Below are 57,671 nucleotides of genomic sequence, written 5' to 3'. Positions count from 1 at the left end.
TAACACTATACTGGTCCAGCACAGCTGCCTGAGGTACTATGGCAGGTTCAAACGCATCTCTGTCATATCGTCAAAAGCTTTTCTTCATATATGCGGGCATACGCATACAGGCGTATATACAGGCAATTACCTGAACACATGTTTCCTGTACCGTGACAGTTCTAACGGCGCGAGGCCCATGCTCGGCGGGTACTTCGAGGTCGAGATCGACGACCGTGACCGCGAGATAGATGTACGTTTCAACGCTCTCGGCCCTATAAAACGAAAAGACCTGAAAATGAATAATTTTACGGGAAGCATATACACACCCTACGGCAACTCATTCCCGGTAAGCCTGATAGTGGAATAATGACTATAAGCGATCATTTTCATAAATTTGTGAATTTATAGGTATACTTTGATAAATGAAATAGGAAATCTAGTTTTTTTTCACCACGAAATCTTTGATGAGCGGGGTCTTGCTCAGGTTTTAAGAATGAAAGAACGTGTCGTACTTACCCGGTCTTTGAGATGAAGTTTTTTTAGGTAGCTCCTGTCGGATGGCAGGTAGACACATAACCTCACAGAAACACGGAAACACAAAAATTTTTTATATGATTTTTTAAGAGCTCAAAGACCCCAAAATCTTACTCACTAAATCACGAAGGGCTCTAGTATCACCGTCAACGCACTAACATCCCTAACGCTCGGCTCAACGCACTAACCTCTCTAATTCACCAACGCTAAAACAAGGCCCGAACATTCTCCAATAACACTAAAATTTAATATCCCGGTTTGTGTACCCCCATGATCCATCAAGAATTATATCGATCGTGAAACGTCAACCGTGCAGTTAAACTTTCGTGCCCTTGGAGAATTGTTCGGGCCTTGTTTTAGCGTTGGTGATTTCGTGTTTTTGAGCGTTGAGCCGGGCGTTAGAGGTGTTTGTGCATTGACGGTGATGCTAGAGCCTTAGAGGTTTGGTGAGTGAACCTTTGGGTTTTTGTGCCCTTAAAAAATCATTTAAAAAATTTTTGTGTTTCTGTGTTTCTGTGAGGTTATGTGTCTACCTGCTATCCGACAGGCACAACGCCAAAACATCGATATCAGAACAGATGTTATATGCCCATTTTTACAGAGACCATCAAAAGTTTTTCATGGGAGCGCACAAAGGCGAATAAGGTACACAAAGGACTTTTTTAGAGGATTAGCACATACATAAAAAATTAGTGTTCCTTGTTCGCCTTTGTGCGCTTAGTGGTTGACAGTTTAGTAATCCTTTGAGATCTTCGAGGTAAAAAGAGAAAATTTCCCGGCAATAACTTCTGTCTGGAGATCTATGTTCATAAAATTACGGAGTAGCCCATGGAACCGGTTATTTCGCAAGATTTTTTAAGCCTATTACAACCGGAAATCTGTCTTGCTCCACTTTTTATCTATCCTTCCGAGCAGCACATAAGCTACGATACCCAGCAGCGCGGCCAGTACGATGGATCCCCATAACAGGTCCGGCGTGAACGACATGATTATCAGCACGATGAGCACGGGCGCCACTGCAAGCGAGTATTTCGTCAAGACCTTATAGTCGAACATGAGGCTGTTCGTGAACACGCCAGTCATGTATGCCGTGAGAACTCCAACATAAGAGGATGTCATGAACATCGTGAACAGGGCGAACGGGAATAAGCTAAACTCGTTCCTGCTGATGCATATCAGGCTTAAATAAGCTACCGAGACGATGGTGTTAAGCGTTACGAACAGTATCAGCTTTGCCTTTATCACTTCGGGCATGGAAATGGGCAAAGTCTTGTAGCTTTCAGTCGAGTCCAGGTTGTTAAGCCATCCGTAAACCTCGGTGGAGAAAAAGCCTATGACTATCGAGTAGAACATGATGTTGAACTCAAGGCTTACTGTGGAGTCTCCCATCATGAACGTCATCGCGCTGGATAACAGCCATAATAGTCCCCACAGGAAGATCAGAGGAAGGACAAAGCTGAACAGCACCGTCATCAGTCCCCCGCTTCTGGTAAGGTCTATCCATTCTTTCGCGGCCAGGGAAGCGTATTTTTTTAAGGGTGACAGCCGGCGAGCGATCGAGCTAAAGTTGCTCCTGTATCTTCTTTCGGACTGTGTAGGCCTTTCTTTGATGAAAGCCAACGAAAACGCCGACAAAAGCAAGAACGCGGCCAGTGATATGGCAACACCATCCAGGTTGCCGCCAGTATATGTCCCGACGAACGGCATCCAGCCGCCTATCGTCGTAAGCGGGCTTGAAGCACCGGATAGTCCGGTATAGGCGATGAATATCATCCCTGCTAAAACAGGGATGATCAGGGGCTTACTTCTAACGAATATTGTTGACAGCGCGAAAGTGAAAGAGACGCCTGTGATAAATGCTATTATGAATGTCACGGCGGCTAAGAGCAGGTCAATATGAAGCCCGGTGACAAACGTGGATATGTATAATCCTAACAGCACAGGGAGAACGTTCATCAGGATATAATAAATGATGTCCTTGATGTAGAAATATGAGAAGACCTCTTTATAGGTTATCGGCAGCGTGCCGGGGATGTTAAGTAAAAGCCTTATTCCCCCCATCCGCCTTTCAAGTATCTGGTCCTGGAACATGGCGAACCCGCCGACGAACATGCCCGCTATAAAGATGCCTGCATGCGCGAGAGTCACAAGCTCGAACGTCGAAAGGGCCGCGCGCATGGGAAGGAGCATCAGCCCCATTATGGCGGATAATACGAGACTGAAGAGGGGGTACATCAGGAACGAGCTCCTGAACATAGACGACTGTGCCCTGTACTCCTCTTTGATAAAAAGCATGAACAGATCTGTTTTTACGGACACTTTAAGCCTCCTCTGCCACGAGCCTCATAAAGACGTCTTCCAGGCTCTCCTGAGATCTCTTAAGGACTGAGATGTCGTCGCATGCGATGAGCCTGCCGTTATATAGTATGCCGACCCTCGTACAGAGCTTTTCGGCTATCTCCAAAATATGCGTGGACAGGAAGATGGTGCCGCCTTCTTTGACGTATGACAGCAGGTATTCTCTCAGGTTACGCTGGACCACCGGGTCGAGGTCAAGGAACGGCTCGTCAAGGAATAATAATTTAGGGCTGTGCACTAGCGCGGCCGATATCATCACTTTCTTTTTCGTGCCTTTACTAAGGTCTTTGCAGAGGACGTCCTCCTTTTTACCCAGGTCGAAAAACTCTATCCATCGCTTTATCTTTGGCTCCGGGTCAGGGACCCTTCTGATGCTGCAGACCATGTCGAGATATTCCTTCACAGTCAAAAAACTGGGCGGGTACTCCATCTCGGGGACTATCCCTATCATTTTTTTGACGCCCATCGGATCCTTGATCGTGTCTACCCTCATGACTGTGGCGCTGCCCGCTGTCGGCTCTATCGATCCTGTCAGGATGCCTATTGTCGTGCTTTTTCCGGCGCCGTTAGGGCCGAGCAGGCAAAATGACTCTCCTTCTTCGACATCGATGGATAATCCGTTCAATGCTTCGACATTGCCATATGATTTCTTAAGGTCTCGGGCAGTAATCGCTGTCATGCGTATCATGCGATTTTTAAACTCTTTATGATAAATAGTTAGCCTTCCAAAAATGAAAGCAGGCAGGATCTATATCTCTGCCATCCACTTATCGACCCATTCCCTGTCCATCTTTAAGAGCCTGTTCTTTTTTAGGTTCTCTTTCATTATCCATCTAATGTCTTTGTCGTCGGCAGAAAACCATTTTTCCATCCTTTTCTTACCTTCTTCAGGAAAAGCCACTGCCGCCACGCTCCAGCAATATGCCATGCCTTTCCTTAATGCCTTAAAATCCTCGCTTTTCCTGTCGCCGGTATTTTCGATCGAAGCTGTGATGCTATCCAGAATATCGAGCACTTTCACTACCTGTCCCCTGTCCGTCAACAGCACAGGTTCGCATAATGCCGCGGCCGCGGCTCTTTTTTCAAGCGGGCTACCCGTGCTCCACGGCTTTATCTTTTCTAAAAGGCCGTCCATGTCTTTCATCCCGTAACGCTGTAAAGCCATGGCGACCCCTTCCCTCATTCTCCATCTGGGGTCTGAGGCCAGATTTCTTAACAGTTCCGTACATTCCACTTTTCCCTCGGACATTAGCCTGCCCATCCCTATGACCCCGCAAAAGGCCAAAAACTCATACGGCGAATTAACCGGAGCTTTGTCAGGAGTAAGCTCTAAAAATCCTTTGAACAGTTTTTCGTCTCCTTCTTCGGCCACAGCTTTAGCGAGCTCGATATTGCCTCTCGGCCCCGGCAATCCTGACTCGCTTAGTAAATACGGCTCCCAGTCACTCATGATCCTGAGCTTTTCCCTGTATGTGTCAATTTTACTCATCTCAATCTACTTCTCTTTGGGCAGGTCATACTCGACTATGATATCAGGAATTAAGCTTTGATATTATAGGTGCTTATCGATTATGGCAACGGCCTTTATTCTTTTATGGTGAAATTAATTACTCATTTTTGCAAAATTATATATCCGTAGGCGTCGTCCTATTTCATGGAGATATAGATGACCGAAAAGAGAGTTTTTACAAAAAAGAAGGCCAAAGAGATCGGAGAAAAACTGGGGATCAAGTGGGACAAGTTCGACATTGAACAGTTCCGGTACGGTATGGACGTGGAGCTTGAACACGGCAAGAGGGACCCGGAGACTAACGTCACCAATGACGACGAGATGGTTACCGGCAAGATAGCCCTCGCTCATCTTAACGAGTTCCCTGATTACTATGAGCGGCTTGAAAAGATGGAAAAGGAAGCCGAAGAGTACTGGGCGAAGAAAGGGAAGAAAGACTGATTTTTTCCCGATAGGGGATATTTAATTTTTTATTTGCCCTACCGACCATAAACAATTAATATATTGTACATTCTAAGTGAAAAAGATTATTAACGAAATCGGGACAGTGGGTACTGTGGATATCGATAAGAATTATTATGAGATATTGGGACTGGATGCCTCGGCCTCTATAGATGACATCAAGAAGGCCTACAGGATCCTGGCCAAAAAATATCATCCCGATGTTAACAAGGATCCACGGTCCGGAGAGATCTTTAAATCTGTCTCGGAGGCTTATGAGATATTATCGGACGAGACGACACGCGCCGAATATGACTCATTGAGGAGCCCGAGGCCTAATTACCATTACTCAGGTGGCGAAAAATTCCGTTACAGAGAAGAGGAAAGGGCCACAGATAGCGAGCATGGGTACGATAATTTCACATATGAAAAATATGAGAAAGAAGAGCCTGTAGAAGAGGAATATTCGGAACAAGAGGCGTACGACGAACCCGAGGAGCAGGCTGAATACCGGGAGCCTGTATATGAGCGTACAGAATACAGGCAGGCAGCTTATGCCGACGAGGATGTCCGCGAGAAGTACGGGGAACCGGCGGAACCGGTAAGTGAAAAGCCCGAAGACGCCTTTTATGAGGCAGAAGAAAACGCTAAAAAACGAAGTGTCAAGATCTACATATTATCCTTGATAGTCCCGGGATTATATCAGATATATTCGGGCGAGAGAAAATTCGGCTCTTTATTACTCATAGTCTACTTTATTTTCTGGGTGCTCGCGTTCCTGCAGAACCTTGGAATAGGGCTGCTGGCGATGATCATCTGGGCATACTCGGTATATGATGCGTATGCGACGCTTAACAGGCCGATAGATGCGGGTGTGAATTCATGAGCGGGAATAAGATCAATGCACGCGGATCATTTGTTCTGTTATCCCTGATATTACTAACGTTGACCGCCCTAACCGGCTTCGATTGCGTCATCGAGGACGCTCATGCGCTCGTGACCGCGACTAAGCCCGTAGTCACCGGTTCGCTATCCGGAAAGGTCCTGGACATTTATGACAACGGAGTTCCGAACGCTAAGGTAACGCTCTATGTTTGCGTAAGGAACAGCGATGGAACGTATAAGAATAAGAATGTGCTGTATATCGAGAACAATCCGCAGATGACGAGCGATGGCGTATCCATCAAGGGATTATATACTTTCACCAACGTTCCCAAAGGGACCTATAATATGACCGTGGAAAAGGACGGTAAGAAGGTGTCCAGTATCGTTGACGTGGCGGAAGGCACGACGACTTTGATGATAACGCTAACTGATTATGTGTATAAGCTACCGACTCCCACTCCTACACCCAGGCCGACTCCTATGCCAACTGTCACGCCTACGCCAGCACCGGTAATATCTGCGACACCCCACCCTTCTGCAACAGCCACCACGGCAGCTTCTCCTGATACGGGCGAAGACGGTGTTGCAGGCTCCGTTAAAGGGATCTTAGTTTCTGCCGTAGGTATCCAGTTTTTGCTGACTATCGTTATATTAACGCTGCTTTACATCACTAAGAAAATTTGAAAAGCGAGACCTATTTACAGTTCATCTCTCAATCGGTCCTTTTAATCTAAATGCTCAATTCCGTAAGTTCTTTCATGTGTGTGCGACAAATGCGACTAATGTACACCATTTTTCACCGCGGAGCGCACGAAGGCGAATAAGGTCCACAAATTTTTTTTTAAAAAATGCTAGTCTTCTAAAAAAGTCCTTTGTGTACCCTTGTGTCCCTTTGTGTGTTCCCATGAAAGACTTTTTGATGGTCTCTGTAAAGACTTGCTTGTAACATCTATTATGGGATCGGTGTTCTGCCGTTGTGCCTGTCGGATGGCAGGTAGGCACGTAACCTCACAGAAACACAGAACCACAAAATTTTTTTAGAATTTAAGGTCACGAAAACCCAAAGGTTCACTCACCAAACCACAAATGGCTCCAGTATCACCGTCAACGCACTAAAGTCTCAAATGCACGGCTTAATGCTCGAAGAGCTCTAAGTCACCAACGCTAAAACAAGACCCGAACATTCTCCAAAAACACTAAATTTTAACTGCACGGTTGACGCTTACACGACAAATATATCACTGCTATATGTCAAGGGGAACACAAACCGGGATATTAAACTTTCGTGGTTTGGGGAATGTTCGGGTCTTGTTTTAGCGTTGGTGACTTGGAGAGGTTAGTGCGTTGAGCCGAGCGTTAGGGATGTTAGTGCGTTGACGGTGATACTGGAGCCCTTTGTGGTTTGGTGAGTAAATTCTTAGTGCTTTTTGTGCCCTTAAAAAATCATATAAAAAAATTTTGTGTTTCCGTGTTTTTGTGAGGTTACGTGTCTGCCTGCCATCCGACAGGCACAACCATAAAAACTTCATCTCAAAGACCATTTAGTAAGACACGTACTTTCATTCTTAAAACCTGAGCAAGACCCCGCTCATCAAAGATTTTGTGGTGAAAATAGTGTACCTTTTCCGCCTTTATGCGCTTTATTGTTTAAAATTAGCAGACCTGCGAGCCCATTATCATTTTTATGATCAAAAAACTTTGATACTTTTCAATTGCTATCCAGATCGTTATATTTCAAATTAACATGTCGAATAAATAAAAAGTAGCGGCTAAACCCTATCAAGGGCTCAGCCTTATCATTCGGATGCCGCTATCTGCGACTGGATGGTCTCGAAACCTCTCTTCACGTCCCAGTTAATTAAAATGTCTACGATTATATCATTACGCGGGTCCGAGAGATCTATGCCGCTAAAGTCCTTGTACTGTTCTCTGACATACTTCGATCTCGGATGATCCGAAGAAGCCGCATCTCTCATGACCGTCCCCGCGTCGTCGGCAGATTCAATGTACTGTATCAGGTAATCGCCTTCAGGCAGGCTCTGCAGGTTCGCTACCAGCCTGACGACATCAAGGTCCCTTAAATGCTCTTCGGTCTCATTAAAGCGCGGGCCCTTTGTCTCTTCCCAGTAGTGCCTTACATTATCCGACTTCCAGGGGAGTATCGGTATGGCAAAAACCGCATATTTCTTAATCATTCCTATGTCCTCAAGCCCGGGGTTCATATCCTTCCAGTCAAAAAGGGGCTCAAGTTTCGGCGTGTTCTCCTCTCTCCAAAAATCGGTGCCGCTAAAATCCTTATATTGATCTTTAAGGAATCTGGAATATGGCGTATTCATCGACATGACGTTGCGCATCTCTTCCTTCAGGTCGCGGTTAGTTTCCGTATATATCGCAAGAAAATCTCCTTTAGGCAGACACTGGGCACAGGCCAGTAACCGGTTCAAGCCGGCAGCCCTCATATGCTCCTCTGCCTCCGGGGCTCTTTGTGTATTCACCTCATCCCAAAAACGCCTTAAGACCTCCATCTTGCCCGGGAGCACCGGGACAACATAACATGAATCAATAGATCTATGTGCATACATAAGCCGTCACTCCATTTTTTCCAGGCTATCATTTCTAAGCGGCCGGCGGTCGCTTACTGTTATGATGACGCCGGCTAATATGGCTGATATTCCTGCTAAAAAATGAAAATGGAAGGCATATTCAAATATTTATGTAAAATAATATGCTTTTATTCAGGATATTACCTTGAATTATTCTATAAACGTTTAGAATATCCAGATTTTTGATGTCTTTAACAAAAAACATTTGATCTATTTTTATGATTTCTTCATCTATGGCTATATCCTGTCCTGTAAAGTGTAATGATATTGCGATATTTTCCCGGCCCTGTATCGTGGAAATTATAGGTACGCCTCTGTCGCGTACCTTCTCATCATTCTATTTGTGTTAAAATAATAGGATATCTTCGCTATGGAGTTTTTCATCATCTCTATCCATCCATCCCTGTCCATGTAATATTTGGGGATGATAATATACTCCAGTTTATTGTAAATGTCCCTTACTTCCTGCTCTCTTCTTTCTTCCTCGCTCATATACACTTCCGGGGACGGGCCTATCGACCAGCCGGTGACACCCTCTATGCATCCTTCGACCCACCATCCGTCGAGCACGCTATAGTTTATGACCCCGTTATGCGCGGCTTTCATGCCGCTCGTGCCGGATGCCTCCATAGGTATCTTCGGGGTTGCAAGCCACATGTCGACGCCTGAAACCATTTTTGCCGCGACATCCATGTTGTAATTCTCAAGGTATACCATCTTCACGTCATCTTTCAGCTTCCATATGTCGTCGTGTATCTCCTTGATCATGCTCTTGCCCACGCCGTCGTTCGGATGTGCCTTTCCTGCGAAAACGATCTGTATTTTTCCTTTTTTATTTACGGCCCTGAGCCTGTCCAGGTCCGAAAGTATGAGTGTAGCTCTCTTATATGCAGTCGCCCTGCGAGCGAACCCTATCGTCAGCGCATCCTCATCGAACACTGTGCCTGTGTTATCTTTGATATACTTGAAAAAGTCTCTCTTTGCCTTGAGGTGAGCGTTCCATATCACCTCGTTAGGGATACCGTCCGCCCTGACAAGCAATTCCGGCTCATTGGCCCAGCCCGGGATATACCTGTCATAGATCTCCCTGAAGTGCCGGCAGGTCCACAGCCCGGAGTAGATACCGTTTGTTATCGACCTGATATGATAGCCGGGAAATAGCTTCCTCGAGCTTGCCATATGTGTGTTCGCGACCCCGTTGACGTACTTGCTCAAGTTTAACGCCAGGAGTGTCATGTTGAGGCCATCGGGGCCGGCATATTCCTTTATGCGGTCTATCTCATACTCTTTGCCTAACATGTCTTTTACCATATCATAAGAATATATGTCGAAAGCGGCAGCTACCGGCGTGTGAGTCGTAAATACGCACTGGCTCCTCGTGCTTTCCCTGTCATAGCCGTTCTTCTTCAACAACTCAAGGATAAGCAGGCTGGAGTGGCCTTCGTTCATATGGAACTTCGTTATGTTAAAATCGAGAGCCTTAAGCATCTTTAAGCCGCCTATGCCAAGGACTATCTCCTGTTTAAGCCTGTACCTCTGGTCGCCTCCGTACAGCCGGTCCGTTATTCTTCTGTCTTCCGGCGAGTTACCCTCAAGGTCAGTATCAAGCAGTAATATCGAGACGTTGCCGCCGGTCATGCTCACCTGCTCATATATCCAGGCTCCTATCTTTACGTCCCTTCCTTCGATCTTTACTGTCACTGTCTTTGGAAGGATCCTCATGTACTTTGAAGGGTCCCATCCGTCCGGCTCGTCTATCTGCTCCCCATACTCGTTTATTTTTTGCTTCAGGTACCCTTTCCTGCTCACGAGAGTCAACGCTGCTATGGGTATCCTGAGGTCGGCACACGACCTTACGGTATCCCCGGCAAGTATCCCCAGACCGCCGCTGTATGTCGGTATGTTGCTGGCTATGCCTATCTCCATGCTGAAATATGCGATCTTCGGCCCTTCCATGAAGCTTTGCATACAGCGCTCGCTGCAAAAATAGTATGTCTTACCTCTCACTTCCGCTTTATATTTCGTCTCTTCTATGTTCAGGGACATTCCGCAAATAGGGTCGATAGCTAACATGATATCAGGCTCTGTGATCAGTTACGTGCTCATATTAAGCAATGATACTACTGACAACCGGTATTACTTATTTACTTTTTAACGGTTTAATATAATTATCTATACTTTATTATTATAAAGTATATTGCATAAAAAAAGAATCAGGTCTCTAAATAGGAACTCAAAATAAAAAATATGGCTATTGTTTTTATATAGCAGGATTTTTAAATTAATGGGACTATCTGCCGCTGATCCTACTTTTTTGATCTCTTTTTATCTTCCGTTTCTTTCAACGCAGCCTTAGCTTCGTCAAGACATGGGTCCAGCTTTATGGCGATCTCAAAATTCTTGATGGCGTCATCGTATAGCTTCATATCGTCGAATATCCTGCCAAGATAATAATATGCTCCGGCATTGCGCGGATCTAGCTTTACCGTATCGACCAGCTCGCTTATGGCGGCCTCTCTCCTTCCGGTGTTCATCAATATCACGCCCAGCTTATAATGGGCTTCCGGGATGTCAGGGTTAATGAATATGGATTCCCTGTACTCCTTAATCGCCTCGCCAAGCAGGCCTTTTTTCTCGTAGATATCAGCGAGCTTCAAGTGCGGCTCCTCTATGTAGGGGTTTACACGGATTGCCTCGCGGAACTCAAATGCGGCTTCGTTCAGCTTATTCATCACTAAAAGATTATTACCCATACCTACATGGGGATCCGGGAAATCGGGCTCCAGCCTGATAGACTCGGCAAATTCCTTGTTCGCTTCCTCAAGATCGCCTTTCATGGTCAGGGCGATACCCAGGTCATTATGGTACTCGGAGTTCAGATGCTTTAACAGGATGGCTTTCTTAAATGCTTCGATCGCTTCGTCGACTCTTCCTAAAAGCCCGTAAGTTCTGCCCAGCGTATTATATGCCTCGGCAAACTCGGGGTTCCGCATGGCGGCTTCCTTAAATTCTTTTATGGCTTCATCATCTCTGTCTTTTCTCAGATATGCAAGGCCAAGCCTGTAGTGGGCGACAGAGTGATCAGGGTCTATCTTTATGGCATTTTCGAGCTCTTTAACGGCTTTATCCGTTTCTCCGATCGATAAATAGATATTTCCCAGGTTGTTATGGGCGTTAACGTGCTTATCATTGCACTTTATGGTCTCTTCATACTCTTCGATGGCGCCTTCCAGATATCCTTTCATGCTGTACAGGTTCGCCAGGCCGAAATGAGCTTCACAATAGTCGTGCTTTCTTTTTATGGCCTCCTTGAACTTTTTTTCCGCGTCCTCAAGGTTGCCGTTCATTAAGCTTATGTTTCCCAGCTCGACCAGGTTTTCAGGGTCGTGAAGGTCTTCCACTTTCTCTTTTTTATAGTCGCGAAGCATGATATCATATTATTTATCAAGGGCTATTAAGTTTCTCCAGGCACGGATCATATTGTTAACGCGCTATGCTGTCTTATTTTCAAATTAAAAGCCGGAATTGATCGCTTGTTAGCCTTAGATGCTTGAAAATAAACTGGAATTTTCTTGTTAGGCTACTTTATTTGATATTTTTAAAATTTGCCCTTATGCCTGAACGATAAGTTAATGAGATACTAAAGCTTACCCTATTATATGCCGGGGGGCTATATGAGGCTAGTTGAGAGCTACCGCTATTTAACTTTATCACTAAAAAATCTGGCGATCGTCACAGCAGTATTATTCCTGTTATGTCAGTGCATTGCTGTTTCATCCGCCAGCGATGGCTTTTTTATTGATACGCTTCCAGTTAATCCGGCCTATACTGTTACGCCCACTCCCATACCTTTTATGATGCCAGGTATCATCGGGGACATAACGCTGAATAATACGACCGCATATCCCGGCGGAGCGATAAGCATACTGGCTGACGGCTCATTTTCTACCTATTCTCCGTTGCTGTACGTAGCGAACAATAACAGCATATCGGTCATAGATACGGTGAATAACGAGGTCATAGACACGATAGATATGGGGCCGGTCTATATCTGGTCGGTGGCCGTAAGTCCGGACTATACCAGGCTTTTTGTGATTTACTTTGAGCTGCCTTACTTTAACTGGGGGTATCATGGATATTATACTTACATTGATACTATTGACCTGAGGACGAAACAGGTTATCTCTTCGACAAGAGATATCAATTACGGGCTCCAGGGCGGCGTTAATAAAATGCTGTTGAGCAAGGACGGAAAAAGCCTGTATATTCTTTTAGAAGATAAACAAAGCGGTTTTCTCGTCGAATACGATCCTTATGGGAATCATTTTACCAGGCAACTGTCACTGGCTTACCTGTATTATAATCCGGGCTCTCAGCCGGTCGACATGGTACTTTCACATGACGGGTCGCGGCTTTATATTGCGGATTTCTGGCAGAATAGCGTGATATGCGTACTTACGTCTACATTTAAGCTCGATGATTCGATCCCGCTAAGTAACGGCATCATACGTTTTAACCTCACCGGTAAAGGGGTATCTCCAAAATTTGTATATCCAAACGGGGTTGCAGTGAGCCCTGATAATTCCCGGGTATATGTATCGAACGAGGTTGCCGATGTCGCAGTCGAATGTAAGCTTTCTGAACATAATTACTACTACAGCAGTGACTATATCACTGTCTATGAAATGTTCGACATTGCCACTAAGCTGGCTGTAAGCCAGGATGGCGGCCGTCTCTACGTTTTAGAGCCCGGTTCGAGAGCAGTAAGGGGTTTTGATACAGTTTCAAAGTCCGAGATAAGAAGCTATGGAACAGGAAAGTATCCGTCGGACCTGGCAATATCCCCTGACGGCAAAAGACTTTATGTCTCGAATTCAGGGAGCGATACGGTCACGGCCATAGAGATACCTGCCATGACCCATAGTCCCGGATCGCCTATCTCTGTAGGGTATCAACCCAGAAGCATGGCAATGGGCCCAGTACCTTCCGGTCCTATATTCATAAATAAAAGCTCTCCGAAGAGCCCCGTGATCTCTTTGCCAGTTGCTATAAAGCCAGTAGCCGGTATAGCAATTTACAACATCACTGTATCCGTAAGCCCGACTTCGTCCGCTTCTCCTTCCGGGACCCCGGCGATCGTGATAGGCCCGGACATGTTTAAAGAGAATGCGGAGATACCGATCGATACGGGGATAGTGGATATTTCCGGATACCATGATCAAACGGCTTTGCCTACGCCGATCGTTCCAGGTACCCCATCTATCACGCCCGTACCCTCTCCTGTTACGGATGCAAGCGCCGTTCAGGGCAGCACGATATTACCATCCTCTTCACCGGATACTACCGGGACGCCAGCCCCTACAGCGACACCAGGTCTTAACGTTATAATATGTATTGCTGCGCTACTGTTCGTCACATTACTGGCGGCGAGGGAAAAAACGTGAACTCATATTGATCTGTCATTGAAAGAAGGTGACCTATGATGATGAAAAGAATGTTAATACTAGTGACGGTATTGTGTTTGATCTTAGCGACCATACCGGCATCAATGGCGAAATCAGAGCATCTGGGGCCTTATAATGGCTGGGTAAATGCAGACTCGCCGTTCTATGGCTTCAAGATATTCCTTCAGGACCTGGACGAATCTTTTGCCGGAAATTCAAACATAAAATTGCAACGACAGCTAAACCACGCGGACGAGAGGCTCGCCGAGGCTAATTCCATGTTAAATGCCAATAACACCGGTCCCATGGAAGCGGCGCTGAACGAGTACCGGAAAAAGCTCGATGACATAAACAAGACCATGGAATCGGGAGAGATCGACGATGATGACTACGCGGATGCGGGGCCGAGGCTGGAGACTCACCGGAATACGTTCATGTATATGATAAATAACTCGAGCGTTGATGAAGGCTTGAAAAACCGCTGGACGAACACATTCACATATTGCGAGAGCTTCATGAATGGAAAGCCATTCGTATACGACGAGGCGAACGATACGCTCCTCTTCCTTCCTCCCGGGGAAATGAAAAAGATAATGAGCGCCGTCAATGGCAGCCTGCCGAAAAAATATGCTAAAAAGGGCTATCTACACATTCCGGGCGTAGGGGACTGTAATTGTACGGGTGAAGAGTTCAGCTACGAATACCTCTACAACTGGGCAAGTGAGAAGAAAGGGCCACATGGCTCAATAAAGGTGGACAACGGTACGAACGGGTCTAACGGGGCTAAGAAACAATAACGCTTAACGGGCAGATAATGTCATTTCTGCCCATCTTTTATGTTTTTATGCTTTTGTGATATACTTGATTCCGACATTATTCTTTAAGATTAACATTGATAGGATCAGTATACTGTCTAATGTGTGCCGATCTTTAGCTTTATCACTTTACCGATCGCTTCAAGGTATGTATCAAATGCGGGACAGTTGCCCTTCATGCAGGATGAAAGATGTATGACCTCAGCGCCCCTCATCTTTAACCCTTCGACCTTTTTCAGGATCTTATCCGGCCTGCCCATTCCGCAGCCGCCGCAAGTGTCGAACCCGATTATCTCTATTTTGTCATATCCTTCAAAAGCTGCGGTCCTATCGGTCATAGCTTTAAAGCATAGCGTTCCGGGACAGACCTGTGATTTTTCGTTACACCTGATGATGCCTACCTTGATGGCGTTCTCGCTATTTTTACGAACCTGTGAATAATCCTTTAAATTGCCGCTAAACATGGGTCTCAAACAGAGCTAGCGGTAAACTTATAAATATTTTCACATATCCTGTTTATTTTGGTCATTATAGAATAAAATCAAATTGATACAAACTATATAATAGACTAATTCCTTATAATATTGTTAACGTCAAATAAGGTGATATAGTGACCGACCTGATGACCCTGGACTTAAAAGGATTCAAGGATCTCTTTGAGAATCTTCCGGAAGCAGTGATAGTGATCGGCGCGGATAAGAAAACGGTAAGGCTGTTCAACCGGGCGGCCGGTAAATATTTCGCGGATCAAGGACGCAGCATTACAGGTAAAGATGTTTATAGCCTTCTTGGGGAAAGCTCAAAGAAACGGGTCGTCACTTTAATTGAAGAGGCTGTCCCGGGAACGGCTGCGGGTCCCGTATCACTGGAAGTAATGCATGGCGGCGAAACACTGTTCATGGACTGCATGGGGGTCCAGGCTATACTGGGCGGCGAAAATTGCTTCATACTGACAATGCACCCCGTCACGCAGGAAAAGGCGGTCAGCGGAGCAGGCAAATTTTATACCAGGGTCATGTTCGAGAATATCTTTAATGACATGCCCGCCGGAATTTTACTTCTGGATGACCGCTTGAACGTTAAAAAATTCAACGATTATGCGGCCAGGATCTTTAGCACTTACCTTGGCAGCGACCTTTCAAGCATGACCGGCAGCGATATCTCCTCCGTCATATCGGACGAGAAAATACTTTCAAAGGTCAGGGAAGCCCACAGCGATAAAAAAGTGATAAAGGTATATGGATATAAGCTACCGGGCAGGCTAACCCATTCAAACGACATCAATATCGACTTAGTCGCATCTCCCGTGATCGGCATGGGCGGCAATTTGGCCGGGATCAATATTTTCATACTTGACGTTAGCGATAGGGAGGAGCAGCTGGAAGAGATCAAGAGATCGAAGACAGAGGCCGAGTTCTACGTTGACCTGATGAGCCATGACATCCGCAATTTTAACCAGATCAGCATGGGTTACATAGAGCTTCTGACGCTCTCGACAAATTTCAACGAGACAGAGATGCATTATCTCGAGAAGGCGCAAAAGGGTGTTATGGGCAGTAACAAGCTTATAGAGAATATCAAGAAGATAAGGAAGATACGAGAAGAGGCTCACAGGAACATTGTCCGGATGGAACTTGAAGAAGTAATCAAAAAGGATATCAAGGACCTGAAAAAGGCATTCCCGGAGGAGACCATCGTAGTCAATACAAGCATAGGCCCCGAAGAGCACTATGTGATGGCAAATGAGTTCATCCATGATGTCTTCATGCACCTGCTTGAGAACGCTGTGAAATACGACCCGCATTCGGAGAAAATGATCGACCTGGGCATATCGGAAGTTGTCGAGGACGGCAATGAATTCTGGGAAGTAAGGGTAGCAGACCATGGCACCGGCATTCCGGACGAAAAGAAGCCCATATTGTTCGACAGGATGACAAAGACGACCCGCGGAAGCGGTGTGGGGCTTTCGATAGTGAGCGTCATAGTGGACAAGTACGGAGGATATATCAGCGTCGATAACCGGGTCCCCGGAGATGTCAAAAAAGGCACAGTGTTCTATGTGAAACTTCCAAAAGCATGAACTTAATGGAAAAAATATAAGAAATATTTAAATGTTTTCAAATATTACAATCTCTTGTGATCAGGCGAGTCGTTAACTTTTTTGCGCTTCTGCTTATCGCAGCGTTGCTCTGGGGTGCCAATTATAAATACCCCGAGTTTTATTATTTTTGGAAGGGATTCGAAACATTCCTCACCGTAGCTCTTATTTACTTTTTCTTTAAGATATTGCTCGAGAGCATCGCCCTTAAGAGCATAACTGATTCGAAGACCGGCTACTCCATCAAAAAGGCCTTCTCCATAATATTTTACTTACTCATATTACTCGCCGTGATAGGGATATGGATCGAGAATGCCCAGACCCTGATCTTATTTTACGGTATTATCGGCGCGGGCGTGGCAGTCACTTTACAGGACATCCTAAAGAATTTCGCCGGGAGCGTCATCCTTTTCGCTACGGGCATATACCGGGTCGGCGACAGGATCGAAGTAAATTCCAGGTACGGAGACGTCATAGACATAGGCATCCTGTACACTACGCTTATGGAGATAAAGGAATGGGTGGCCGGAGACCAGCCGTCAGGGCGGCTTACTGTGATACCAAACAGCTATGTCATATCCATGGCGGTAAACAACTATACGAAGGACCATTCTTTCATATATGACGAGATCATGGTCCCGATCACCTATGATAGCGACTGGAGAAAGGCATCGGAAATAATGCTGGGCATCGTGAGGAAGGAAACTGAAGACATCACTGAAATCGCCAGAAAAGAGATCGATAAGATCGGAGAAAAATATTACCTGCAGAGAAAGGTCGTAGATCCTGCCATATATATGACGCTGACCGATAACTGGATCAGGTTCAGTATCAGGTATGTCACCAGCGTAAGGGAAAGAAGGATATTGCATAATAAGTTAAACAAAATGATCCTCGAGGCTATACAGAGACATGACGATATAAGGATAGCCTCCACGACGGTCGACATCGTAGGTTTTCCCGAAGTAAAGTTCACGAGGGACGGCAATTTATAGGTCAGTGCATGAATCGCGTTAATATGCGAGGCATGATCGACTTCACGATATCCTTTTTAATATCCTCTCTGTTCTCCGGCTCGCTGTTATAGCGCTGTACCAGCCTTATGACATTAACGAATGACATCACAGACCTTATGGACATCCAGGCTGTGCCGCCTATAAGGATGAACACAAAAATCACCATGATTGCGGTAATGATCATGAACAGGCCGTTATCCATGTCTACTACCGGATAGAGCATCGACCGTTCAACGCTGAATATCAGGTTTATCGCCGACGTGATGTCCGGGGCGCCTGTGATCAGAATATTCATTACGGGAAAATTATCCCCTTTTACTATCGCAGTGTTTTCTCTTTTGGCGACGCCGGTGCCATATTCGCTCAATATGGATTCCCTGTAGCTCCCGGCGATGTCTATGCCGCCTGTCATAGAGTCCATTACGATGAACGTCTTGATGCCGGAACCTTTGTATCCCGGCTTTTTCGCATAGATGTTTAGATATGAGCCGCCTTCTATGTACAGGATAAGCATGCCGTCTCTATCAGTCTTGCCGAGAAAGCTCATGCCGTCCATGATGTCTGCCAGTTCGACAGGGGCTCCCGAGCTGTCCGTTACCATGACAGGGACGGGCTCACCTGAGGGGACGGTATTTTTTATGGTCCCATAAGAAAGGTCGGCGCGAAGGTCTTCTATGTTCAGCGTCTGCTCACCGGAGGCAGCCCCTGCTACTGGCGTCAACGCTATTATTAAGATAAAAATAGTGATGGCAAGGGTCCTGCAGGTTCTGTGCGCTTTCATTTAAGGATTTCCTCTACCTTCTGGAAATCATCCTCATATATGTGTACATTATCTCCGATGCATCTCAGAGACCCCAGCATAAAGTCAGTGGGGCCCGTGAGCTCGTCCTTAATTAGCTCCTGGAATGCTATGATGTTCGCCTCAAAAGCTTTGAAAAAGTCCCATGACCTGTAATGTATGTGGACGTCAAGCCTGTTATTTCTATAAGGATACACCCATATTCTCTGGAAGCAAGGCTGGTCCTCTTTTTTGTTGCAGTCTACCTCGGGTATCCAGGTTATCGCCTGTATGCGCTTAGACTCGTACCTTAAGCTCTTTAGCTGTTCCTGCATCCATTTCAGCTGGTCGAAACCTTCGTAGTTCACCAGCCTGTCGATGTAAGTATATTCGAATCCATGCTTTCCGGCAGATTCTCTTTTGAACTGCTCTTTGTAGAACTTTATCCTCTCTGGCGAACAGAACGGGTCTTTTTTGTGCCATACCTGTACCGGGTTTTTGATCTCAAGCAGCATGCCGTTGATCATCTTCGCCTTGATGCCATATTCTGTATTGACGAGCAGCCCTTTCGTGTATATCTCTTTCACTGCATAGTACCATGCTTCGGATAGCGTATCAAATGACCCGGCTAACATTTTAAGTAGCTCCTTTGTTGTTATGATCTAAGCCTTTAAACCTTGGGGTATAAAAGCTTAAGAATTTTGGTACATACCTATCGATCCGGCCAATATATAAAATATGGCGTCTTTTGAGCTAATGCCGGCTTTTGGTCAAATCGATTCACTGTGAGTATATGTTCAATTAAAAATAATGAATAAGATGGTGTTCAGGCCGATTTTTTTATATTATTTATAGATTTTTATTATTCAGATCCATCCGCATATGCCGTTTCAAATGTCTTAAAAACTATATTTTTTGTTTTGTTAATATATGAATGTTTACTTATTGTGTATGCAGTTGATCATCATCCGTATGGTAAAAAATGTGCGTTCTTTAAAACTTACAATGTAGGACTCAAATATTTATAATCCTTTTGCTGTTCGCTTTTTTGGGAATTATTTTGACAGGAAAAATTATTTAAACCTTTCTCACAGATGACTTATCAACAAGTTAAACTCGGAACAATGTATAGCCAGTTGAACATGGTAAAGCCTGTTGAACAAAGTAAAACTCTGGAATATAGTGATACTATAGGACAAAGAAAGAATTTGGGAAAATAGGTATAGTGGTCGAACATGGTATAGTACATTGCACGTGGCGGCGGCGAGCCATTAATTCGCCGCACTAATCTCTTCTCAGGAGTTTTTCTATCTTCGTTTTAAGGTCTCATGGATTATCCCGTTCGACAAATTCCTGTTTAGCTGCGTAACTATTATTTACAAGAATTGTGACGTCATCATCCTGTTTTGTACTGCCGGCCTAATACTTTCAGTATGCTATTGGTTATAGTATATAAGGGCTTGTGCATAATCAATTATCAGAAACAAATACTGCACACGCCCTACACGGTTCTGGGCCAGGATGCAGTGAACCATCCCACCTAAAACATCACGTCCCAACCACGCAAAACGCTTTAATGATAAATGGCCGGGCAACCCATCCCAACCTCCCGGCCATTATTCTCTTCTTTTACTGCTAATTTTCCAAATATGGTCTTGATCTATTATCCATGTCTTATCCTCAAAATTTAAATAATATGGATGTTGTAGAATAATATCTGGGGGTATAGCAAAGCTTATGGCCGATAAAGGGCGCGGCGTTAAAGACGTGCGCAAGGCGATCAACGAGTCTGCCGGCTCAAACCGGTTATCGTATGTTTTCAATATTGTCGCCATACTTTTGATACTTTGTGCGTTCAATATGAACGCGATATGTTCGGCCCTGTCAATGTCATCATCCCCGGTCAACGACACTACTGACAATGCATCCGTACCTGTATCGACGCCTGTTCCGTCGCTTATGGTAGAAAGCACGAACAGTAATTTTCCGTCCCTTATTATTGCGGTGCTTATTGTGGTAGGGTCTGCAGGCGCAATGGTACTTCTAAAAGGCGGCAGACGTAAGTCTTGAAAAGTGGTATCGTTTTTTATAAGTAATGATGCAGATCGGCATATTAAATAAAAAATTTTTCATTTTGATGGAACAACTTTTATAATCTTATAGTACATATTATCTATTACTATTAAATTATCGATGTACAGCATGTTGAACACGGTATAGCAGTTGAATATGGTATAGCGGTCGAACATGGTATAGTACATTGCACGTGGCGGCGGCGAGCCATTAATTCGCCGCACCATCTCATTTTAATGCCTCCGGTCATTATCCTTACGTATCTTCTTTTTCTATCTTCCGGGCAGGCATGGCTATATTTTAAATAAAATGGGCACTACATTAAATAAGCCATTTTGGGGGCTATCTATGGCTATAAAACGACCCGGTCATGACCTTAAAGCTACTATACGTTCCACGCTCAGATGTAAAAGAGAAAAATCTCTTCCGCGGCTGATGATATGCTTTGCAGCACTGCTTGTCATTTTACTATCCCTGAACAGCTTTTTTATGACGGGCTCATCAGGGCAATCCGCAAGCGTTACTCCAACGCCGCCTCCGTCCTATATCACGGAGAGCGTTAAGATATCGACGTCTTCTTTCTGCATCGGTACCGCTATCGTAGTCCTTTCGGTCGGCATATTCATATTCATGATGAGCGGAAAAGGGCAGGACTGAGGAAGGAAGTCGCCCTCTCTTAACACTATCTTTATTATGGATAAGGCTTATACAAACTTAAAAGACATGCTGCCTGATTTTTACATCATAGGACATGAGGGGCTGACTCCTGAAGAGTTCTTCCGGCTGCTGATGGAAAATGACATCACTCTCCTGATAGACGTTCGTATGAGGGGAGAGACTTTTCCGATCGAGCCCGTCCTTAAAGAATATGCTAATAAATATAACTACTGTGTCGACTATGAGTGGTTCAGGGTCCTGGGCAATCCTTTTAAAGACCGCGATAACTGGGCCGAGTCATATGAAGCTTATCTTGTCGGCATGGACAGGGAACTTGAGGAACTGCGAAACCTCATTATTCAACACCATACGTGCCTTTTTACCGACGAAAGCGACCCCTGCTGCTCTCACCGCCTGAAGCTCGCGGAGAAGCTAAAAAAGAAATTTGATCTCACATATGTTGACATCAACCATGCGGAAACCCTGGCTAAAAAGTATAGCCCGAAGGCGATGCAGGCCGATGACCTGGCTAAAAAATAAAACGGTCTAACATATTTCCTTTAAGATCGTTCTTATAAGCGTATCTATTATTTTTAATTTATTTAAAAAAAGTATAAAATTGTGTCTTAAGCCTAAATGTATATTATCCATCAGGAATATTTTGGTAACAGAACTAAGGCGAGCCTTAAGATGGTAGAATTATGTTTAATCCCTCCAATCTGCATAAGTTTGAAAAATATAAAGAACTGGCTTTAGGAATAATACTTCTATTCAATGTTTTTCTCGCATTATTCGTGAACCTTTATCTCGGGATAGAGATAGTGTATACGCACCTTTTCTACATACCGATAATACTTGCAGGGATATGGTACCATAAGAAAGCCATCTATGTCGCATTATGTCTCGGGCTTTTCCATATCTCGCTTGACATGATACTGTATGAGACTCTTATGCCATCGGCTGTCATCCGGGCGATACTGTTCATAGTTGTGGCTTTAGTGGTGGGGCAGCTTTCAGAGCTAAAGGATAAGCTGCATTCCGAACTGGAAAGTTCTAATAAGCGGCTATCGGATGTAAACGAAGAGCTATCGCATATCATCGAGTTTTACCCGGATGCAACGCTGATCATTGATAATTTCGGCAAGATCGTGGCCTGGAATAAGGCCATGGAAGAAATGACCGGTATTGCGGCCGGGGAAATGATCGGTAAAGGGGAACACATATACGCTCTGCCTTTTTACGGGCAACGCAGGCCCGTGCTCATAGACCTGCTAAACCTGTCTCACGATGAGCTGAAAAAAGAATACGATGAAGTCACATATAAAAACGGCAAGCTGGAAGCCCAGTCGATGAGGGCTAAGGTAAACGGAAGGGATGTCGTGTTACACTGTATAGCGTCCCGGCTTTACGATAGTGACGGCAAGGTCATAGGGGCTATAGAGTCTATTCGCGACGTGACGGAACAAAATATGTCAGAAGAGGCATTGAAACGGGCAAGGGAAGAGCTTGAAAAGCGTGTAGATGAAAGGACTGCCGAACTGGACTATGCCAACAGCACGCTTCAGACCATACTTGATACGATACCGACAGGGGTCGTAGTCGTCGATGCCGGTACGGGGGATGTGTCGTATTATAGCCATGGGGCTGCTGACATGATCGGCACTAAAGTTAAGAGGATATTCTCGCTGGAACCGGAAGCCCCCTATACATTTTTAAGGCCGGACAACACTCCGATGCTCCCGGAAGAATTCCCCATACGGCGCTCTTTGAACATGGGCGAGAACATCTCAGGCCTCGAGATGAAGCTGTTAGACCGGGATGGAAAAGAAATAACCGTCCTGATAGGCAGCTCGCCTATACTTGATAACGAAGGACGCACAATAGCAGCAGTTCTCAGCATGACCGATATCACAGAGCGCAAAAAAGCAGAAGAGGCACTCAGGGAAAGCGAGGAAAAGTTCAGGAATATCATTGAGAACATCAATGACTGGGTATGGGAGTCCAATGCCCGTATGGAATTAACTTATGTAAGCCCCAAGGTCGTCGAAGTCCTGGGATACCGCCCTGAAGATATGCGCGGCAAGACCGCACTTGACTTTATGGCTCCCGACGAAGCGAAGAGGGTATCCAGGCTATTTTATCCGATAATCTCCGGAAGGCTTCCGTACTCTCTCATCGAATGCACCATGATTAGTGATTCCGGCAGACCGGTAGTGTTCGAGACTAGCGGTACGCCCATATTTGACAATCAGGGCGCATTTCGCGGATATCGCGGCATAAGCAGAGATATCACTGAGCGCATACGAGCCGAAAAGGACCTGAAGAAGAGCGAGTCAAGGATACACGCTCTGTTAAATTCCATTCCTGACTTAATATTCAGGATGACCAAAGACGGCACCTTCCTGGATTATAAGGCTGATAAGGATAATGATCTTTTCATGGACCCGGAGGACATCCTGGGTAAGAATATCTACGAAGTGCTGCCGGTGGAACTATCTCGGACGATGATGTATCACATCGGGAAGGCGCTGAAGACCGGGGAGATGCAGACGTTCGAGTACATCATATTCGTCAACGGCGAGATCCGGTATGAGGAAGCCAGATGTATCGTAAGCGATAAAAACGAGGTCTTTATGATGGTGCGGGACATCACCGATCTCAGGCAAAATGAAGAGTCTATAAAAAAAGCCTATAGCAAGCTTGAGGAAGATGTCAGGAATTGCGGGGCCGAGCTATTAAGAACAAAGGGCGCGATGCAGAACATTATCGACGCGCTTCCTGTCGGCATAATCGTAGTCGATGCCAGTACATGGAAGATATCGCATCACTCACAGGTAGCGTCCGACATATTCGGGGGATCCCTGGCCGATGACGCTATCCTGATCGGGAAAACGGACTACGAGCTTCTTAAGCGGGACGGCTCGGAGTTCCTGCCTGATGAGCTGCCTCTGACGAGATCGCTGAAATATGGCGAGATAACAACTGCCGTCGAGATGACCGTACGCCGCGCCGACGGCAGCGAAGCGCGTGTACTGGCGAGCAGCTCGCCGATCATCGATGCCAATGGAAAGATAATCTCTGCAGTGGAGAGCATGATAGTACTTAAGATCACGAAGGGCAGGGCGCGTAATCGATCCGGATAAGGTTCCCGTATCACTTCATACGGGTTCGCGGAAACTAATCATGAACTCCGCCCCTTCATTTGAACATATCTCTATAGTACCGTCCAGTTGTGTCGTAAGAGTGCAGACAAGCTGTAATCCCAGAGATTTCATCTCATTAATATCCAGGTCATCAGGGAGTCCGACTCCATTATCTTTTACTGTGAGCCTGTAAGTGTCGCTTTCCTTCCGGAAACTAACATATATGTCCCCTCTTCTTTCGCCGGGGAACGCATATTTTATGCAGTTGGAGACCAGCTCATTTATTATAAGTCCGCAGGGAATGGCTGTGTCCACGTCGACCTCGACGTTGTCTATGTTGAGCGTGATCCTTATACGGTCCTTACTGATGCCGAACGACCTTGACAGGTCAGTTACAAGGGCTTTTACGTACTCACCAAATTTGATCCTGGAAAGGTCCTTCGATTCGTATAGCCTTTCATGTATAAGGGCCATCGATTTAACACGCGCCTTGCTATCCCGGATCATCTGGATGAATTCCTCGTTGTACGTATAATTTGACTGGAGGCTTAGCAGGCTGGATATGATCTGAAGATTGTTTTTAACCCTGTGGTGGATCTCTTTGAGAAGGACCTCCTTCTCCCCCAGCGAGGATTTTAGGCTTTCCTCAGTCTGCATCTTCGTGATGGCGGTGCCGATCTCTCTTCCGATAGCCGTGAGCAGGTCCACGTCTTCCCTTGAAAATTCATGATCGCTCCTGCTGACAATGTACAGGGCCCCTATCACTTTATCCTTTGAAATTAACGGGACTCCTGCGATGGAACGTATATCCCATTCTTTCGCCATCTCAGGGTTTATGCGAGAATAATTTTGAGAGATCATCGGCAGGCCTTTTAAAAATATCATGTCATAAGGCTTCCGGGAAATATCTATCTTTTTCTTTTTACGGACAAAGTTATCGGGTAAACCTTTCATGGACCGTAAATATGCGAACTCGCCATTATCGTCCAGCAGATATATCGCACCGGCCTCGAAGTTCAACAGCTCCATGGTAGAGCTTATGGTCTCCTCTAAAATTGATGCGAGATCTTCAGATTCATTGACCGAGGTGATGACATCGTTCAATATTTCCATCTTTTTCGCGTGTCCTTTGATCGTCTGCTCATAGCGTATTCGTTCCGTTACGTCACGGCTAATGCCAAAAATGGCGTCCTTGTTGTTCCACCGGCCTCTTGTCACTTTGGTCTCGACTTCGATCCAGTTACCTTCTTTCGTGATTATCGGCAATGTGCATATCCTGGTCCTGTCCAGAAGCATTTCCTCGAAGATCGTTCCCGCCATCTCCCTGAACTCAGGCGGGTGAAGATCATACAGTGTCATATTCTGTAGCTCATCGATCGAATAGCCCAGCCTTTCGGCGACCGGCGGATTTACCTGCAATATATTCCCATCGGTGTCTATGACAAAAATAAAATCATCAAGCGAGTCGAACAATCTCTGCAGGTTAGACCTGCTTTCTATTAATGCCTCTTCCATGGCCTTTCTATCTGTTATGTCCCTGTCGACTCCCCTGTAGCCTCGTATCTCCCCCTCGGCACCATATATTGGCAAGAAGCTAGTTTCAAGAACACGGCGTTTGCCTTTATCGTCCTGAAAAATGTACTCCGACAGCATCGAGAACGTTTTATTAGATATTCTCTCTCTAAGTATCTCTTTTACGGAATCGATGTCTGGCGAGCCCAGTAGTTCAGCACCTGTCTTACCGACTATATCTTCAGGCGAATAGCCGAAATATTCCTTTATTTTCGGGCTTACGTAGACTACATTTAAGTCTTTATCGATCTCCCATATGAACTCGTTCACATTCTCGACAATGTCCCTAAATTTCTCCTCGCTGTCCTGAAGGGCCTTCTCTATAAGCTTTCTTTCCGTAATATCAAATATTGTCCCGATGATGCATTTACTGCCATTGTATAATGTGTGGCCAAGCGTCAGAGATATCCATCTTCGCTCCCCGTTCTTATTCAGCAGGCCCATCTCGAAGTTTGATGCCAGGTTTCTTTCCCGGACCCATTTATCTTTTAATATATCTATCGTACCGTAAAAATCCGGGCGGATGAGATCGGCGATGTCGATCGATAATAGCTCATCTCTGCCATATCCCGTGATATTCTCGCATGCAGGGTTAACATAGCATAGCCTGTCATGCTGGTAGATGAATATCCCGGACGATGATGTCTCAGTCAGGACACGAAACTTTGACTCGCTTTCCTGTAAAGCTAAATCGGCTTTTCTTTGCTCCGTGATGTCCTCAACTATGCCCTGCGCCCCGATTATCCTGTTGTCAGGGCCCTTTACCGGTGTTATGTAATATTTTAGATATGATTTTTTACCCCATTTGGATATGTACTCATGCTCTGATACCGTGCGATCACCCGTCTCCAGACAGGTCCGAATATCATCTGAAACTCCCGATCTTATCAGTGGCTGGAACTCAAACATATTAATGGCTAAAGTAGCCTCTCTTGAGGGAGAGCCCATCAACTGGATTATCATAGGGTTCGCATCGAGTATCTTTCCGTTAATATCGACAAAAATTATGCCTATCGGGGCATTTTCTACAAGAAGCCTGTATTTCTCCTCGTTCTTTTTTAGAGTTTCTTCCGCTTTCAGGCGTTCCCTCACATCCCTGGCGATGACGACTGCATAGGTGCCTTCGCCGAATGTGTCGACATGTATGTTTATTTCGAAGGGTATCGCGGACATATCGCGACATTTGATCATCTCTGTGATAGTCAATTCTTTGATCTCACCGGATACCAGCTTCCCGACCAGCCGGTCATCGTGATGTAATAATAGATCAAAAAACGAGCTATTGATCATCTCCTCCCTCTTATAGCCCAGCAGGTTACAGGCGAACAGGTTAACATCCTCTATGCGCCGCAACGATAAGTTAACAAGGAATATGGCATCATTACTATGGTCCAGCAGTGACCTGAACCTTTCCAGGTCGGCCATTTTTTCCTGTAATTCGGGATAGTAGCTTTTTCGAAAAGAGTTTTCACCAAGCCCTATTATTTTCTCTCTTAATTCATCCCTGTCCTCGGAAAGACTATAATGCCTCTTCATAGATCCTCTCCAGGTCACTCTCGGACGGAATCCGCGGGTTAGTAACGATGCAAGGGTCTCTCAATGCGTTTTGCACAAGTCCCCGTATGTCCTCATTTTTAACACCCAGGTCGCCAAGGCATTTATCTATTCCTGCTTTTCTCAGTATCTCCCTGACATGGTCGCTCAAGGCGGATGAACGCTCATCGGATCCACTTCCAGCAAGCTGTAAGCCCATGGCAATCGCTATCCTGTCAAAGCGCCACGGGGCCGACTGGTAATTGTATTTTATAACATGGCTTAACAGTATTGAATTACATTCGCCGTGGGACAGGTCCGATAATCCTCCCAGGCTGTGGGCCATGGCATGTACGGCGCCCAGGCTCGCATTGGAGAAAGCAAGCCCTGCATGAAGGCTTCCCAGCATCATACCGCTTCTTGCCACTATATTCTCGGGTTCCTCGATCGCATGCAGCAGGTTCGAACATATCAGGCTGACCGCTTCAAGCGCATGCACGTCAGTCAAAGGTGAATGCGCATTTGAAACATAAGCCTCTATGGCATGCGTCAGGGCGTCTATTCCCGTACTTGCCGTAAGATCGGCTTCCATCGTTATGGTCGTGACCGGATCGATCAATGCGATGTCAGGCACTAAAGTTTTACTGATGATAGCTATCTTACGGAGATTATTTCTATCACTGATTATCGCGAACTGAGAAACATCTGCAGAGCTTCCTGCCGTAGTGGGTATGCATATAAGGGGCGGCCCCGGGATGTGAACTCTGTCCGCACCTTCAAAATCCAGTATACTCTTCCTGTTAGTGCTTACTATGCCTATACCCTTGGCACAGTCTATCACGCTGCCGCCGCCTACCGCAAGTATGATGTCGCAGCCTTCTTCCCTGTATACACCGGCACCCTTCATGACCTCTTCGACTCTGGGGTTCGGGGTAACGTCGGAAAATACGGTGTATTCAAGGCCTGCCTTTTCGATACTATTTGCGGCGATGTCAGACCATCCTGCTTTAAGGACTTTTTTACCCGTAACAAGCATCACTTTACTGGCACCGAATATCTTCGCGTATCTTCCCGCCAGGTCTATAGCGCCTTCCCCGTATACGATCTCCGGGGCTACGAATTTCCTTAGTTCCGGGACGTTTTTCAGAGCCATTGGAATTACACCTTTATCTATGGATCATCTAAAATATCCCGTATGATTATTTAAAATGTTATTGTTACTGTTTTAAAATTATGTATTTTTAATCAATTCGGGATATTTTACTTTTATATAATCCCTTTATGATGTGCTGTTATGCGTCATTAGTATTTTCATTGGACGAAGAAAATCATTAAGCCTTACATCCAGTCATAATCTATCATATCTTATTCAATGGCTCGTTTTATCGTAAGAAAGTAAAGCCTTGAACAAAAATCCTGACCGTATCCTGCAAATAATCTCATAATAAATATCAGTATCACTAACTCGCCGTTATGCATGGACTTTAGACCGACCTGTACGGCAAAAATATGAAAAAAAGAATGATGTTATTTTATATCAGGTATTCTTCCCCGATCTTAGGCGCGTACGCTTTAACTCCTATCTCCTTCTCAACCCATCCTGCGAACTCTTCGGTCTTATCTCCGTGCACGCAGAACACATGCTCGGTACCCCTGTCGCACATATACCTGACAATGTCTTTCAGTTCTGAGTCGCCACTGTGGGCGGAGAAACTATATTGTTCCAGCTTACACCTTAGCGGGAATATTTCTCCGTCGATGTCGACATAGCCGTTCTCCAGCGCGTTCCTGCCGTTAGTGTTCTCGACCTGGTATCCGGTGAGCATCAGCTTGCTTTTCGGGTCATCGTACATTCTCTGAAGGTAGTATAGTACAGGTCCGCCGTTGAGCATGCCCGCCGTTGTCACTACTACCGACGGTTCGTCCAGGACAGCCCTTCGCATGCCCGGTTTTACGGTCGTTGCCGCACCAAAAGCCGTTTTCAGCCTGTTAGGGTCCCTGAGGTATTGGGGGTCTTTCAGCATGATCTTGGTGACTTCCACGCCCATGCCGTCCACATAACAACTGATGCCATACTCTTTCAGGATCATCAGTACCTCCTGCGTCCTTCCGATGGCAAAGCACGGTATGACTACATTGCCGCCGATGTCCAGCGTATATCTTATGGACTCGATAAATCTCTCTTCCAGCTTTTTCCTGTCCACGTGATCGCGGCCATAGTAGGTGCTCTCGATCATCAGGGCCCTGGATTCCGGGTAATGTATCTTCGATCCCTTTAGCAGGCGGGTATCCGAATTCTTAATATCGCCCGTATAAAGAAGCGTGTCTTCACCGTATTCCACGTAGGTGAGCGCGCTTCCTGGTATATGCCCCGCATCGAACAGGGTGATGGAGTAATCGTCCGTAGTATAATCTTCCAGGTAGTCGAGCTCTATTGTTTTTCGCATAAGCATCTGCATGTCATGCGGGTCGAAGGGGACCATGCCTCCGTGGTTCTCTGCTATCTCCAGCGTGTCCTCCGCCAGCAGCCTCGTAAGGTGCTTCGTAGGCGGAGTGGCCAGTACCGTGGGCTCCATGTCCATAAGGTTCGGCACTACTCCGCAATGGTCCAGGTGGCCGTGGGATATCACGACCGTCTCAGGCCTGGGGTTTCCCTGCGGGTATTGTGGCGGGTCCGTAGGCTTGATGCCAAAATCCAGCAATACCTGCTCGTTGATCAGAAATGCTGACCTTCCCACTTCTCTGCTTGCACCCAAAAATTGTATTTGAATTTAAAATACCTCCATTCTGACCAAATCATTTATCGCTTAAAGAAAAACAGGCTTATATCCATATTATTTAGAATATTCCTATCTTTTCATAAGGCTTATATATCGATTTCTCTATTAATGTATTATAGTTACAGAACTATTTTTCTATAACGAAAAATATAAATATTTATTCCCGAAAATGCAGTTTTACGATTTTTCTGACGGAAAAGTATAAATGCTAGCAATACTTTTATGAGAGCCGTCGATATTAAGTTCTGTAACTGTATGGTGAGTGCCGCATCTATCCCGGTCGAGGTTACATCATCGATGATGTAACCGAAACAATTAAAAACAAAAACGAATATTACTACAACAAAAAGGGCTCATAGCTCAGTTAGGTAGAGCGCCTGGCTTTTAACCAGGCGGCCTGGGGTTCAAATCCCCATGAGCCCGCTCACCCTTTTATAGAACTTTTTAAATCAAAATTAACTTAAAAGCGACCTACTGTACAGTTTTAAGGAGGAAGGCGTGATTGACTAAAAAATTTGATGTTCTGAAGCACGTGCTTGTGCCCCATCATGAGTTGCTGCCAGAAGATGAAGTTATTACACTTTTAGAGGCATACAGGATCGAGAAAGGGCAGCTGCCTAAAATAAAGACCTCCGACGTTGTCGCAAAACAGCTTGAAGCGAAAGCAGGCGACGTTATCAAGATCACCCGAAACAGCCTCACTGCAGGCAGAGCAGTCGCGTACAGGCTTGTAATTGACTGATTTTAGGGGAGTCATATCGTGTTAGACCGTAGAGAATTAAGTAAGGCGTATTTTACTCGAAAAAAGATAGCACAGCATCACATTGATTCATTTAACGTGTTTTTGGACCAGGGCCTTCAAAAAGTGATTGGCGAACAGGCTTACATTGAGACTGACATCGAGGATGTGGAGCGCAATATCGAGCCGGTCAAGGTTAAGCTCGGCAAGATCCGTGTCGGTAACCCTGTCGTCAGAGAGGCCGACGGTTCCGTCGAGCCTTTATACCCCACAGAGGCGAGGCTCAGGAATATCACCTACGCGGCCGAGATATTCCTTGAAATGAGCATCGTGAGGGGAGAAGTGGAAGAAGAGCCGATCGAAGTGAACATCGGACAGATGCCCATAATGATCGGATGCAATAAGTGTAACCTCTCAAAGCTCAGCCCGGAGGAATGGGTCAAGTTCGGAGAAGACCCGGTGGACCCCGGAGGATATTTTGTCATAAACGGTACGGAGCGTGTAATCATGACGCTCGAAGACCTCGCGCCGAACAAGATCATGGTCGAATACGACGACCGTTACGGTGACCAGATAGAGGTCGCAAAGGTATTCTCGCAGCGCCGTGGGTACAGGGCTCTCGTCATAGTGGAAAGGGGAAGAAAATCCATCCTTGAGGTCTCGTTCCCGTCCATTTCCGGCAGGCTGAACCTCGTGACGCTCATGAGGGCGCTCGGGCTTGAGACTGACCAGGAGATAGTCTCCGCAGTATCGGATGACCCGGAGATACAGAAGTTCATGCTGGAGAACCTTGACGAGGCAGAGGCTGACACCACCGAGTCCGCGATGGAGAAGATCGGAAAGCGTGTCGCTGCAGGGCAGGCCAAGGACTACCAGAAGAAGCGCGCTCACTATGTGATCGACAGGTACTTACTCCCGCACCTTAATCCGGAAGACTTCGAACGCATCTCGGATGACGATGAGAGGCTTAAGGAGTCGCGCATCAACAAGTCATACTTCCTGGGAAGAATGGCGGAAGCATGCTGTGAGCTGGCTTTAAGAAGAAGGTCCCCGGATGATAAGGACCACTATGCCAACAAGAGGCTTAAGCTCGCAGGCGACCTTATGGAAGACCTTTTCAGGGTATCCTTCAACAGGCTTACCCGCGACATCAAGTATCAGCTTGAAAGGGCTAACATGAGGAACAGGGAGCTTTACATGATCACGGCCGTGAGGGCAGACGTGCTTACGGAAAGGCTCGTCCACCCGCTTGCCACCGGTAACTGGGTCGGAGGCAGGACCGGCGTATCACAGTTACTCGACCGTATCGACTACATGGCGATGTTATCACATCTGAGACGTGTCATATCGCCGCTGTCGCGCGCTCAGCCGCACTTCGAGGCGAGAGACCTTCACGCGACACAGTGGGGCCGCATTTGCCCGTCGGAGACCCCGGAAGGGCCGAACTGCGGTCTGGTGAAGAACTTCGCGATGTCTGTGGAGCTTTCCACCGGCATTGAGAATGAGGAAGCTATAAAGAAGATAATGCTTGAAGCCGGTGTACAGCCTCTCAGGAGGGGTTTAATTGAATAAGGCGAGAGTGTTCGTTAACGGAGCCCTGGTAGGTACCCATGAAAACCCGATGGAGCTCGTCGAAAGTATTAGGGAGAAGAGAAGGCAGGGTATGGTCTCTATCCAGATCAATATCGCATATCATAAGCTCACCAACGAAGTCATTATCAATACTGACATGGGAAGAGCAAGGCGACCGCTTATCATCGTAAAGGATGGCAAGCCTTTTATCACGTCGGAAGACATCGATCAGTTAAGGCGCGGCGAGATCCAGTTCGAGGACATGGTCAAGCGCGGTTTTATAGAATATATCGACTCAGAAGAGGAAGAGAACACTTTTATCGCTATAGACGAAGCCCAGCTTACGAAAGAGCACACTCACCTGGAACTTGACCCTTCGCTTATACTGGGCATAGCAGCCGGCATGATACCGTACCCGGAACACAACGCGTCACCGAGAGTTACGATGGGCGCAGGCATGGTAAAGCAGTGTCTCGGAATGAGCAGCGCCAACATGAAGCTGAGGCCGGACACAAGAGGCCACTTCCTCCACTACCCGCAGCGCGCGATTGTCAATTCGCAGACCGCAGAGCAGGTCAACTTCAACGAGAGGCCTGCGGGACAAAACTTCGTCGTGGCAGTATTATCGTACGAGGGCTATAACATAGAAGATGCGCTCGTCTTCAACAAAGGGTCCATCGACCGCGGTCTGGGAAGGTCACACTTCTACAGGACCACCGAGGGCGAAGAGCGCAGGTACCCCGGCGGCCAGGAAGACACTTTTGAGGTCCCCGACGCAGAGGTCAGAGGTGCCAGGGAAGGAGAGTACTATTCAATGCTGGACGATGACGGCCTTGTGAACCCCGAGACCGTGGTCGGGCCTAACGACGTGCTTATAGGCAAGACCAGCCCGCCCAGATTCCTCGAAGAGCCTACCGACCTCGGAGGCATCACCCCGATGAAGCGCCGCGAGACATCGGTCACCATGAGAAGTAACGAGAAGGGTATCGTAGACACTGTCATACTTACAGAGACACAGAACGGCAGCAGGCTTGCGAAAGTCCGCACAAGGGACGAGCGTATACCCGAACTGGGAGACAAGTTCGCGTCGAGGCACGGACAGAAAGGGGTCATCGGCCTTATCGCTTACCCGGAAGATATGCCATTCACAGAATCCGGTCTGGTGCCTGACCTTGTCATCAACCCGCACGCTATCCCGTCGCGTATGACGATCGGGCACGTCCTGGAGACCATAGGCGGAAAGATCGGCAGCCTCGAAGGCAGGTTCGTCGACGGAACCGCTTTCAACAACGAGTCCGAGGATGACCTCAGGGCAGAACTTAAGAAGTTCGGCTTCTCGCACACAGGCAAAGAGGTATTCTATGACGGCATGACAGGCGAACGCATAAAAGCGGACATATTCGTAGGAGTGATCCTTTACCAGAAACTGTACCACATGGTATCGTCCAAGATGCACGCAAGGTCGAGAGGCCCTGTCCAGGTGTTGACAAGGCAGCCGACCGAAGGCCGTGCCAGGGAAGGCGGTCTGAGGTTCGGTGAAATGGAACGTGATGTCATGATAGGTCACGGAGCTGCGATGGCGCTCAAAGAAAGGCTGCTTGACGAGTCGGACAAGGTGTTCGAGTACGTCTGCAACGAGTGCGGCATGGTAGCGACCGAGGATAAGAAGAGAAAGATGATCTACTGCCCGAACTGCGGTGCAGAGACTAACATATACAAGGTAGAGATGAGCTACGCGTTCAAATTATTATTAGACGAGATGAAAGCTCTCGGGATAGCGCCGAGACTCGAGCTGGAGGACGCTGTATAGGAGGCAATTACTATGACAAGTCCGAAGAGAATTAAGAAAATAAGGTTCGGTCTCTTATCGCCGGCCGAGATCAGGAAGATGAGCGTAACGAAGGTCATAACGGCAGACACTTATGACGATGACGGTTATCCGATAGACATGGGACTGATGGACCCGAGGCTGGGAGTCATCGACCCCGGTCTAAGGTGCAGGTCATGCGCCGGCCGTCCGGGAGAATGCCCGGGACACTTTGGCCACATTGAGCTCGCTGCCCCCGTCATACACGTCGGTTTCGCAAGGCTTATACGCAAGATACTGAGGACGACCTGCAGGAAATGCGGCAGGCTTCTTCTCGATGACAAGGCCAAGGCTGATTATATCAGGCAAATATATACTGCCAGGCAGAACGGCCAGCCGATAGACGAGATCGTTAAGAATGTCTTTAAGGATGCAAAGGCAGGCACATGCCCCTATTGCGGCGAAGAGCAGAAAGAGATCAAGTTCGAGAAGCCGACCGGCTACATAGAGGACGGCCACAAGTTAATGCCGACCGATGTCAGGGACCGCCTCGAGATGATCCCCGACGAGGACATAGTTGTATTCGGCATGGACCCGAAGAACGCCAGGCCCGAGTGGATGGTTCTGACAGTACTTCCCGTACCGCCAGTCACAGTAAGACCGTCGATCACGCTCGAAAGCGGACAGAGGTCTGAAGATGACCTTACCCACAAGCTTGTAGATATCATACGCATCAACCAGAGATTCCAGGAGAACCGCGACGCGGGAGCCCCTCAGCTTATCATAGAGGACCTCTGGGAATTATTACAGTACCATGTCACCACGTACATGGATAACGCCGTATCCGGCGTCCCGCCCGCACGCCACAGGAGCGGCAGGCCTCTTAAGACCTTATCCCAGCGTCTGAAAGGTAAGGAAGGCAGGTTCAGAGGCTCGCTGTCCGGTAAGCGTGTCAACTTCAGCGCACGTACCGTAATATCTCCCGACCCCAACCTTAGCATTAACCAGGTAGGAGTGCCGGAAAGGATCGCCAAAGAAATGACCGTCCCCGTGACAGTTACACCGTTCAACATTGAATCTGTCAGGGAATACGTGAGGCGCGGCTCCGAAAGGCATCCGGGCGCTAACTACGTAAAGAGGGCGGACGGCCGCAGGCTTAAGGTCACCGATAAGAACTGCGAAGAGCTCGCCGAGCAGCTGGAAGTCGGATGGAAGGTCGACAGGCAGCTTAAGGAAGGCGACATTGTGCTGTTCAACCGTCAGCCGTCGCTTCACAGGATGAGTATCATGGGGCATTTCGTCAGGGTCATGCCGCATAAGACATTCAGGCTTAACCCGGCAGTCTGCGCACCATATAACGCGGACTTTGACGGTGACGAAATGAACCTTCACGTCCCGCAGACAATGGAGGCGCTGGCCGAGGCAAGGATCCTCATGCTTGTGCAGGAGAACATCCTGTCACCCAGGTTCGGAGGACCTATCATCGGCGGACTTCACGACCACGTATCCGGTATCTTCCTTTTGACCAAGGGTTACCGCCGCTTCAACGAGTATGAAGCGATGGACATTCTCAGGAAAACCGGCGTGAAGGACCTACCAGAGCCGGCAATAGTTGAGGACGGCCAGCAGTACTGGACCGGCAAGCAGATGTTCAGCCAGATTCTGCCCAAGAACCTTAACATGAACTATAAGGCTAAGATCTGTGAAAACTGCGAAGCGTGCAAGCAGGAAGAATGTGAGCGCGACGCCTACGTCGTAATAAAGGACGGAGATCTGAAATGCGGCACTATAGATGAGAAGGCGGTCGGTGCGTTCAGCGGTAAGATCGTCGACAGGATAGTCAAGTCCTATGATGCGGCCACCGCCAAACAGTTCATTGACGACGTCACAAAGCTCGCGATACGCTCCATAATGAAGTTCGGCTTCTCGTTCGGCATAAGCGACACAGACATACCGCGCGAGTCCAAGGCACAGATCAACGATATCATACTTAATTCCGAGAAACAGGTCCGCAAGCTTATCGAAGCTTACGATGCCGGAGAGCTTGAAGCTTTACCGGGCAGGACATTAAAAGAGACGCTCGAAATGAGGATAATGCAGGAGCTCGCAAAGGCAAGAGACGGCGCAGGCAGCATCGCAGGAAAATTCCTTGGCTCGCAGGGAGACAACTCCGCGGTCATAATGGCACGTTCCGGAGCGAGAGGCAGCTTCCTTAACCTTACGCAGGTCGCAGGCTCAGTAGGCCAGCAGTCGGTCAGAGGAGAGCGTATCATGAGAGGCTATGGCGACAGGACACTTCCGCATTTCCAGGCAGGAGACCTCGGGGCCGACGCAAGAGGCTTCGTAGAGTCGTCGTATAAGAAAGGCCTGAACCCGACCGAGTTCTTCTTCCACGCGATGGGAGGAAGAGAAGGTCTCGTCGATACTGCGGTCCGTACTTCACAGTCCGGTTACCTCCAGAGAAGGCTCGTTAACGCGCTTCAGGACCTTGAGGTCAAGCATGACGGCACGGTCCGTGAGACAAGGGGAGTCATCGTCCAGTTCCAGTACGGAGAGGACGGAGTCGACCCGATGAAGAGCGACTATGGAGAAGGCGTTAACGTCCAGCGTATAGTCGACAGCGTCGTTAAGGGCGGTGATTAAGATGAGCATATCGGAAGCTACGATAGAGGCCGAATTATTAAAAGTCGACTTACCATACAAGATAGTTGAGGACTTGAAGTCCAGTCTTAAAGGCGTAAAGCTGACAAAGAAGCAGCTAGAGGAGATAATAGAGAGGACCAGGGATGCCTACGGGCACGCTCGTGTCGAGAACTGTGAGGCGGTCGGCATGGTCGCAGCACAGAGCATAGGCGAGCCGGGTACGCAGATGACGATGCGTACTTTCCACTATGCGGGTGTGGCAGAGATCGATGTTACTCTCGGTCTGCCAAGACTTATCGAGATCGTGGACGCAAGGCGCGAACCGTCAACCCCCATGATGTCCGTACATCTCCTGCCTGAAGTATCGGGCAACAGGGACCAGGTTAAAAAACTGGGCTGGGAACTTGAAGAGACCACCGTATCTGACATCAGCTCGGTCTCGACTAACCTGGCCGACATGACAATCATCATCGACGTCAATGAAAAACAGGTCATGCACAGGAACATAACCATCGAGGATATTATCGAAAAGATAACTGACCATACAGGGCACAACGTCACAGCGGATGGCAACCGTTTAGTCATTCACCCCGATGAGCCTTCGTATCGTGATCTTCTGCAACTGGTAGAACAGATCAAATCGATACTTTTAAAAGGCATAAAGGGTATTACACGTGTCGTCATTCGTAAAGAGGATGCTGAGTATGTTATATATACTCAGGGTTCAGTCCTGAAGAAGGTCATTCAACTTGATGGTGTAGACCCGGGCAGGACTACGACAAACAATATAAACGAGATCGCCGAAGTACTTGGCATCGAAGCCGCGAGAAACGCGATAATTAACGAGGCCTTAAGTACGCTTTCCGAGCAGGGTCTTACCGTTGACATCAGGCATATCATGCTAGTCTCAGATATGATGACGCTCGACGGAGAGGTCAAGCAGATAGGCAGGCACGGCATTTCGGGTGAGAAAGCAAGTGTGCTTTCAAGGGCCGCTTTCGAAGTTACCGTGAACCACCTGCTGGATGCGGCGGTCGCGGGAGAAGTCGATGAGCTCACCGGTGTCACAGAGAACGTCATAGTAGGACAGCCGATACAGCTTGGCACCGGGGACGTTGAACTGATCGCGGTTAACACTAAGAAGAGAGGATAAATATGGAAATAGATTTGGACAAGTCACTGAGAAGCGTAATAAGGACTGGGAAGGTCCTTGTCGGGACCAAACAGGCCATAAAAGCAAGCAAGCGCGGAGTAGCGAAACTTGTCATAGTGGCCTCTAATTGTCCGCCGAGTGTGAAAAAGCAAATTACAGAAGCAAATGTTCCGATGTATGAATATCCGGGGATGAGCGTAGACCTTGGACCAACGTGTGGTAAGCCATTCATAGTGTCTGCGGTCACAGTCCTTGAATCAGGGGACTCGGACATCATGGCGTTAGCCAGGGGTGTAAAGGGTGCCTGATGTTACCTTCACAACCGAGACGATGCAATACATCGCGCTTTTCGAATCACTTACTGGAGCGCATGCTAAGGACTGTTTGGTCCTTGACGACGAGGACAGCCGCATAATATTTGTTGTTAAAAGCGGCGACATGGGCTTAGCTATCGGTAAAAACGGTAACAACATCAACAGGGTAAAGAAACAGATCGGACGGAACGTCGAAGTGATCGAGTACAACGACGATCCGAAAGAGTTCATTAAGAATTTGTTCCAGCCCGCCGCTATCAAGAATGTCGTTATAGCGACAAAAGGCGAAAGGCAATTTGCATTAGTCGATGTCGCCTCTAAGGACAAAGGTATCGCGATAGGAAAGAACGGCAGGAACATAAACAAGGTGAAATCACTCGCACAGAGACATCTGAAAATTGATGATGTCATCATAAATCAAAAATAAGATATTAAGGAGTTGAATGAATGGGATATGGAAAATTTGCTGCTCGTAAACTCACTCAGGTAAGGAAAGATTACAGGTGGGCCGACAGAAACTACGCCAGGCGTGCATTAAGGCTTGATGAAAAGTCTGACCCGTTAGAGGGAGCACCGCAGGCAAAGGGTATTGTACTTGAGAAGATAGGTGTAGAGGCAAAACAGCCGAACTCAGCTATCCGTAAGTGCATAAGGATACAGCTCATAAAGAACGGCAGGCAGGTAACTGCATTCTGTCCGGGTGACGGAGCTATCAATTTCATCGATGAACATGATGAAGTCACCATCGAAGGTATCGGTGGACGCATGGGCGGTTCATATGGTGATATCCCTGGAGTAAGGTTCAGGGTTTGTAAGGTTAACGGCGTTTCGCTGGATGAGATGGTAAAGGGCAAGAGAGACAAGCCTTTAAGATAAGGTGAGACTATGGCAGACTTATTATTATTCGGAAAATATGACATGTCGGAGGTTACGATCAAGGACCTCAGCATAAAGAGATACATTAACTTAAAGCCTGTAGTAGTGCCTCATACCGGTGGAAAATCCGCTGCAAGACAGTTCAACAAGGCAGAGATCCCAATAGTCGAGAGGCTAATGAACAAGATGATGCGCAACGAGTTCAACACCGGTGAAAAGAACACCTGTTACAGGATCGTGCGCGACGCGTTCGAGATAATTCACAAGAAGACCGGTCAGAACCCTGTACAGATCCTTGTCGACGCTATCGAGAACGCAGGCCCGAGAGAGGAGACCGTCAGGTTAAAGTATGGTGGTATTAACGTCCCCAAGGCAGTCGATACCGCTCCGATGAGAAGGGTAGACCAGGCTTTAATGTTCATATCGCTTGGCGCCGAGAAGGCGGCTTTCAAGAGCAAGAAGTCGGTCGAGTCCGCTCTGGCAGAAGAGCTTATGGCAGCGGCCAGAGGGGATGTAAAGAGCTTCTCCGTAGGCAAGAAAGATGAAAGAGAAAGGGTAGCCAAGGCAGCAAGATAAGGCCTGGTTTAAATTTTTTAACAGAGAGGATTTGAGATGGCGACAAGAGGAAAAAAGATGGTCGAGAGGGTCAAGTTCCTTATGGACAAGCCTGACAGGATCAGGAACATAGGTATATGCGCCCATATCGACCACGGAAAAACTACCTTATCCGATAACCTGCTTGCCGGTTCCGGTATGATCTCCATGGATCTTGCAGGTAAGCAGTTGTTCATGGACTTCGATGAGGAAGAGCAGGCCCGTGGTATCACTATCAACGCAGCGAACGTCTCAATGGTCCACGAGGTCGGGGGAGAAGAGTATCTCATCAACCTTATCGACACTCCGGGACACGTAGACTTCGGCGGTGACGTTACCCGTGCGATGAGAGCGGTGGATGGCGCAGTAGTGGTAGTCGACGCAGTCGAAGGTACCATGCCGCAGACCGAGACCGTTTTAAGGCAGGCGTTAAGAGAGAACGTTAAGCCTATCCTTTTCATAAACAAGGTCGACAGGCTTATCAACGAGCTTAAGATCGACAAGAAAGAAATGCCGATCAGGCTCGGTAAGGTAATCGATCACGTGAACAAGCTCGTCAAGGGCATGGCACCAAAGCAGTACGAGACCTGGAAGCTCGACGCGGCCCAGGGTACCGTAGTATTCGGCTCTGCTTTATACAAGTGGGCAGTTTCGATACCCTCGATGAAGAGGACTGGTGTAGGCTTTAACGAGGTTTACGATTACTGTAAAGAAGGGAACATGAAGGAACTTTCCACCAAGTCCCCGCTTCACTCAGCGCTGCTCGATGCTGTGGTACACCACTTACCGACGCCTGTGGAAGCCCAGAAGGTCCGTATACCGGTCATCTGGAAGGGCGACAAGGAGTCACCTGTAGGAAAAGATCTCATGACCTGTAACCCGAATAACAATATCGTATTCATGGTCACAAAGATCCTTACCGACCCGCATGCAGGCGAGGTCGCAGTAGGCAGGCTGTTCGCAGGCACTCTCGAAAGGGGCCAGGAATTATTCGTGACGGGCACAGCAAACACCAACAGAGTGCAGTCCGTTGCAGTATCCATGGGCGCCGAGAGGATGGAGGTCGAAAAGATCCCCTCAGGTAACATCGCTGCGGTAACAGGTCTCAGGGACGCTATCGTGGGCTCTACCGGATCCACTCTCAGGGAAATGACCCCGTTCGAGGCAATAAAGCACGTATCGGAACCTGTCATGACCGTGGCAGTAGAGGCCAAGAACATGAAAGACCTTCCGAAGCTCGTAGAGGCATTAAGGCAGGTCGCAAAGGAAGACCCGACGGTCAAGGTAGAGATCAACGAGGAGACTGGCGAGCACCTGATATCCGGTATGGGCGAGCTTCACCTTGAGGTCGTCACCAAGTCCAGGATCACCAGGGACAGGGGCATAGACGTCCTTACTTCCCCGCCAATAGTCGTATACCGTGAGACCGTATCCGGCACTGCAGGCCCGGTCGAAGGTAAGTCGCCGAACAAGCACAACAGGTTCTATATTATCATTGAACCGTTGCCGCAGAACATCGTCGACGCTATCAAGAACGGTGACTTCTCAATGAACATGATGGAGCTTGAGAGGCGTAAAACGCTCGAGGAGCTCGGCATGGAAAAGGATGAGGCAAAGGGAGTTACCCATGTATACGGCACTAACATGCTCATCGATGTGACCAAGGGTATCCAGTACCTTAAGGAGACAATGGAGCTTATCATCGAGGGTATGGAAGAGGCGCTCAAGAACGGTCCACTCGCAAGAGAGCCGGCACAGGGTATCAAGATAAAGCTCATCGATGTCAAGCTTCACGAAGATGCAGTGCACAGAGGCCCCGCACAGGTAATACCTGCAGTGCGTTCCGCTATACAGGGCGGCGTGCTTATGGCCGGAGCTACATTACTCGAACCCGTCCAGAAAGTATTCATCAGTGTCCCGCAGAACCACATGGGCAACGCGGTGCGTGAGATACAGGGAAGACGCGGTACTATCCTCGACATTAAGTCTGAAGGCGACATGTCGATCATAGAGGGCTCCGCACCTGTCGCAGAACTGTTCGGTTTCGCAGGCGACATACGCGGCGCAACAGAAGGCCGTGCGATGTGGAACATCGAGTTCCAGGGTTTCGAAGCATTACCGACAAACCTGCAGAACGAGATAGTATTGAACATCCGCAAGAGGAAGGGACTTAAGGTCGAGATTCCAAGACCGAGCGACTACCTCGAGTGATGATAATAGACGAAAGGTATAAAAAGAACAAATGCCTTTACGATTGCAAGTAAAATTACATTCAATAAACTTTGAGATTGATTGGAGGATATTACTATGGCAGCAGAAAAGCCACACATGAATTTAGCAGTCATCGGACACATTGACCACGGCAAGTCCACCCTTGTCGGAAGGTTATTGTTCGAGACCGGTGCCGTACCGGCACACATTATCGAGCAGTACAGGAAGGAAGCAGAATCCAAGGGTAAGGGATCCTTCGAGTTCGCATGGGTCATGGACTCATTAAAGGAAGAAAGAGAGAGAGGTATCACCATCGATATCGCTCACAGAAGGTTCGACACCGATAAGTTCTACTTCACCGTAGTGGACTGCCCCGGTCACAGGGACTTCGTCAAGAACATGATCACCGGCGCATCCCAGGCAGACGCAGCTATTCTCGTAGTAGCAGCACCAGATGGTGTAATGCAGCAGACCAGGGAGCACGTGTTCCTTTCCAGGACTCTCGGTATCACACAGCTTATCGTCGCAGTCAACAAGATGGACGCAGCAAAGTACGACCAGAAGAGGTACGAAGAGGTCAAGACCGAGGTTGGCAACATCCTTAAGATGGTAGGATTCAAGCCGGACGCAATACCGTTCATACCGACCTCCGCGTTCATGGGCGACAACATTTCAAAGCACTCCGAGAACACCAAGTGGTACAACGGCGTTACCATCCTCGAGGCGCTCAACAACCTTAAGGATCCAGAAAAGCCCACCCAGTTACCCCTGCGTGTACCCATCCAGGATGTATACACCATCTCTGGTATCGGTGTAGTGCCCGTAGGCCGTGTCGAGACCGGTGTCATGAAGAAGGGCGACAAGGTCATCTTCAGGCCGGGCAACGACGGTGTCGGAGCAACCGGTGAGATCAAGTCTATCGAGATGCACCACGAAGAGATATCTCAGGCTCTTCCGGGTGACAACATCGGCTTCAACGTCAGAGGCGTCGACAAGAACGCAATAAGGCGTGGAGACGTATGCGGCCACGTAGACAAGCAGCCGACCGTCGCAGAGGAGTTCAAGGCACAGATAGTTGTGCTCCAGCACCCGTCCGCGATCACCGCAGGATACACTCCTGTATTCCACTGCCACACCGCACAGGTAGCTTGCACCCTGACCGAGATCATGGCCAAGCTTGATCCGAAGACCGGCGGTGTAAAGGAGCAGAACCCGGCATTCATCAAGACTGGTGACGCTGCTATCGTAATGGTCAGACCGACCAGACCGATGGTCATTGAGAAGGTCAAGGAGATCCCGCAGCTCGGTAGGTTCGCCATACGTGATATGGGTCAGACCATCGCTGCCGGTGTCGTAATGGACATTAAGGCAAGATAAGCGTATAGAAGAAAAGATGGCATAATTGCCATCTTTATTTAATTATTATCATCAGGTGACATACAATGGCAAATCAGAAGGCAAGAATAAGGTTATCCGGCACCAGCCCGACAAAGCTGGATGACGTCTGCGGCCAGGTCAAGAAGATCGCCGAAAAGACCGGCGTCAGCATATCCGGTCCGGTACCACTCCCGACTAAGAGGTTAGTGGTCCCAACAAGGAAGAGCCCGAGCGGCGAAGGTACTGCAACATGGGAACACTGGGAAATGCGTGTACACAAGAGACTTATTGACATTGATGCAGATGAGCGTGCGTTAAGGCAGCTAATGCGCATACAGGTACCCAAGGACATAAACATAGAGATCGTCCTTAAAGGCTAAAAACAAAACAAAAAAAGGTATTCCTATTAATTAGGAAACCTTCTCAACCCCTTGTTGGAATCGGGTAGGGATATTTTGCCCTACACTAACCTGTTTTTATAAATTTTTAAATGCTGATAACCTAATTATCGAGTTCTACGACATCATCGCAGAAAACAGCTACCTGGGAAAAGAAGTCTTCAAGTTTTGCCGATTTGAATGCGACGAAAATGCCATTGACCTTCATTATCCTGAACCTTGCCGACAGGTAATGTAAAAATTTCAATACAGTATTATTATCGTTATAGATGAGAAGAGTCGTTATCGAGTCGATCAGCACGAAAAATCTTTGGTCATCTTTCATCTTCTTCATGGTCACGCTTAATAATATCCCCAATTCTGTCAGGTCATTTATGTGGTTCATGAAATAGCGGTTATCGCTGTTTGCGGTATTGCCTGATACTGTCTTTGTAAGCGCATCGATGAATATTATGTTTCCAGTATCAATGCCAGCAGTTTCCAGCTCTTCTATGATCCTGTCCGATGGCCTGTTAATTCCTACATATATGCCCTTCATTTTATTGTCGTTTACAAGATGATCAAGCATTTTAATGCAATCATTATTCATTATCGCAGCATCGGACATTGTAAGATAAATGCCATTATCCTGTATTTGATAAATATTTGAAATATCCTTATCATAGATGAAATCTTTAGCCATTTTATCTGCTTTACATGCCATATTAATCTCTTATATGTTTAATTTTTCTTTTTTGTTGTTTTTAATTCATGTCATAATATTTTTTATAGTATTTTTAGTTATATTTCATTATATTAAAATAAAGCTTATGATTAAACGAGATCCATTTTTTTAAAAATTTTATGTTTATGTCTTAATTTAAGATAGTTCTTCAGCATATTACGCCGTTCATGGCTACTTTTTCTATGTTCACAAAAAACCTGTAATACAATAGCGCCGCTATGAAATATACCACGCACGTGATGATATATGGTAACGTATAATTTGAATTTGCCATCATAACACCGCTGAGATATGTGCTTATAGCCAAAAATATGTTCCAGCCCATGGACGTCAGGCTGTTCACTGTCGCCCTCTGTTTATCGCTTACTATCTCCATGTTAAAGCTGTTTATGGCCGGGTTCGCCATATTCATCAAGGTCATTCGCATTATGTACGCAAAAGCTGCCATGTAAATATTCGCGGTCAAGGCGATTATGATCAAAAACGGTATTGAGAACAATTCAGTCAATGCTATCGTCTTTACCTTCCCGAACTTTTCGGTGAGATATGGCAATATGATCAATGCTGCTATCATCGTCAGCTGGGCTGCGGAGAATATTATCCCTATCTGATCTGCCTCTGCAGACAGGACTTTATGGAAATATACGTTGAAGAACGGGACTATCATGCCTGCCCCTATACCGATAAGGCTGTTTATTAGCACTAGCCTCTGTACGTTCCTGGATTTAAGCACGGAGCTGAGGACTTTAAAGCGCTCTGCCTTTACTGTCTTCATCCGCTCCGTTTCGTTGATATATAAAACCGGGATAAGGGTCATCATTACCGCTGCAAGGGAAAGATATAATGTGAACCTGTACGGCATGATGTCCATAATGTCCGTACCTATGGCTGCGGAGATAAGGCCCGGCATGATGCCGCCTATAAGATTTCCGGCTATCATGGCTATCATCAATATCACCGAGTTTATCGAGAACAGGTACATTCGGTTTTCACGCGTAGAATTCTCGGCCATGAACGGCGCTCCTGCGACTACGGAGAACGACATGGCGACTCCGTAGAACACGCTCATGATAAGCAATACTTCCTGCGTGGCCATAGTATACAGGAAGACCATAGAAAAAGCCAGTATCAAGCTCGATACCAGCAGCGTGTTCTTCTTACCTATGTTATCGCATATCATTGCCGCTGGTATCGCGAAAAGCCCTGTGGATATGGAAATGATGGACAGCATCAATCCTAACAGATCTTCACGATATCCAAGCTTCAGTATATACAGATTAAATATGACTCCGTATATTCCCGTATTCAAAGACAGGAAAAATGTGTATAATAAAAATTTGTGCGCGTTGGGATTGAAGTGTTTGATCCTCGCGATATAGCCGCTGAAGGCCGTGTTAAAGGTCACGAATATGCATCTCTATTTCTCTCTCGTTCGAGAGCGATTTTTGCGTTATGGCGATAAATCTACACATAGCTTTCGGTTATAAATGTCAGGGCCTATTATTCATAGGTCCTGATACTTAATGACGGCTATAGAAACCAGCAGCAAAGCACAGGTATACCCTATAAGTATTACGATGTTCGCCCACAAAGGCAATCCTGAAGCTACCTGTACCAGATCGCTGTCGAGGAGCTGTTCGACTATCCCGTGGCTTAACGGATCCAGCCATACCATTATCTTCGCATAGATCGGATAATACTCGAACGGGTCATCGAACAGTGATATCGTGTTCATTACCGCTGTGTATCCTATCAGGTTCCCTATCATACTGCTGAACACGAACCCTATCCAGGCCAGCAATGAGGCTATGATGGATATTAGCGGGTTCCTCGTCACCGTTGATATGAGGATGCCTGCAGCTATATAGACCGAGAATAGTATGACCATGGAAATTATGGCGAAGAACACGTTCGGTAACCTGTCCGCCGAAGGGTATATCCCTGTTAATACGGATGTCAAAATATATGCAAGAAGGGCGCTGGATACGAAGAGTACCGCTATGATGCTCAGGCAGCCCAGATATTTCCCGATGACTACTGAACTCCGTTCGACCGGCTTTGATAATAGCTGGTATATCGTCCTGTCCTTCCTCTCCATGGATATGGAATCACACGATACTATTATGGCTAGCAGGGCAAGCACGAAATTAAGCATGTTCATATAGACAAGGACGATGTCCGGCTTGAACGCGGCCCTTAACGCAGGCTCGTCGCTAAATACGTAAAAGGCCAGTGTCACCACTCCTGTGAACAGGATCGCCATACCTATATAGAATATACCTATGAGCAGGAAGCGTTTTGACATTAGATTGTCCGAAAACTCTTTCGATGCTATGGCAATAATATTTGAGATCTCTCTTCCGGCATCGTACATATTATACCTCCGCGTGTTCCTCGCTCACCACTTTAAGGAACGCGTCCTCAAGCGTCGGCTTGACCTCCGTGATGCTCCTTACCCTGCATCCGGCCCCTATCAGTGCAATGTTAATTTCTTCCGCGATCTCAGGCCTTTCCATCATCACTGACATCCTGCCGTCATCCACTGTCACTTTCTGCACGCCGCTAATATTCCCGGCGATCCCCGAATATGATGCGTCCATGTTCGGGGCGATGATCTCTATCATGTGCAGGTTCCCTCCCGTGCTCCTCAGGAAATTATCCATGGGTTTTTCTACGATCAGCCTGCCGTTCTTGATAATGCCGACTTCGTCACAAATTTCTTGCACTTCGTGAAGTATATGTGATGATAAAAATATGGTGACTTTGTCGTTTTTTAATTCTTTGATGATCTTCCTGATGTCATGCGATCCCTGAGGGTCAAGACCTGTGGTGGGTTCATCCAGGATGAGAAGTTTTGGGTTGCCCAGAAGCGAGATGGCTATGCCAAGCCTCTGTCTCATGCCGTGCGAGTATGTCCTTACACGGTCATTTTCGCGGCCTTCGAGGCCAACAGTCTTGATAAGCTCAGCGATCCTCGGCTGAAGGTCAGGCACCTTTAACAGCTTTCCAAAGTACGACATGTTTTTAAAGCCCGTCATGTTTTCATAAAACGCGGGCCTCTCCGGTAAATATCCGGTGATATTACTAATTTCATTATGCCGGGAACTTATATCGTATCCCATTATGGTGGCCGTACCTTCTGTCGGCCTTATGAATCCCATGAGCATATTTATAGTCGTGGACTTTCCGGCGCCGTTAGGTCCCAAAAACCCGTATATCGACCCTTCATTTACCTTAAGGTCTAAACCGTTCACTGCCTTTAGTTTCCCATAGTCCTTTGTCAATCCATGAGTTTCAATGGCTTTCATTGTATCCTCTTCTGATCTTTAGAGCTTATACTGAACATACCTATGAGCTATCTTATCTATATATTTGATTCGTAACAGGCTTCAAAAAATATGGTATAGTATCCTGTCAGTATACAATCAATTTTCTGATCTATCAATTGTCTATTAAAATTTTTTTGATTTTTGTCAATATTTTTTTTATTTTTTAGTTTTTATCTCCAATTTTCAAAATATTTTCTCAATTATGGATTATGTTTATATATCTTGATAAATTAACAAATTCTAATTAGACGATCAAGGATGATATGATGGATATCATAAAAACAACTTCTTATAGCGGTGTTAACCAGATCCTTTTTTCTTTAAGCGACGGTCCTTTAATGTTTTCAGACATCATGTTCGAGACCAGTATCAACCCCTGAGTTTTAAACAGAAACCTGAAAAAACTTATCAGCGCCAATATCGTCACCAGTGATGAAGAAAAGTACGGGCTGAGGGATACTGGTGTACAAATTATGGTATCTGTGCTTGAGATGGGCGTCATAACCGGGGAGAATAAGGGCATGTATTCCAGGTTCTATTAAAGCTTAAAAAGCTATAGTCTTATAAGCACTGAATGAACTGTTTAAAGGATAACTAACGAATAATATTATATCATTGAAAGGTTAATTAATTAGTACAACATCGATGTACTAACAATCATTGGGGAAGTATATGGAGCTTGACAATAAGGCAGTGGAGGCACTCACTTCTTTTGGCCTTACCGAATATGAGGCAAAAGTCTACCTTACGCTGGTCACTAAAGGTACGCAAAAAGCAAGCGTTCTTGCCGACCTAAGTAATATTCCCAGGCCTCACGTATATTCCGTCATCAAGCTTCTTCATGAAAAAGGCCTTATAACTATCATCCCGGAAAAAGTTAATAAATATCAGGCATTGCCCCTTGAATCCGTTATTAGCAAGCTTCTCGAGGACCGTATGGAATCCATAAGGTCGCTGGAGAATATCGGAAAGGAACTCGCCCAAAGGCTGGGAGAAAAAAACAATGAGCAAGAAGCCGATAACGGCGATAAAGTGCGTTTATACAACGGCCGATGGGGTATCATTCACCTGATAAGGGAAATGCTGGGCAGGGTGAATTCCACATGCGATTTCATAACCAATGAGACGGGCTTCGTCCAGTCGATGAGCGTTTATGAGCACGAAATGGCCACGCTGAAGAAGCGCAACGCCGAACTAAGGCTTTTATTACCAATTGAAAAGGAGACACTTCCATCGATCACAAAGCTATCCCGCATCGCGGCGATCAGGCATCTTGACAGCCTCGATACCCTTGATAGCGCCAATATCCTGAATGGTTTCGATGGCTCCGACAGTTCGTTCCTGAGAGTCGTTGTCATAGACAACTCGGAAGTCCTGTTCGTAAGGTCGTCCGACAATGACAGTGAAGAATCAGCCATATGGACAAGCCAGAAAGAGCTTGCCCGGATGATCCGGCTCATGCTTGATCATATGTGGCGCAGCGCCCCGGATATAGATACGAAGTCCATCGAGATAGAGACAGGAAGAAAACCTGAGCGACTTACACCGATCTATGGAGACATCGAGGTAGAGAAAGTATCACGCGACATAATGTCAAGAGCGCGAAACAGGGTGTGCAGCGTCCTGTCGCAGGACCAGCTCATATACAGCCTCAACATGTTCATCGCAGAGACAAGGGCACTGAAGAACCGCGGTATCATATTCCAGCTTCTGGTCCCGGTAAAAAACGACATCTCCGACGCGTCGAGGGCTCGCCTGCTTATGCATAACAAGAACGACATTTCCGATGCCATCAACGCGCTCGTATCCGCCGGCGCCGAGGTGCGCCATCCGTCGGAGGATACGATCCTAAGGATGGTCCTCGGGGATGAAGAGGTCGTGTTCAACATCCTGGGCGAGAGCGTGACGACTTCACCCGGCTACACTATGGGCGTATACACAAACCATCAGGAAACGATCAATCACATCCAGGATTATTTTAATAAGCTTTGGGACAGCTCGATGGACGCCAGGTCGAGGCTTGAAGAGATAAACCGCTTCATAAATAAAGAAGTTCTAAGGGATGGCGAAGAAGGACTGAGAAAGTATTTCGAAAGGCTAAGGGAGCTAGAGCTGGGTGACTTTTCTATTAAAAGCATAGACCCGATGACCAAAAAGATCGTCGTCGTTTGCAGGGATCCCAGGGATGATCGGATACGTGCGAAGAATAAAAAGATCGAAAATATCTGTGAGTCCGGAAGGGACGCTCTCCGCTCTTTTGCACAGTACATCTACGATGGCGTAAAAATGGATTGTGTAGAGATAAAATGCGTTGATAAGGGTGACGAGTACTGTGAGTTCCTGCTTTACCCGGTCGACGTCGAAAGCAGAAGGCTCGGAAACGAGCTGTTACAGTTCTTCGAATCTCTAAAGTCCGGCAGAACAAAAGAAAACGCATAGAAAATAAGACTGGTAAAATGTCCTGTCTTTTTAACATACATGCTTTTCGCCACAGATGTTTGGCATTATCTGTAATGCGTATACTAGAAGACTATTCCACTAATAAGGGTAGGAATAGCTTGAAGGAACATTGTTTTCAAACCATAAAACTCACTAAGGCAACTAAGGTACACTAGCTTAACCACTAAGTACACGAGGGTTACTAAGGTACACTAGCTTAACCACTAAGTACACGAGGGTTACTAAGGTACACTAGCTTAACCACAAAGTACACAAGGGCAATAAAGGTACACAAATTTTTTTAGAATATGTTAACATAAGGCACTGTCACAATTTTTTCCGTATATCAAACATGATGACAATAAAGCACATGTATGGATTGTAAAATACAGACAAATTTGGACAGAATATATATGTCATCTTAAGAAATCATTTGTGTTCCTTTGTTGCCCTTGTGTACTTTGTGGTTGGGCTTGTGTTCCTTTGTTGCCCTTGTGTACTTAGTGGTTAGGCTTGTGTTCCTTGTTTGCCTTTGTGTCCTTTGTGGTTGGGCTTGTGTTCCTTGTTTGCCTTTGTGTCCTTTGTGGTGAGAAATAGTGTTCCTTTGTTACCTTTGTGCGACTCGTAGTTAGAGTGTTGAGCATTTATGCCAATTGTAAGGATAAAGTGCAAAAAAGCACTTTATCATCATCGTAAACTACGACGATGCTTAAACATTGACCATTACTGTCTTTATTTCCTGGTACTCGTAGAGCGAGTCCAGGCCGTTCTCCCTTCCAAGGCCGCTGTCTTTAATACCGCCGAAAGGTACGTCCGCAGGCGCCTTTGTATGCTGGTTGATCCATACTATGCCAGATTGTAACCTCGCTGTGGCATATGTCGCCTTTTTGATGTCCCTGGTCCATACCGATGCTCCCAGGCCGTAGCGCGTATCGTTCGCAAGCTCGATCGCCTCGTCCAGGTCCTTTACAACTACAACGGGCAATATCGGGCCGAAGACCTCCTCTTTTAACAGCACAGAGTCTTTAATTACGTCCCTTACAAGTGTGGGAGTGTAGAAAAATCCATTATCATATTGGGGACCTTCGGGGATCTTACCGCCTGTGACAACGATGCCTTCGTTGTTCTCTCTGACGCGTTTCATCTGCGAGATCATCTTTTCGCGCTGATCATAATTATTAAGGGGGCCGATGTCGACATCCTTGTTCATTCCGTTGCCGACCTTCAATCCGGATATGCGCGAAGATAGCTTTCGAATGTATTCTTCCGCTATCGACTCGAATACGAAAAGGCGCTTTACTGCCGTGCATGTCTGCCCGCAATTATAGAAACGTCCCCTGACCGCACCCTCTACCGCCGTATCAATATCGACGTCGTCGCATACTATCATGGGGTCACTGCCTCCAAGCTCCAGCGTTATCCTTTTTAGAGAGCCTGAAGTTAATTCCTTGATCCTCATGCCGGTCTCCGTTGAACCCGTGAACGATATTTTCCTGACTTTACTATTGGTTACAAGAGGCTCGCCTACTGCCTGTCCGTGGCCTGTGACGACGTTGAGGACACCTTTGGGCAGCCCAGCCTCTGTAAGTATGGACGCAAGGGAAAGATCCGTAAGCGGCGAAGTGCTAGACGGTTTTAATACCATGGTATTACCGGTCACCAGTGCCGGCCCCACTTTCCAGCCCATCAATATTGCCGGAACGTTCCATGGTATTATCGCGCCGCAAACGCCTACTGGCTGCTTTAGGACCATACAATACCTGTCGGATGCCAGCGGTACGAAACCGCCCTGTAGCGAAGCCGATATCCCGTTATAGTATTCGAGCACGTTCGCGAACCCGAGCACCTCGTCGCGGGCCTCTTTGTAAGGCTTACCCTGTTCGGAGGTCAATATCTCCGCCAGTCCTCTGGCGCGTTCTCTTACGATCTGGGCGGCCTTGAATAGTATCTTTCCGCGTTCCCTGGGTACCATTGCCGACCAGTCGTCGAAAGCCTTCTCTGCCGCGTCCACTGCCCTGCCCACGTCATCCGAATTTCCAAGGGGGACACTATCTATGAATTCCCCCGTCGCCGGATTTTTAATACCGATGGTCTCTTTGCTACTGGATTCGATAAATTCACCGTCTATAAGCATCCTCATAGCTATCAGTATGATAATATATTTTCAAAAGTACTTATCGATGACCCTGAATGTATCGGGCATTATCTATAAACGTGCATCTCTAAGTGCAGTATCCGGTAATTTCTTTAATACCATTTATTGGTTTATCATTGGTCAGGCTAACCACAAAGGGCTCTAAGGCCACTAATTTGTCAACCACTAAGCGCACGAAGGCGAGTAAGGTACACCAAACTGCTAACCACTAAGCGCACGAAGGCGAGTAAGGTACACCAAACTGCTAACCACTAAGCGCACGAAGGCGAGTAAGGTACACCAAACTGCTAACCACTAAGCGCACGAAGGCGAGTAAGGTACACAAAAATTTTTTTAAAAAATATGCTAATTTTCTAAAAAAGTCCTTTGTGAACCTTCGAGCCCTTCGAGCCCTTCGTGGTGGAAACTGGTGTACCTTGTTCGCCTTTGTGCGCTTTGTGGTGAAAGATAGTGGTCCTTGTTCGCCTTTGTGCGCTTTGTGGTGAAAGATAGTGGTCCTTGTTCGCCTTTGTGCGCTTTGTGGTGAAAGATAGTGGTCCTTGTTCGCCTTTGTGCGCTTTGTGGTTAACTCATATGATCTTGTTTGTCGCCATGAATAAAGTGAAACATTGAGTCTTTGAGATGAAAATTCATCATATCCGCGTACAGCACTAAAGGCCATCAGCATATACAATCCTATCCGATAAGATACTCTAAATCAGCGAACTAAGACACCACATTGAACAAGAAGAAATTTTTAAAAATCTCCGGGATTCAAAAGCCGAAACGTTAAATGGGAGCGTAACATTTCTTAGATCCTTTCGGACCTATTATTAACTCGGCACGACATCTTTCGACGCCATGTCCTGTTCGCGCTACCTTCGCAGCGTGTTATTACGCTCCCAAAAAGTATAATGATTACATATTTATATATATTTTATTAATAGAAATCGCATCTGCGTTCTAAACTATCCAAGGGTTAATATTTTTGGCGAAAATTAATGTATCATATGTTTTTATGGCCTTTTTCCTATCCACTTATATTTATTCTTGTCAACCTTTATCACATCGCCGCGCTCGATAAGGTGGTCAAGGACCCCCCGACAGGCATTGTACCAGTAATTAATGTTATTGGTGATAGAAGAACCGGTGTTTGGAAAAAGCTCTTTAAGGACTACTTCCCTATCGATGACCTTCTTTTTCTGAATGAATGGTAAAAGCTCCTGATAGACCGCCATGGCGTTATTTGCAGAAACATTTTTAATGTTGACAAGTTCCCCAAAAACTTCCTTAGGCCGGGCGGAGAGTATCGAGATATGTTCTTTAGCGCTCAATGTCCCGGCTTTCTTCGTCTTTATCATCCTCAGGTCGTGTATGTCCTCCTCGAGCCTTTTTAGCCTGTTCTCTATGATGCGGAGCTCTTCGCATACGTTGCAGGATAGGCCGGATCCGCCGGTCATCCTGTCTTTAAGGGCTTTATTGATAAAGGTGGATACTTTCATATCACCCTTATTTTTATATACCCAGTCGAGCACCTCTGCAGACAGCGAGATACTGATCTTATGCACATTCTTTAAAGTTCTGTTCCTGCCCGGAATGCACATCCCTCATGTAATTTTTTATGATTTTTTATTATATTATTATTTGTATAGTTATAAAGTTAAATTTATTCATTGGTTGAAGTTCTTTCATACAAAAGCAGAACATATAAAATGGGTAAGCGCAGATTAGTCTGTATGCTCCTTCAAAAGATAGTGGATCCGGGTAATGAGGACGTATTTCTAATAGAGTGTAGTTTTGAGTCGCTTAACATGAACCTGAGAACACTTGATTATCTTGATAAATTGAGGATACTGAACGAAGGCGCGATCGAGAGTGCTCTCCTGATAGCAGATAAAAATGGCTCTACACTTGGAGTATCTTTCAAGAATAAACATCCTGAAGGGGACTTTTGGTTCGTCATTCCCTATCCAGAAGCTACCGCCATGAAAAAACAGACCGAGAAGATGGTAAATGAGATACTATCCTCCGGTGTAGCTCGCTCTATAAAAACAAAAAAGGTCGATCAGGCCAAATTCGGCGAGGCAGTCAGGGAATACTTAAGCGTAAGCCTTGCGGAAGGGTCGCTATGTGACTGCGATGTCGTAAAGGACCCAAAATCCTTCGTGTTTAACAAAAAAAGGAATGAACGTATAAGGTCGCTTATAAAAGCACTGTCGGCAAAATACGAGTATGACCTGAAGGGGATGAACGCGCTGGAGATATGCTGCGGCAACGGCATGTCCACCGTGCCGGCGAGGCCGCTGTTCAAGAGCATCATTTCCATAGACAACGACCGATGTGCGGTGTGCAATGGGCTATATCACGGCACATTAAAGCCCCGGGACACGATGGTCGTCGACGCTACTGAACTTTCAAAACACATGGATAAAAAATATGATGCTGTCATAGGATTCATGCTCGGTGCGATATACGAGTTCAACAAAGAGATCTGGAGGAACATATTCCATGAGTCCCTGAAGCTTTTAAAGGACGGGGGGTTCATTCTGTTGACCGTGAACCAGAATGATGAGATGGATTTCCTTGCAGAGTCCTTTAAAGCCATGGGTGTGGAAGGCGAGGTAATAGATAACCAGGACGAAAAGAGCATCTATGACTGCTGGGTATTTTTTGCAAGGCCGGGAACAGGTAAAATATAGATCTTACTTACGTTAGCGGTTTTTATTATCCTTGAGCCTGCTCAGGCTCCTGTCTATTTTTATATTTTTTGAAATAATTCATCAATTTTTTTATACAAAAAAATGAAATAAATTAAGTATTTGATATATAAACTTTTCGTTTTTTGACATCAATAATATGTACTTTAGGCCACCATTCTCCTTACCATATTATGGCATCGCTTTTTCACAAAAGTAAAATTTAGACTCAATTTTTATTTAACCGGGGTATTTTATTATGCGCTAGCCGATTATAACTGGAACTTGCAAATATAAAATTTATTAGATAATCTATCTATTTTGTAAGTTTTACCCCTACTTACCGAAAGATTTATATTCACGAGTATCAATCTCTTATACAATTTACAATTGCGTTAAACAGGGAGTGATTAACATAGCAACAACTGAAGGTAGGGAAAAGAGAAACTTCGGCCTAATCAGCGAGAAGGGAGAAGAAGTCGGAACATTCAGCGGCGCACAGCCCAGAGATGCAGCATTGAAGGTCGCAAACCGCGGTTTCAGCAACATCGTACTGAGGGAGAAGGGCACAAAGAAGCTACACTACTTCGTCGGAAAGAGGGAACTCGTAGCCGTACCGAAGAACGCTCCGTCATGGATCCAGGAAGCTGCAAAGAAGAACAAGGGCAAGATCTACAAGGCAAACGTCGAGAAGGTTGGTACCGCCCAGCTCCAGTATGTCAAGCTTGAGAGGAACCCGAAGGAACTCTTCAAGGTCCCCAAGAAGGCAGCTGCAGAGAAGGCCAAGCCCGCAGCAAAGAAGAAATAGACAAATTAGATCAATTTCATGATGCCGGAAGGAAAATCTCCTTCCGTTCTTATTTTATCATAAGCTTTCTTTATAGGTCTTAAAAGAGTTTATAAAAATTTCCAGGTTGTTCATGCGGCTATACGCCGAGTTCATACGTTCCTGCAGCACCAGTGCCTCGTTAGTAAGGTCGCTTATCCATTTATACAATAATGATATGGCTAAGAACGTGGCCAAAAGCAGGATCAGCAGCACACCGGCAGCAAACCATAAAATACCATCCATGATACAGGCGCCCCCATAATAATTACTATAAAAATAGGTATTTTTAACCCAAATTAATATGTTTGTAAAGTAATATGCGAAATTTAAGCCACAGGGCTGTTATATGTCCCATGAAACAATTATGAGTAAACAGGACAGATCATTTAAAATTAAAACCTGTTTACGTAAATTTTTATGACGCCACGTATAATTCTATTTGTGTATTGAGTCGAGCGCCACCTGGAAAATGATCTTCGGCACTTTGCCTTCAGCCGTCATGTTCTCTATCTCGTCGAAATAGAACCATCCGACCTCTGTCACGCCATCCCCTATCCTGAGCTCACCGCATGTATAATTCCCGAGGTAATAAACCAGGACCACCTGTTTCTCATGCTCAGTGGCGGGATCATAGGATACATAGGCGCCGATCTGCCTGCTGATCTCAAAATCGCATCCTGTCTCCTCGATCAATTCTCTTCTCGCGCAATCTTCGAGAGTCTCCCCTAACTCGAGCTTTCCGCCCGGGAAGATCCACTTACTCCGCCAGTAGCCGTTCATCTGTTTGACCATGAGGTATTTGCCGTCCTTATTACGGACCACCGCTCCGCAGCCGACAATGTAACGGGTCGCCATGATAACCTTTATAATATGCCTAGTGTATATTAAAACTTTCAGTTACATGGGTTCCCGTGGTGTAATAAGATAAACTTTATATGTGTTAAGTACATTTCATATCTCGCCTTATATGGCCGTAAAAAATGCTGAGGTAGCCAAGTGGACTACGGCGCCAGCCTTGAGAGCTGGTGAGGCTTCGGTCTCGCAGGGGTTCAAATCCCTTCCTCAGCGCTTCTTTCTGATGATGATTGTTTTTCTATAAAGTTTATCTATTAGGATTTTCTCGTTTGTCTTTTGTTTTTTTTCTTTCAAGCGGTTCGACGCTCACTCCCTTTGGTCGCTCGCTACTCGGTGTTTAGGGTGCTCCAATGTCATGGCCGGTCTTGCACCCGGCACAGTCATGGCTTCGCCAGGCTGTGCTCGCAAGCCCTAAGCGACGCGGACTGAGGCCGCGTCCATTACCATGCCATCTACGTATCCCTCGCTATGCTCGGGCAAACCCTAAAAGCCTCGCCGAACGAGAATGATTATGTTAATGATCGGTTTTGTATAGTTGACTTTAATGGCTTTCTACTAAGGGTATCAATAATATTTAAGATCGCATATAATTAAAATCCCTGTAGCAGGTATAGTCTTAAGTGCACTCGTATTTAGATGTATATTTATGGCATAGTCAATGATTTCATTAATAAATATCTTTTCTGATAAAGTTAAAATTTGTAAATATAGTATGTTTTTTAGATGTCTATATTGATTAACATTATTCATATAAGTAAT

General features: G+C 46.4%; 47 protein-coding genes and 2 tRNA genes (1 of these 49 cut by a window edge). 29 read left to right on the top strand and 20 right to left on the bottom strand.

The features are described from left to right. A protein-coding gene (locus CUJ83_RS03325) for a metallophosphoesterase family protein (RefSeq protein ID WP_230740594.1) crosses the window boundary here: on the top strand, nt 1–349 show its 3' portion. It extends 356 nt beyond the left edge of the window; the window shows 349 of its 705 coding nt (coding positions 357–705); the start codon falls outside the window, past its left edge; its stop codon occupies nt 347–349. Nucleotides 350–1,380: 1,031 nt separating this feature from the next. On the opposite strand, the gene CUJ83_RS03320 is transcribed toward CUJ83_RS03325, so the two are convergent. From CUJ83_RS03320 to CUJ83_RS03310, 3 genes are all read right to left on the bottom strand, one after another. After that, on the bottom strand, nt 1,381–2,835 hold the full coding sequence (locus CUJ83_RS03320; RefSeq protein ID WP_230740592.1) for a hypothetical protein: 1,455 nt from the start codon (nt 2,833–2,835) through the stop codon (nt 1,381–1,383). A gap of 1 nt (nt 2,836) precedes the next feature. Next, nucleotides 2,837–3,553 carry an ABC transporter ATP-binding protein gene (locus CUJ83_RS03315; protein WP_230740590.1) on the bottom strand — a complete coding sequence of 239 codons (717 nt, stop codon included), beginning with the start codon at nt 3,551–3,553 and terminating at the stop codon, nt 2,837–2,839. A 69-nt stretch (nt 3,554–3,622) separates the two neighbouring features. Beyond that, nucleotides 3,623–4,363: a hypothetical protein gene (locus CUJ83_RS03310; protein WP_230740588.1), complete on the bottom strand. Its 741-nt coding sequence runs from the start codon at nt 4,361–4,363 to the stop codon at nt 3,623–3,625. 177 nt (nt 4,364–4,540) lie between these two features. On the opposite strand from CUJ83_RS03310, the gene CUJ83_RS03305 reads away from it, so the two are divergent. From CUJ83_RS03305 to CUJ83_RS03295, 3 genes are all read left to right on the top strand, one after another. Next, on the top strand, nt 4,541–4,825 hold the full coding sequence (locus CUJ83_RS03305) for a DUF5661 family protein (RefSeq protein WP_230740586.1): 285 nt from the start codon (nt 4,541–4,543) through the stop codon (nt 4,823–4,825). A gap of 115 nt (nt 4,826–4,940) precedes the next feature. Further along, nucleotides 4,941–5,711: a J domain-containing protein gene (locus CUJ83_RS15980; RefSeq protein WP_439651947.1), complete on the top strand. Its 771-nt coding sequence runs from the start codon at nt 4,941–4,943 to the stop codon at nt 5,709–5,711. Then, a complete protein-coding gene (locus CUJ83_RS03295; protein WP_230740584.1) occupies nt 5,708–6,394 on the top strand; it encodes a carboxypeptidase-like regulatory domain-containing protein in 687 nt (228 codons plus the stop codon). Before CUJ83_RS15980 ends, CUJ83_RS03295 begins: the two co-directional genes overlap by 4 nt. A gap of 1,112 nt (nt 6,395–7,506) precedes the next feature. Here CUJ83_RS03295 and CUJ83_RS03290 read toward each other — a convergent pair. The 3 genes from CUJ83_RS03290 to CUJ83_RS03280 all read right to left on the bottom strand — a co-directional run bounded on the left by CUJ83_RS03290 (nt 7,507) and on the right by CUJ83_RS03280 (nt 11,741). Next, a complete protein-coding gene (locus CUJ83_RS03290; protein ID WP_230740582.1) occupies nt 7,507–8,292 on the bottom strand; it encodes a hypothetical protein in 786 nt (261 codons plus the stop codon). A gap of 321 nt (nt 8,293–8,613) precedes the next feature. Next, complete coding sequence (gene glgP / locus CUJ83_RS03285) at nt 8,614–10,386, bottom strand: alpha-glucan family phosphorylase (protein WP_230740580.1); 1,773 nt, start codon at nt 10,384–10,386, stop codon at nt 8,614–8,616. A 233-nt stretch (nt 10,387–10,619) separates the two neighbouring features. After that, nucleotides 10,620–11,741, bottom strand: coding sequence for a tetratricopeptide repeat protein (locus tag CUJ83_RS03280; RefSeq protein ID WP_230740579.1), 1,122 nt, complete (start codon nt 11,739–11,741; stop codon nt 10,620–10,622). Nucleotides 11,742–11,987: 246 nt separating this feature from the next. Here CUJ83_RS03280 and CUJ83_RS03275 point away from each other — a divergent pair, with 246 nt between their 5' ends. Beyond that, on the top strand, nt 11,988–13,757 hold the full coding sequence (locus CUJ83_RS03275; RefSeq protein ID WP_230740577.1) for a YncE family protein: 1,770 nt from the start codon (nt 11,988–11,990) through the stop codon (nt 13,755–13,757). A gap of 35 nt (nt 13,758–13,792) precedes the next feature. Beyond that, nucleotides 13,793–14,554, top strand: a complete 762-nt coding sequence (locus CUJ83_RS03270; protein WP_230740575.1) for a DUF5667 domain-containing protein — start codon at nt 13,793–13,795, stop codon at nt 14,552–14,554. A gap of 116 nt (nt 14,555–14,670) precedes the next feature. Here CUJ83_RS03270 and CUJ83_RS03265 read toward each other — a convergent pair whose 3' ends face one another. Continuing rightward, on the bottom strand, nt 14,671–15,036 hold the full coding sequence (locus CUJ83_RS03265) for a CGGC domain-containing protein (RefSeq protein WP_230740573.1): 366 nt from the start codon (nt 15,034–15,036) through the stop codon (nt 14,671–14,673). 146 nt (nt 15,037–15,182) lie between these two features. Between CUJ83_RS03265 and CUJ83_RS03260 the strand changes: the two genes are divergently transcribed. Next, nucleotides 15,183–16,652 carry a sensor histidine kinase gene (locus tag CUJ83_RS03260; protein ID WP_230740571.1) on the top strand — a complete coding sequence of 490 codons (1,470 nt, stop codon included), beginning with the start codon at nt 15,183–15,185 and terminating at the stop codon, nt 16,650–16,652. 56 nt (nt 16,653–16,708) lie between these two features. Further along, nucleotides 16,709–17,665, top strand: coding sequence for a mechanosensitive ion channel family protein (locus tag CUJ83_RS03255; RefSeq protein ID WP_230740568.1), 957 nt, complete (start codon nt 16,709–16,711; stop codon nt 17,663–17,665). A 1-nt stretch (nt 17,666) separates the two neighbouring features. Here CUJ83_RS03255 and CUJ83_RS03250 read toward each other — a convergent pair whose 3' ends face one another. Continuing rightward, a complete protein-coding gene (locus CUJ83_RS03250) occupies nt 17,667–18,467 on the bottom strand; it encodes an NADH-quinone oxidoreductase subunit A (protein WP_230740566.1) in 801 nt (266 codons plus the stop codon). Next, entirely contained in the window at nt 18,464–19,099 is a 636-nt protein-coding gene (locus CUJ83_RS03245) for a thymidylate synthase (protein ID WP_230740564.1), read from the bottom strand. The genes CUJ83_RS03250 and CUJ83_RS03245 overlap by 4 nt, the downstream gene beginning before the upstream one ends. Before the next feature lie 1,102 nt (nt 19,100–20,201). On the opposite strand from CUJ83_RS03245, the gene CUJ83_RS03240 reads away from it, so the two are divergent. The 4 genes from CUJ83_RS03240 to CUJ83_RS03225 all read left to right on the top strand — a co-directional run bounded on the left by CUJ83_RS03240 (nt 20,202) and on the right by CUJ83_RS03225 (nt 24,337). Then, the gene (locus CUJ83_RS03240) at nt 20,202–20,534 is read left to right on the top strand and encodes a hypothetical protein (RefSeq protein WP_230740562.1); all 333 of its coding nucleotides are present in this window, start codon (nt 20,202–20,204) and stop codon (nt 20,532–20,534) included. A 351-nt stretch (nt 20,535–20,885) separates the two neighbouring features. Then, nucleotides 20,886–21,194, top strand: coding sequence for a hypothetical protein (locus CUJ83_RS03235; RefSeq protein ID WP_230740560.1), 309 nt, complete (start codon nt 20,886–20,888; stop codon nt 21,192–21,194). Between the two features lie 66 nt (nt 21,195–21,260). Next, complete coding sequence (locus tag CUJ83_RS03230; protein WP_230740558.1) at nt 21,261–21,734, top strand: DUF488 domain-containing protein; 474 nt, start codon at nt 21,261–21,263, stop codon at nt 21,732–21,734. Between the two features lie 161 nt (nt 21,735–21,895). Beyond that, entirely contained in the window at nt 21,896–24,337 is a 2,442-nt protein-coding gene (locus CUJ83_RS03225) for a PAS domain S-box protein (RefSeq protein ID WP_230740556.1), read from the top strand. A gap of 15 nt (nt 24,338–24,352) precedes the next feature. Here the strand turns inward: CUJ83_RS03225 and CUJ83_RS03220 are convergent, their stop codons facing one another. The 3 genes from CUJ83_RS03220 to CUJ83_RS03210 form a co-directional block, all read right to left on the bottom strand. Next, the gene (locus CUJ83_RS03220; protein ID WP_230740554.1) at nt 24,353–27,445 is read right to left on the bottom strand and encodes a PAS domain S-box protein; all 3,093 of its coding nucleotides are present in this window, start codon (nt 27,443–27,445) and stop codon (nt 24,353–24,355) included. Beyond that, nucleotides 27,429–28,595: an alcohol dehydrogenase-like regulatory protein ErcA gene (ercA, locus tag CUJ83_RS03215; protein ID WP_230740552.1), complete on the bottom strand. Its 1,167-nt coding sequence runs from the start codon at nt 28,593–28,595 to the stop codon at nt 27,429–27,431. The genes CUJ83_RS03220 and ercA overlap by 17 nt, the downstream gene beginning before the upstream one ends. A gap of 379 nt (nt 28,596–28,974) precedes the next feature. Further along, nucleotides 28,975–30,198, bottom strand: a complete 1,224-nt coding sequence (locus CUJ83_RS03210; RefSeq protein ID WP_230740550.1) for an MBL fold metallo-hydrolase — start codon at nt 30,196–30,198, stop codon at nt 28,975–28,977. Between the two features lie 373 nt (nt 30,199–30,571). Here CUJ83_RS03210 and CUJ83_RS03205 point away from each other — a divergent pair. From CUJ83_RS03205 to rpsJ, 13 genes are all read left to right on the top strand, one after another. Continuing rightward, nucleotides 30,572–30,645: transfer RNA gene (locus CUJ83_RS03205), tRNA-Lys, on the top strand. A 79-nt stretch (nt 30,646–30,724) separates the two neighbouring features. Further along, nucleotides 30,725–30,964, top strand: a complete 240-nt coding sequence (locus CUJ83_RS03200; protein WP_230740548.1) for a DNA-directed RNA polymerase subunit H — start codon at nt 30,725–30,727, stop codon at nt 30,962–30,964. A gap of 18 nt (nt 30,965–30,982) precedes the next feature. Continuing rightward, nucleotides 30,983–32,533: a DNA-directed RNA polymerase subunit B'' gene (locus CUJ83_RS03195; protein ID WP_230740546.1), complete on the top strand. Its 1,551-nt coding sequence runs from the start codon at nt 30,983–30,985 to the stop codon at nt 32,531–32,533. Then, nucleotides 32,526–34,343: a DNA-directed RNA polymerase subunit B gene (gene rpoB / locus CUJ83_RS03190; RefSeq protein ID WP_230740544.1), complete on the top strand. Its 1,818-nt coding sequence runs from the start codon at nt 32,526–32,528 to the stop codon at nt 34,341–34,343. The genes CUJ83_RS03195 and rpoB overlap by 8 nt, the downstream gene beginning before the upstream one ends. Before the next feature lie 12 nt (nt 34,344–34,355). After that, on the top strand, nt 34,356–36,983 hold the full coding sequence (locus tag CUJ83_RS03185) for a DNA-directed RNA polymerase subunit A' (protein ID WP_230740542.1): 2,628 nt from the start codon (nt 34,356–34,358) through the stop codon (nt 36,981–36,983). 1 nt (nt 36,984) lies between these two features. Then, on the top strand, nt 36,985–38,136 hold the full coding sequence (gene rpoA2 / locus CUJ83_RS03180) for a DNA-directed RNA polymerase subunit A'' (protein ID WP_230740540.1): 1,152 nt from the start codon (nt 36,985–36,987) through the stop codon (nt 38,134–38,136). A 2-nt stretch (nt 38,137–38,138) separates the two neighbouring features. After that, nucleotides 38,139–38,444 (top strand): 50S ribosomal protein L30e, encoded by a 306-nt coding sequence (locus tag CUJ83_RS03175; RefSeq protein WP_230740538.1) that lies wholly within the window; start codon nt 38,139–38,141, stop codon nt 38,442–38,444. After that, on the top strand, nt 38,437–38,877 hold the full coding sequence (locus tag CUJ83_RS03170; RefSeq protein WP_230740536.1) for a NusA-like transcription termination signal-binding factor: 441 nt from the start codon (nt 38,437–38,439) through the stop codon (nt 38,875–38,877). Before CUJ83_RS03175 ends, CUJ83_RS03170 begins: the two co-directional genes overlap by 8 nt. Before the next feature lie 20 nt (nt 38,878–38,897). Beyond that, the gene (locus CUJ83_RS03165; protein WP_230740534.1) at nt 38,898–39,326 is read left to right on the top strand and encodes a 30S ribosomal protein S12; all 429 of its coding nucleotides are present in this window, start codon (nt 38,898–38,900) and stop codon (nt 39,324–39,326) included. Nucleotides 39,327–39,335: 9 nt separating this feature from the next. Further along, nucleotides 39,336–39,902 (top strand): 30S ribosomal protein S7, encoded by a 567-nt coding sequence (locus tag CUJ83_RS03160; RefSeq protein ID WP_230740532.1) that lies wholly within the window; start codon nt 39,336–39,338, stop codon nt 39,900–39,902. A gap of 36 nt (nt 39,903–39,938) precedes the next feature. Beyond that, nucleotides 39,939–42,131, top strand: a complete 2,193-nt coding sequence (locus CUJ83_RS03155) for an elongation factor EF-2 (protein WP_230740530.1) — start codon at nt 39,939–39,941, stop codon at nt 42,129–42,131. A gap of 96 nt (nt 42,132–42,227) precedes the next feature. Beyond that, nucleotides 42,228–43,508 carry a translation elongation factor EF-1 subunit alpha gene (gene tuf, locus CUJ83_RS03150; protein WP_230740528.1) on the top strand — a complete coding sequence of 427 codons (1,281 nt, stop codon included), beginning with the start codon at nt 42,228–42,230 and terminating at the stop codon, nt 43,506–43,508. 65 nt (nt 43,509–43,573) lie between these two features. Then, entirely contained in the window at nt 43,574–43,888 is a 315-nt protein-coding gene (gene rpsJ / locus CUJ83_RS03145) for a 30S ribosomal protein S10 (RefSeq protein ID WP_230740526.1), read from the top strand. A 121-nt stretch (nt 43,889–44,009) separates the two neighbouring features. Here the strand turns inward: rpsJ and CUJ83_RS03140 are convergent, their stop codons facing one another. The 4 genes from CUJ83_RS03140 to CUJ83_RS03125 form a co-directional block, all read right to left on the bottom strand. After that, the gene (locus CUJ83_RS03140; protein ID WP_230740525.1) at nt 44,010–44,609 is read right to left on the bottom strand and encodes a DUF7504 family protein; all 600 of its coding nucleotides are present in this window, start codon (nt 44,607–44,609) and stop codon (nt 44,010–44,012) included. 169 nt (nt 44,610–44,778) lie between these two features. Next, a complete protein-coding gene (locus tag CUJ83_RS03135; protein ID WP_230740523.1) occupies nt 44,779–46,035 on the bottom strand; it encodes an MFS transporter in 1,257 nt (418 codons plus the stop codon). A gap of 99 nt (nt 46,036–46,134) precedes the next feature. Then, complete coding sequence (locus tag CUJ83_RS03130) at nt 46,135–47,004, bottom strand: ABC transporter permease (protein ID WP_230740521.1); 870 nt, start codon at nt 47,002–47,004, stop codon at nt 46,135–46,137. Between the two features lies 1 nt (nt 47,005). Beyond that, on the bottom strand, nt 47,006–47,938 hold the full coding sequence (locus CUJ83_RS03125; RefSeq protein WP_230740519.1) for an ABC transporter ATP-binding protein: 933 nt from the start codon (nt 47,936–47,938) through the stop codon (nt 47,006–47,008). 693 nt (nt 47,939–48,631) lie between these two features. Here CUJ83_RS03125 and CUJ83_RS03120 point away from each other — a divergent pair. After that, nucleotides 48,632–50,398 (top strand): helix-turn-helix domain-containing protein, encoded by a 1,767-nt coding sequence (locus tag CUJ83_RS03120; protein ID WP_230740517.1) that lies wholly within the window; start codon nt 48,632–48,634, stop codon nt 50,396–50,398. A gap of 709 nt (nt 50,399–51,107) precedes the next feature. On the opposite strand, the gene CUJ83_RS03115 is transcribed toward CUJ83_RS03120, so the two are convergent. Next, nucleotides 51,108–52,538, bottom strand: a complete 1,431-nt coding sequence (locus CUJ83_RS03115; RefSeq protein WP_230740515.1) for an aldehyde dehydrogenase family protein — start codon at nt 52,536–52,538, stop codon at nt 51,108–51,110. 1,010 nt (nt 52,539–53,548) lie between these two features. After that, nucleotides 53,549–54,136, bottom strand: a complete 588-nt coding sequence (locus tag CUJ83_RS03110; RefSeq protein ID WP_230740513.1) for a hypothetical protein — start codon at nt 54,134–54,136, stop codon at nt 53,549–53,551. 132 nt (nt 54,137–54,268) lie between these two features. Between CUJ83_RS03110 and CUJ83_RS03105 the strand changes: the two genes are divergently transcribed. Both CUJ83_RS03105 and CUJ83_RS03100 read left to right on the top strand, forming a co-directional pair. Beyond that, nucleotides 54,269–55,231: a methyltransferase domain-containing protein gene (locus CUJ83_RS03105; RefSeq protein ID WP_230740511.1), complete on the top strand. Its 963-nt coding sequence runs from the start codon at nt 54,269–54,271 to the stop codon at nt 55,229–55,231. Between the two features lie 412 nt (nt 55,232–55,643). Further along, nucleotides 55,644–56,036 carry a non-histone chromosomal MC1 family protein gene (locus CUJ83_RS03100; protein ID WP_230740931.1) on the top strand — a complete coding sequence of 131 codons (393 nt, stop codon included), beginning with the start codon at nt 55,644–55,646 and terminating at the stop codon, nt 56,034–56,036. 57 nt (nt 56,037–56,093) lie between these two features. Here CUJ83_RS03100 and CUJ83_RS03095 read toward each other — a convergent pair whose 3' ends face one another. Both CUJ83_RS03095 and CUJ83_RS03090 read right to left on the bottom strand, forming a co-directional pair. Next, entirely contained in the window at nt 56,094–56,300 is a 207-nt protein-coding gene (locus tag CUJ83_RS03095) for a hypothetical protein (protein ID WP_230740509.1), read from the bottom strand. 192 nt (nt 56,301–56,492) lie between these two features. Next, nucleotides 56,493–56,912, bottom strand: a complete 420-nt coding sequence (locus tag CUJ83_RS03090) for an NUDIX hydrolase (RefSeq protein WP_230740507.1) — start codon at nt 56,910–56,912, stop codon at nt 56,493–56,495. 127 nt (nt 56,913–57,039) lie between these two features. Here CUJ83_RS03090 and CUJ83_RS03085 point away from each other — a divergent pair. Then, nucleotides 57,040–57,125: transfer RNA gene (locus CUJ83_RS03085), tRNA-Ser, on the top strand. The last annotated feature ends 546 nt before the right edge of the window (nt 57,126–57,671 follow it).

The sequence above is a fragment of the Methanooceanicella nereidis genome (genome assembly GCF_021023085.1).
Taxonomy (GTDB): Archaea; Halobacteriota; Methanocellia; order Methanocellales; family Methanocellaceae; genus Methanooceanicella; species Methanooceanicella nereidis.
Note: the sequence above shows the minus strand (reverse complement) of the source record. Positions and strands in the feature narration are given on the sequence as shown.

Coding starts and splice junctions, on each gene's coding strand:
- CUJ83_RS03290 (WP_230740582.1), bottom strand. CDS start 8,292: ATGTATGCACATAGATCTATTGATTCATGTTATGTTGTCCCGGTGCTC.
- CUJ83_RS03310 (WP_230740588.1), bottom strand. CDS start 4,363: ATGAGTAAAATTGACACATACAGGGAAAAGCTCAGGATCATGAGTGAC.
- CUJ83_RS03295 (WP_230740584.1), top strand. CDS start 5,708: ATGAGCGGGAATAAGATCAATGCACGCGGATCATTTGTTCTGTTATCC.
- CUJ83_RS03245 (WP_230740564.1), bottom strand. CDS start 19,099: ATGTTAGCCGGGTCATTTGATACGCTATCCGAAGCATGGTACTATGCA.
- CUJ83_RS03315 (WP_230740590.1), bottom strand. CDS start 3,553: ATGACAGCGATTACTGCCCGAGACCTTAAGAAATCATATGGCAATGTC.
- CUJ83_RS03095 (WP_230740509.1), bottom strand. CDS start 56,300: ATGGATGGTATTTTATGGTTTGCTGCCGGTGTGCTGCTGATCCTGCTT.
- glgP (WP_230740580.1), bottom strand. CDS start 10,386: ATGTTAGCTATCGACCCTATTTGCGGAATGTCCCTGAACATAGAAGAG.
- CUJ83_RS03265 (WP_230740573.1), bottom strand. CDS start 15,036: ATGTTTAGCGGCAATTTAAAGGATTATTCACAGGTTCGTAAAAATAGC.
- CUJ83_RS03140 (WP_230740525.1), bottom strand. CDS start 44,609: ATGGCATGTAAAGCAGATAAAATGGCTAAAGATTTCATCTATGATAAG.
- CUJ83_RS03270 (WP_230740575.1), top strand. CDS start 13,793: ATGATGATGAAAAGAATGTTAATACTAGTGACGGTATTGTGTTTGATC.
- CUJ83_RS03225 (WP_230740556.1), top strand. CDS start 21,896: ATGTTTAATCCCTCCAATCTGCATAAGTTTGAAAAATATAAAGAACTG.
- CUJ83_RS03125 (WP_230740519.1), bottom strand. CDS start 47,938: ATGAAAGCCATTGAAACTCATGGATTGACAAAGGACTATGGGAAACTA.
- rpsJ (WP_230740526.1), top strand. CDS start 43,574: ATGGCAAATCAGAAGGCAAGAATAAGGTTATCCGGCACCAGCCCGACA.
- CUJ83_RS03120 (WP_230740517.1), top strand. CDS start 48,632: ATGGAGCTTGACAATAAGGCAGTGGAGGCACTCACTTCTTTTGGCCTT.
- CUJ83_RS03175 (WP_230740538.1), top strand. CDS start 38,139: ATGGAAATAGATTTGGACAAGTCACTGAGAAGCGTAATAAGGACTGGG.
- CUJ83_RS03110 (WP_230740513.1), bottom strand. CDS start 54,136: ATGTGCATTCCGGGCAGGAACAGAACTTTAAAGAATGTGCATAAGATC.
- tuf (WP_230740528.1), top strand. CDS start 42,228: ATGGCAGCAGAAAAGCCACACATGAATTTAGCAGTCATCGGACACATT.
- CUJ83_RS03160 (WP_230740532.1), top strand. CDS start 39,336: ATGGCAGACTTATTATTATTCGGAAAATATGACATGTCGGAGGTTACG.
- CUJ83_RS03105 (WP_230740511.1), top strand. CDS start 54,269: ATGCTCCTTCAAAAGATAGTGGATCCGGGTAATGAGGACGTATTTCTA.
- CUJ83_RS03230 (WP_230740558.1), top strand. CDS start 21,261: ATGCTGCCTGATTTTTACATCATAGGACATGAGGGGCTGACTCCTGAA.
- CUJ83_RS03250 (WP_230740566.1), bottom strand. CDS start 18,467: ATGAAAGCGCACAGAACCTGCAGGACCCTTGCCATCACTATTTTTATC.
- ercA (WP_230740552.1), bottom strand. CDS start 28,595: ATGGCTCTGAAAAACGTCCCGGAACTAAGGAAATTCGTAGCCCCGGAG.
- CUJ83_RS03185 (WP_230740542.1), top strand. CDS start 34,356: ATGACAAGTCCGAAGAGAATTAAGAAAATAAGGTTCGGTCTCTTATCG.
- CUJ83_RS03115 (WP_230740515.1), bottom strand. CDS start 52,538: ATGAGGATGCTTATAGACGGTGAATTTATCGAATCCAGTAGCAAAGAG.
- CUJ83_RS03165 (WP_230740534.1), top strand. CDS start 38,898: ATGGGATATGGAAAATTTGCTGCTCGTAAACTCACTCAGGTAAGGAAA.
- CUJ83_RS03275 (WP_230740577.1), top strand. CDS start 11,988: ATGAGGCTAGTTGAGAGCTACCGCTATTTAACTTTATCACTAAAAAAT.
- CUJ83_RS03155 (WP_230740530.1), top strand. CDS start 39,939: ATGGCGACAAGAGGAAAAAAGATGGTCGAGAGGGTCAAGTTCCTTATG.
- CUJ83_RS03220 (WP_230740554.1), bottom strand. CDS start 27,445: ATGAAGAGGCATTATAGTCTTTCCGAGGACAGGGATGAATTAAGAGAG.
- CUJ83_RS03280 (WP_230740579.1), bottom strand. CDS start 11,741: ATGCTTCGCGACTATAAAAAAGAGAAAGTGGAAGACCTTCACGACCCT.
- CUJ83_RS03235 (WP_230740560.1), top strand. CDS start 20,886: ATGGCTATAAAACGACCCGGTCATGACCTTAAAGCTACTATACGTTCC.
- CUJ83_RS03305 (WP_230740586.1), top strand. CDS start 4,541: ATGACCGAAAAGAGAGTTTTTACAAAAAAGAAGGCCAAAGAGATCGGA.
- CUJ83_RS03240 (WP_230740562.1), top strand. CDS start 20,202: ATGGCCGATAAAGGGCGCGGCGTTAAAGACGTGCGCAAGGCGATCAAC.
- CUJ83_RS03090 (WP_230740507.1), bottom strand. CDS start 56,912: ATGGCGACCCGTTACATTGTCGGCTGCGGAGCGGTGGTCCGTAATAAG.
- CUJ83_RS03130 (WP_230740521.1), bottom strand. CDS start 47,004: ATGTACGATGCCGGAAGAGAGATCTCAAATATTATTGCCATAGCATCG.
- rpoA2 (WP_230740540.1), top strand. CDS start 36,985: ATGAGCATATCGGAAGCTACGATAGAGGCCGAATTATTAAAAGTCGAC.